The sequence below is a fragment of the Pseudomonas chlororaphis subsp. piscium genome (assembly GCF_003850345.1).
GTDB lineage: Bacteria > Pseudomonadota > Gammaproteobacteria > Pseudomonadales > Pseudomonadaceae > Aquipseudomonas > Aquipseudomonas piscium.
The window spans coordinates 3830063-3884447 of record NZ_CP027707.1 but is presented as its reverse complement, the minus strand read 5'-3'; the positions used below and the strand labels follow the sequence as shown (position 1 = coordinate 3884447).

Here is a 54385-nt window from a genome sequence, read left to right as displayed (position 1 = left end):
TTAAAGCTACGAGCTTCATAGACTCTTTTCAACCGCAAAGGAGTCCGCCATGCACTGGCCCGTCACCCTCAAACCCGCCCGGCAGATGCTCGACAAGGGCATCGCCAAAGCCATGCAGATGCAGCTGTCGGTGTGCATCGCCATCGTCGATCAAGGCAGCAATCTGCTGGCGTTCGTGCGCATGGACGACGCCGTGCCGGGGGCGATCGACCTGGCCCAGCGCAAGGCCCGGACTTCGGCGCTGTTCCGCACCGCCAGCGCCGAACTCGGCGCCTTGTCCGGGCCGGGGCAGTCGCTGTGGTCGATCGAGCAGAGCAATGGCGGCTTGACCAGCTTTGCCGGCGGCCTGCCCATCGTCGATCAGGCGGGGCGCTGCCTGGGCGCCATCGGCGTCTCCGGCGGCACCGCGGTTGAAGACGAAATCATCGCCCGGGCTTGCCTCTGAGCCCTGGCCACCGACATTTTCCTGGAGAAACCGAGATGAGCAAAAAACGTATTCTGGTCACCGGCGCCGGTTCGGGTTTTGGCCGTGCGGTGGCGCTGCGCCTGGCAGCCAACGGCCATGAAGTGATCGCCGGGGTGCAGATCACCCCGCAGATCACCGAGCTGCGCGAACTCGCCGACAGCCTGGACCTCAAGCTGCGGGTGGAGAAGCTCGACATCACTTCGGCCCGCGACCGGGCCTATGCCTGGCAATGGGATATCGACGTGCTGTTGAACAACGCCGGCGACGCCGAGACCGGCGCCATCGCGGAAATCCCCGTGGATATCCTGCGTTCCCAGTTCGAGACCAACGTGTTCGCCAACCTGGAGCTGACCCAGGGCTTCGTGCGGCAGATGGTCGAGCGGCGCAAGGGCAAGATCGTCTTCGTGTCGTCGATCGCCGGCCTGCTCACCGGGCCGTTCACCGGCGCCTACTGCGCCTCCAAGCATGCCCTGGAATCCATCGCCGAGGCCCTGCACATGGAGCTGGCGGAGTTCGGCATCCAGGTCGCGACCATCAACCCCGGTCCGTATTCCACCGGCTTCAACGACCGGATGATGGAGACCTGGAAAAGCTGGTACGACCCGCAGAAAAACTTCACCGATCACTCCGGGCTGAAGTTCCCCTTCGAGCAATACGACCCCGAGGAAATGGTGGCGAAGATGGTCGAGGTGGTGGAGCGCGACGGCGGGCCGTTCCGCAACCTGCTGCCGGCGCACTTCGTCGACATCGTCAAGCAGGACCAGCAGGATGCCTGGACGCGCCAGCAGTCGTAGGTGCGCCTGCCGATCCCTTGCATCGGTCCCCAGGCGAATCCGCTGGAAGTGCCGGAGGACATGCAGGGGTTCGAGGCCAGCGTGGAGGAGGGCAATGGCATCAAGGAACGGTATGTTGCGTTGGCGTGCTGTTCAGCCGAACGTTACCTGCGACGCGGACTCCGGGTAATGGACGGTCATTTTTTCCAGGCATTGCCGCAGCAGCCGGGCATCCCTCGGCAAGCGCGTGGCCAGCTCTTCCCAGCCATGGAGTTTCAACTGCATGGGCATTTCCACCAGGCCGGTGATGGCGTCCCAGAAGGCGTCCCAGTTGGCGCCGTACCAGTCGGGGAAACCCAGGGCATCGCGCAGGGTGGCATGCAGTTCGGTCGTGCTGGTCACCGCGTTCAAGTCGATGTCCACCTGCTGTAGTCGGGTCATGTCGCGCACCTGCAAGGTTTCTGGCGGCGCAGGATAACCCGGCTTGCCGCGATCGCTCAGCTCGGCAGCGCGCCCAGCTCAAGTTTGTAACCCACGCCGTACAACGACTGGATCGGGTCTTCCCCCGGACAGGCCTGGGCCAGTTTGCGCCGCAGGTTGCGCACATGGCTGTCGACGGTGCGGTCGGTCACCACCCGGTGGTCGGAGTACAGGCGATCGAGCAACTGGTCGCGGGAGAACACCCGGCCCGGGGACGCGGCCAGGGTCTTGAGCAGGCGCAGCTCCACCGGGGTCAGGTCCAGGGCGATACCGTCGAACGAGGCGCGGTAGCGTTCTTCGTCGATCTGCAGGCGGGCCTGTGCGGCTGCCGTCAGTTGCGGGCTGCGGCGCAGGATGGCCTTGACCCGGGCCACCACTTCGCGCGGGCTGAAGGGCTTGCAGATGTAGTCGTCGGCGCCCAGGTCCAGGCCCAGCAGGCGGTCCACTTCCTCGACCCGGGCGGTGATCATGATGATCGGCACTTCGCTGAAACGCCGCAGTTCCTGGCACAGCTCCAGGCCGTCGCGCCCGGGCAGCATCAGGTCGAGCAGGATCAGCCGCGGTCGATGGGCACGCACGGCCGGCACCACCTCCAGGCCATTGTCCAGACACAGGCTGGGGTAACCGGCGGCGTCCAGGTAGTCGCGCAGCAAGGCGGCGAGTTTCGGTTCGTCTTCGACGATCAGGATCGGTTGTTCGGTGCTCATGCTTCAGACCTTGCCGGGCAGGCGCAGGGTCAGCCACAGGCCGCCCAGGGGCGAGTGATCGGCGTCGAGGCTGCCGCCGTGGGCCAGGGCGATGCTGCGACAGATCGCCAGGCCCAGGCCGGCGCCGCCGCTGGCGCGGTTGCGCGAGGCCTCGCCACGGTAGAAGCGCTCGAACAGCCGCGGCAGTTGTTCGGCCTCGACCCCGGGGCCGGAGTCGAGGAAGTCGACCCGCAGGTTGTCGCCCTCAGTGCCGGCGCGGATACGCAGCAGGCCGCCGGCATCGGTATAGCGCAGGGCGTTTTCCAGCAGGTTGGTGAACAGCTGTTGCAGGCGCTTGGGGTCGGCATCCAGCGGCAATGGCTGCGTGGGCAGTTCCAACTCGACCTTGAGCCGGGCGGCCTGGCAGCGTTCCTGGAACATCGCCACGCTGGCCAGCAGCAGCTCATTGAGCGAGCACTCGCTCTTGCGGTAGGTGAGGGCGCCGACATCGGCCAGGGACAGCTCGTACAGGTCGTCCACCAGCTTGCTGAGCATGCCCACTTCGCTTTGCAGCGACTGCATCGACTGCCGGTCGAGCTTGCGCACACCGTCCTCGATAGCCTCCAGTTCGCCGCGCAATACCGACAGCGGGGTGCGCAGCTCGTGGGACACGTCGGCCATGAATTCGCGGCGCATCTGTTCGTTGCGCTCCAGGGTGTAGGCCAGCTGGTTGAAGTCGCGGGCCAGCTGGCCGACTTCATCGTTGGAGGCCTCGGCCACCCGGTTGCTGTACTCCCCGGCGGCCAGGCGGTGGGTGGCCGCGGCCACGCGCTTGACTGGGTCGAGCAGGGTGCGCGAGATCCACCAGGCGATCAGCATCGCCAGCAGCAGCGAGGCCACGCCCACCGCCAGGCTCGTGCGCAGCTGGTACTGGAAGAAGCGTTCGCCGCCGGCTTCAGTGACGCTCTGGAAGGGTGAGACGGCCAGCCAGCCGACGGTGCTGCCGGCCACCTCGATCGGCCGCAGCAGGGCATCGTCGCCGATCGCCGCATAGCCGATCACCAGTTGTTTGTCGCGGTCCAGCAGGGCAATGCGAAACAGCGCGCCGGTGAGGTCCGAGGTCAGCGGCAGTTTCAGCTTGCGGATCTGCGACTGCTCCTTGGGCCCCGGGCGCATGAGGTCGAACCAGCGGTCGGGGTTGTCGCGGACGAACTCCCAGTTGCCTTCGCGCTCGTAGGCTTCTACCAGGCGCGGCAGCACAGGTTCCATGCGTTGCAGCGCCTGTTCGTTGAGGTAGCCGAGAAAGCCGCGGCCAAAGCTCCAACTGGTGGCCAGGCCCATGCTCAGGATGACGAACAGCACACTGGCCAGGACGGCGCCGAACAGTTTGGTGGAGATGCTCAGTTTCATGGGGGGGCGCGGGCTTGAGGAATGGCCCGCTCATTTAGGCCCCGGCGCGGCAAAGATTCAAGGTCGCCGGGCAATCTTCAATTTTCCTGCACATTTGCTTCGCAGCATGGCGACAGGCCCAAGCCATCCCGTTTTGCAGAGGCATTTATGTCGACCAAACTTTTCGCCAAATCCATGGTGACCGCCGCAGTCATCGTTTCCCTGATGGTGCTGTTCGTGTTGAGCGGTTGCTCGCCGGCGGCGCCCGAGGCCGCTGCCGAGGTCCCCAAGGTCTCGGTGATCACTGTGCAGCCGCAAAGCCAGGCCCTGACCAGCGAGTTGGCCGGGCGCACCCAGGCCTTCCTGGTGGCCGAGATCCGCCCCCAGGTCGGTGGCATCGTCCAGCAGCGGCTGTTCGTCGAGGGCGCGGAGGTCAAGGCCGGGGACAGCCTGTACCAGCTGGACGCCGCCACCTACAAGGCGGCCCTGGCGGAAGCCCAGGCCAGCCTGGCCAAGGCCCGCGCCACCCTGAAGTCGGCCCAGGTCACCGCCACTCGCGATGCCCAGCTGGCGAAGATCGACGCCATCAGCCAGCAAGACAACGAAGACGCCCAGGCCAGCCTGCTGACCGCCCAGGCCGATCTGCAGGTGGCCCAGGCCGGTGTCGAGACGGCGCGCATCAACCTGGCCTACACGCGGATCAGCTCGCCCATCGGCGGGCGCATCGAAACCTCTACCGTGACCCCCGGCGCCCTGGTGGTGGCCAACCAGGACACGGCGCTGACCACCGTGCAGCAGTTGGACCCGATCTATGTCGATGTCACCCAGTCCACCACCGAGCTGCTGCGCCTCAAGCGCGACCTGGCCAGTGGCGCGCTGCAAGGCAACGCGACGGATGAAGTGCCCGTCAGCCTCAAGTTCGACGACGGCAGCACCTATGCCCATGCGGGCCGCTTGAAGTTCAGCGGGGTCAGCGTCAGCCAGGGCACCGGCACCGTGACCCTGCGCGCCGAGTTCCCCAACCCGGAACGCCTGCTGCTGCCGGGCATGTACGTGCGGGCGGTGCTGGAACAGGCCCGGGACGAACAGGCGATCCTGATTCCGCAACGGGCGGTGAACCGCAGCGCCAGTGGCGTGACCTCGGTGCTGGTGGTAGTCGAGGGCAAGGTCGAGCAACGGCAGGTGACCATCGACCGCGCGGTAGGCAACCAGTGGTGGGTGACGGCCGGTCTCAATGCCGGTGACCAGTTGATCGTCGAAGGCGGGCAGAAGGTCCGGATCGGCGCCGCGGTGCTGGCGCAGAACAGCGGCAGCGGTACCCGCAGCCGTGTGCCCCAGGCACCGTCCACCGCCCTGGCGCAGGAGGGTTGAGCATGGCGCGCTTCTTTATCGACCGGCCGATTTTCGCCTGGGTCATCGCCATCGTCATCATGCTCGCCGGGGCCTTGTCCATCAGCCAGTTGCCCCTGGAGCAGTACCCCGACATCGCGCCGCCGACGGTGCGGATCTCCGCCACCTACACCGGTGCCTCGGCCAAGACCGTGGAAGACTCGGTGACCCAGGTCATCGAGCAGCAGATGACCGGCCTGGACAACCTGACCTACATGTCGGCCACCAGCAGCTCGGCGGGCAGCGCCAGCATCAACCTGACCTTCGCCGCCGGCACCGACCCGGACGTGGCGCAGATGCAGGTACAGAACAAGCTGCAGCAGGCCGAATCACGCTTGCCGCAATCGGTGCAGAGCGAAGGCCTGACCGTGACCAAGGGCGGTTCGGACTTCCTGATGATCGCCGCCCTGGCCTCGGACAACGAGAGTGTCACCGGCACCCAGATCGGCGACTACATCTCCAGCACCTTGCTCGACCAGATCAGCCGTATCGATGGCGTCGGCGAGGTGCAGACCCTGGGCTCGGGCTACGCCATGCGCATCTGGCTGGACCCGGCCAAGCTGGAAAAATACGCCTTGATGCCGTCCGACGTCAGCACGGCATTGGAGGCGCAGAACACTGAAGTCTCCGCCGGACAACTGGGCGCGGTGCCGGCGGTGCCCGGGCAGCAACTGAACGCCACCATTACCGCGCGCAGCAAGCTGCAGACCGAGGACGAATTCCGCAATGTGGTGGTCAAGTCGTCCAGCGACGGCGCCGTGGTGCTGCTGAGCGATGTGGGGCGGGTCGAGCTGGGCAGCGAAAGCTATGACATGAGCTCGGCCCTCAATGGTAAACCTGCCTCAGCCATGGGTATCCAACTGGCGACCGGGGCCAACGCCTTGAGCGTTGGCGACGCGGTCAAGGCCAAGCTCAAGGAGCTGGAGCAGTTCTACCCGGCGGAAATGCAACTGAAGAACGTCATCGCCTACGACACCACGCCCTTTGTCAGCCTGTCCATCGAGGAGGTGGTCAAGTCCCTCGGCGAAGCCATCGTCCTGGTGGTGCTGATCATGTTCCTGTTCCTGCAGAACCCGCGGGCCACCCTGATCCCGGCGATCACCGTGCCGGTGGTGCTGCTGGGCACCTTCGGCGTGCTGGCGCTGCTCGGCTATTCGATCAACACCCTGACCATGTTCGCCATGGTCCTGGCCATCGGCCTGCTGGTGGACGACGCCATTGTCGTGGTGGAGAACGTCGAGCGGGTGATGGGCGAGCAGGGCCTGTCGCCCCTGGAGGCCACGCGCCAGTCGATGGCGGAAATCACCAGCGCGCTGATCGGCATTGCCCTGGTGCTCAGTGCGGTGTTCATTCCCATGGCGTTTTTCGGCGGCTCAACCGGGGTCATCTACCGCCAGTTCTCGGTGACCATCGTCTCGGCCATGCTGCTCTCGGTGCTGGTGGCCATGACCCTGACCCCGGCGCTGTGCGCGACCCTGCTCAAGCCCGCCGATGCTCAGGGGCATGGGCCGCAGCGCGGCTTCTTCGGCTGGTTCAACCGCCATTTCGAGCGCAGCGCCCAGGCCTATCAGCGGTTGGTCGGCGGCATCCTGCAACGCAGCCGCAGCAGCCTGTTGCTGTACGGGGTGTTCCTGCTGGTCATGGGTGTCGGCTATCTCAACCTGCCGACCTCGTTCCTGCCGGACGAAGACCAGGGCACCCTGATGGCGCAGATCCAGTTGCCGGTGGGCGCCACCGATAGCCGCACCCAGGCGGTGATGAAGCAGTTCGAGAGCTACATGCTCGAACAGCCGGAGGTCGAGGCGTTGATCAGCATCAGTGGCCTGGGCATGGGCGGCAACAGCCAGAACACCGGCCGCGCCTTTATCAAGCTCAAGGACTGGAGCGAGCGCCTGGGCGCCGGCCAGGATTCGGCGTCGATTGCCCAGCGCGCGACCCAGGCGCTGGCGAGCATCGGCGATGCCAATGTGTTCGTCATGCAGCCGCCGGCGGTGCGCGGCCTGGGGCAAAGTTCGGGCTTCGACCTGCAGCTCAAGGACCTCGCCGGCCTGGGCCACGACGCCCTGGTGGCGGCCCGCGAGCAGTTCATCCAGCTGGCGCAACAGGACCCGCGCCTGCTCGGGGTCCGCAGCAACGGCCTGGACGACACGCCGCAGCTCAAGGTCAGCATCGACGATCGCAAGGCCGGGGCCCTGAGCCTGAGCACCAGCGACATCAACAGCACCTTGTCCACGGCCCTGGGCGGCACCTACGTCAATGACTTCCTCAACCAGGGCCGGGTGAAGAAGGTCTATGTGCAGGGCGAGGCCGCGGCGCGGATGCAGGCGGAGGATCTGGACCATTGGTTCGTGCGCAATGCCAAGGATGAAATGGTGCCGTTCTCGTCTTTCGCCAGCAGTGCCTGGAGCTACGGTTCGCCATTGCTCGAACGCTACAACGGCATCTCCTCCCTGGAGGTGGTGGGCGATCCGGCGCCGGGGGTGAGTTCCGGGGTGGCCATGGACGTGGTCGAGTCCATCGTCAAGCAACTGCCCGAGGGCATCGGCTATGAGTGGACCGGGCAGTCTTATCAGTTGCGCCTGTCCGGCTCCCAGGCGCCGTTGCTCTACGGGATTTCGATCCTGTTCGTGTTCCTCTGCCTGGCGGCCTTGTACGAAAGCTGGTCGGTGCCGTTCTCGGTGATGCTGGTGGTGCCCCTGGGCGTGGTCGGGGCGGTGCTGGCGACCCGGTTCAGCGGCCTGAGCAACGACGTGTACTTCCAGGTGGGGCTGTTGACCACCGTGGGGCTGTCGGCGAAGAACGCGATCCTTATCGTCGAGTTCGCCAAGCACCTGCAAGAGCAGGGCGCAAGCCTGCTGGAGGCGACCCTGACCGCGGTGCGCCAGCGCCTGCGGCCGATCCTCATGACCTCCCTGGCCTTCATGTTCGGCGTGCTGCCCCTGGCCTTGAGCTCCGGCGCCGGTTCGGCCGGGCGCCGGGCCATCGGCACCGGAGTGCTGGGCGGCATGTTCAGCGCCACGCTGCTGGGGATCTTCTTCGTGCCGCTGTTCTTCGTGCTGATCCGTCTCCGTTTTACCCGTGTCTCCACGACCTCTACTCAACCCGCTGCAACAGGTGACGCATGATCAAGTTTCGTTGGGCCCTGGTGCCTGCCCTGGCGCTGCTCGGTGGCTGCATCAACCTGGCGCCCGAATACCAGCGCCCCGAGGCGCCGGTCGCCGAGCAATGGTTGCCGGGCAGCCAGCCCGGCAAAGGGGAGGCCGCTGCCGATATTCATTGGCAGCAGTTTTTCACCGACAGCCGCCTGGCGCGCTTGCAGACCCTGGCCCTGGCCAACAACCGCGACCTGCGCCTGGCCAGCTTGAATATCGAGAAGGCCCAGGCGCAGTACCGCATCCAGCGCGCGGCGTTGTTTCCGGCGATCGATGCCGGCGTCAGCGGCACTCACGCGCGCACGCCGGCTTCGTCCTCCAGCAGCGGCGTGGCCACCACCAGCCATGACTACAGCGCGCAACTGGGGCTGAGCAGCTATGAGCTGGATGTGTTCGGACGATTGCGCAACCTCAAGGATGAGGCGCTGGAAGCCTACCTGGCGCTGGCTGAAACCCGGCGCAGCACACAGATCAGCCTGGTGGCCGAAGTGGCCACGGCCTGGCTGACCCTGGCGGCGGACAACGAGCTGCTGCGCCTGGCCCAGGAAACCCTGCGCAGCCAGCAGGCGACCTACGAGCTGACCCAGCGCAGCCATGCCCTGGGCGGTTCCTCCGGGCTGGCCCTGGCCCAGGCGCAGACCACCGTGGAGTCGGCCCGTGGCGACGTGGCTGTGTACGCCAGCCAGATCCTCCAGGACCGCAACGCGCTGCGTCTGCTGGTGGGTAGCGAGATTCCCGATGAGCTGCTGCCCGGCGCCAGCCTGCAATCGGCGGCGCTGCTGGTGCGGGTGCCGGACGAGTTGCCGTCCAGCCTGTTGCAGCGCCGGCCTGACGTGCTGGCGGCGGAGCACACGCTGAAGTCGGCGAACATCGATATCGGCGCGGCGCGGGCGGCGTTTTTTCCCAGCATCAGCCTGACCGCCAACGCCGGATCGGCGAGTTCGGCGCTGTCCGGGCTGTTCAAGGCCGGCAGCGGTGCCTGGACCTTCGCCCCGAGCATCAGCCTGCCGCTGTTCGACGCCGGCAGTAACCGCGCGACCCTGGACGCGGCCAAGGTCGAGCGTGAGATCCAGGTGCAGACCTACCAGCAGACCGTGCAAAGCGCCTTCAAGGAAGTCGCCGACGCCCTGGCCGAACGCAGCACCCTGGACGAACGGCTGGAGGCCCAGCAGGCCCTGACCGATGCCAGCCGCAAAAGCTTCGAGCTGGCCGACGCGCTGTATCGCGGCGGCTCGCAAAGTTACCTCGAAGCCCTGGACGCCCAGCGTTCGCTGTACAGCGCCCAGCAGGACCTGATCAGCCTGCGCCTGGCCGAGCAGAGCAACAGGGTGACTCTGTACAAGGTGCTGGGTGGGGGCTGGCAGTGAGTGTAGGACCCTACATCAGGTGGGCGGCGAAGCCTTGTTGGTCGGCGGCGATCTCCGGGTGCAGGGTGAGCTCCGGGATCCGATAGGCGCCGGCGTTCTGCGGGCGGAAGGCGATAGGCGCGGTTTGTTCCAACTGGTCCAGACGCTGTCCAAGTTCTTCGCAGATTCTGGCGAAACGCGCTTCGTCGATCCGCCCGGTGCGGTAGATCACGAACGGCGGCAGCACGTCGAAGCCGGGGTAATAGAGGATGCCGTGGTGGATCGGGAACAGCAGGTCGTCCATTGGCCCGTTGATGCCCCGCGAGCCATAGTGGGATTCCCAGCCGCCGGCGCTGACGATCAGCATCGCGCGCTTGCCGGCAAGGGTGCCTTCACCGTAGCGATCGCCCCAGCGCGCGTCCGAATGCTCGCCCACGCCATAGGCAAACCCGTAGGCGTAGACCCGTTCCACCCAGCCCTTGAGAATCGCCGGCATGGAGAACCACCACAGGGGAAATTGCAGCAGCACAGTGTCGGCCCACAGCAGTTTCTCCTGTTCGCGGGCGATGTCCGCTGACTGCAGGCCTTCTTCGAACGCGCGCTTGGAGTCCAGGGACGGATCGAAGCGGCTGTTGTCCGGCCGGCCCAGGCTGTCGTCGGCATCCAGCGGCGCCTTCCAGTTCATCGCATACAGGTCCGAGACCTGGACCGCGTGACCGGCGGCCTGCAGGCGCTTGATCGTGAAGTCCTTGAGCGAGCCGTTCAAGGAGCGGGGTTCGGGGTGGGCATAAACCAGCAGTACATTCATCACAGGGTCTCCAGTGTCGGGAGACAGCAGGATCGGAGGTTGCCAGGTATATTGAAAATGAATATCCAATATCCCAGGTATTGTCGTGAATAATTTAAGACGCTTGGACATCAACCTGCTGCTGACCCTGGATGTGCTGCTCGCGGAGCACAACGTGACCCGCGCGGCGCAACGCCTGAACCTGTCGCAACCCTCGGTCAGCGTGCATTTGGCCAAGCTGCGGGAGATCTTCGGCGACCCGTTGTTGCTACCGGGCCCGCGGGGCATGCGGCCCACCGCCAGGGCCGACGAGCTGCGCGAGCCGTTGCGCCGGGCGCTGGAAGCATTGGAGCTGGCGGTGTCGCCGGCCAGCCCGTTCGACCCGGGCGCGGCGGCCAATACCTGGAGCCTGTCGGCGTCCGACTACGGCGAGTCGACGGTGATCCTTCCGGTGCTGGCTGGCTTGCGAGCAGCGGCGCCCGGTACCCGGCTGGCGGTGCTTGAACTGGAGCCGGGGCGTCTGGTCCAGCAGGCCGAGCAGGGCATCATCGACCTGGCCCTGCATACCAGCGAGGATTCGCCGCCGGGGCTGCGCCGCCGCGTGCTGTTCAGCGAGCGTTATGTGCTGGTGGGTCGCGCGGGCCATCCACGGCTGCAACGGCGCCCGAGCCTGGCGCAGTTCGGCAAGCTGGAACACGTCATGGTGTCGCCCGATGGCGGCGGTTTTCACGGCGTCACCGACAGCGCGCTGGGGGAGCTGGGTCTGACGCGCCGGGTGGTGCTGTCGGTCCCGCACTTTCTGTTTGTTCTCTCGGCGCTGGCGAGCACCGACCTGGTGGCGATGCTGCCGTCGCGCCTGGTGCGCGACAACCCGGCGCTGAAGGTGGTCGAGCCGCCGCTGGAAGTCCCGGGTTATGAAATGGCCATGCTCTGGCACGAGCGCTGCCACCGCGACCCGGCCCACCAATGGCTGCGGGAGTTCATCGTCAGTTCGCTGTGAGCGGTGCTACGCCTCGTCCCGGGCTGGCCTTTCCCACGGCGCGCCCTGGGCAAAGCGCGCCTCGATCCACTGCTTGAAGGCCTGGGTGGTGGCGCTGCTGAAGCGCGCGGAGGGGCGCAGCAGGTAGATCCCCGAGTCGCTGTCCAGCTGCCACTGCGGCAGCACCCGGACCAGATGCCCCGACGCCAGGTCCTGGTGCATCAGCCAGTCGCCGCCGGCGAGGATGCCGACGCCGGCCCGGGCCGCGGACAACAGCGCCTCGTTGTCATTGCTGTGCAGGCTGCCGTGGATGCGCACGGTTTCCAGCTGGCCCTGGCGGGTCAGGCGCCAGTCGGGGTAGGAGCGCAGGCCGGTAAAACCCAGGCAGTTGTGGCTGGCGAGGTCGGCAGGCACCTGGGGTTCGCCATGGCGTTGCAGGTAGGCGGGCGCGGCGCAGAGGATGCGCTGATGGGCGCAGAGCTTGCGGGCCACCAGTTGGCTGTCGGCCAGCTCGCCGATGCGGATCGCCGCGTCGAAACCTTCGCCGACTATGTCGACGAAGCGGTCCGAATACTCGGTCTCCAGCACCACCCCGGGATGGGCCAGGGCGAACTCGGCGAGGATCGGGCTGAGCCAGCGCCGGCCCATGGCGGCCGGCAAGGCCAGGCGCAGGCGCCCGCGGATCTGCGCGGCGCCCTGGGAGGCTTCGTGTTCGGCTTCGCTGATCAGGCTCGCTGCCTGTCGCAGGCGTTCGACCAGACGCGCGCCTTCGTCGGTGAAGCGCAATTGCCGGGTAGTGCGCTGCACCAGGCGAATGCCCAGGCGGCTTTCCAGGGCCGCCAGGCGCTTGGACAGCACCGAAGGGTGGCGCTGCAAGGCCCGGCCGGCGGCGGCAAAAGAGCCGTGCTCGAAGAGCGTCATCAGGGTGGCGAGTTCATCGGCCTGGCGGCTGTCGAACAGATCCATGTGCCTGGGGTGCCTCGCTATGTGGCCAGATGGGAGGGAAACGGCCTCAAGGTATCAGTACGATGGCTCCTTGCGCGCGTCCGTCGTGCAGATCGGCGTGGGCCTGGGCCACCTCGGCCAAGGGATAACGCTGCCAGATCCGCGGCTGGATGATACCCGCGGCGAAGGCTGTCAGCACATCGGCGGCGCGCGCCTGGTACTCGCTGGCGCTGGCCGTATGGGCGGCGAGAGACGGGCGGGTGAGGAACAGCGAGCCCTTGGCGTTTAGCGTGCCGACCGTCACTGGTTCCGGCACGCCCGACGCGGCGCCGAAGGATACCAGCAGGCCACGGGGACGCAGGCTGTCGAGGGAGGCTTCGAAGGACACCCGGCCGATCGGGTCGTACACCACATCGACCTTGTGCCCTTGAGTGACCTCGACAACCTGCTGGGCGAGGGTGGCGGCATCGAACACCAGCACCTCGTCGCAACCAGCGGCCCGGGCCCGCTCGACGCTTTGCGGCTTGGACACCACGCCAATCACCGTGGCTCCCAGATGCTTGGCCCAGGGCACCATCAACTGGCCCAGGGCACCGGCGGCGCCATAGATCAGCACCTGGCTGCCAGGGCCGACGGGGTAGGTGGACTTGAGCAGGTACTGGGCGGTGATGCCCTTGAACAGCAGTGCCGCGGCAGCGTCCGAGGCCAACTGCGGCGGCAGCTTGACCAGGCGCTCGGCCGGGTACAGGCGGGCGCTGGCATAGGCGCCGAGGGGCCCGGTGGCATAAGCGACGCGGTCGCCCACCTGGACCTGGGTAACCCCAGGACCGATCGCCCTGACCAGCCCCGCGCCTTCCAGCCCAAGCCCGCAGGGCAGGGCAACAGGCACGGCGCCGCTGCGCTGGCTGAGGTCCAGCGGATTGACGCCGATGGCCGTCTGCTCCAGCCAGACCTCGCCGGCACCGGGCGCCTGGGCTTGCACCTGCTCGAACTGCAGGACCTGAGGGGCGCCGACTTGGTGAAGCTGTACGCGGGTGACCATGCTCGATCTCCTTGGAAACTTGGGGATGGGAACACGAGGATAGGGCTGTGCTACAGGGTCAACAATTAGGCTTGTTTGCATTTGACTGCTGCATCAGATGCAGCAGTTGAGAACCTTCGGAAGTCGCCCCCCCATGCAGCAGGTTCACCGATGTTTTGTGGATTCAGAAGGGACAGGGAAAGGATGGCGAGGCTGGAAAGTATCCTTGGGCCCGATGAGGATTAGCGGGGAACGGGACAACCGGGGCTGTCGCGGCCTGAAGTAAAGACTGGTGCTAAAGCATTGAATTATTTCATTTCTGTCCTTGACATGCCCTGCGAACAAGTCCAGAATTGCGTCCATTCCTGATTCAGGAACGCGAAAAATCCCTTAGAATTCAAAGGGTTGGAAGGTAGATTAAGATCAAGGTCAAGATTGGCCTTCCAGCTTCGAGTTGTACCTTTGATGCGGTTGTTAAAGCATCGAAAGTTTGGCCGAGTAGCAAAATGGTTATGCAGCGGATTGCAAATCCGCCTACGCCGGTTCGATTCCGACCTCGGCCTCCAAACTGAAAACCCCGTAGATCAAGGTCTACGGGGTTTTTTATTGCCTACGATTTGGCAATCACTTCCGCAATTTTTTGAATCACTTCCGCAAGTCGCCTAATTTCTGCACCTAATTTAAGAGAATTTCCCTCCATTGAATGCGGCCTGACAGCGCATGTCGGCTAAGATGGTGGCCTTTCGCTCCTATAGATCTCTCGGAATTGGCAGTAATGATTCGCACAATGAAAGAACCGGTAGCTGCCGCGGTCGTTCATCTCGATGGAAAAATTCTCATCACACGTAGAGCCCCAGGTCAGAAGTTGGCGGGCATGTGGGAATTTCCTGGCGGGAAGCTTGAGCACGGAGAAACTCCGCAGGACTGCATCATTCGCGAATTACGTGAAGAGCTGGGTGTTGAGTCCGTCGCCGGTGAGATTCTTACTTCTACGATGTACACCTATCCCGGCGGCGCGATCGAGCTGATCGCCGTCATAGTCGTACTTCAATCCACCCAATTCACCCTACAGGTACATGACCTGTTTGAATGGGTACGGCCTCAAGAGCTGCTGCAGCACGACCTTGCTCCTGCCGACATTCCAATCGCCGAGGAGATCATCCGAACATATGGTTAATTTCAATCCCCCAGTTCCGGGCTCTAACCTCAACAACGACGACCTGACGCAGCTGTTTCAATGCAGCCCTCAAGGAGGGATGCGCCGGTCGAATCGCACCAACACCCTTGTCATCGTTTCGAATCATGTCGCGTCAATCTATGACGATCGCTGGGTTGATGATGTGCTGCACTACACGGGTATGGGCCAGGTTGATAACCAGTCGCTGGACTTTAATCAGAACAGAACGCTGAACGAGTCTCGGGTTAATGGCGTCGCAGTGCATCTGTTCGAAGTCTTTACTGCTAAAACCTATACCTACATCGGTGAGGTAGAACTGGCTGATGAGCCGTACCAAGAGAGGCAGCCTGATGTGGAAGGTCGAGAGCGCTTCGTTTGGGTTTTCCCGCTACGCCTCAAGTCAGGCTCTCTGCCGGCCATTCCAGATCTAACGCTGCAACAGCTAAACCAGGTGAAAGAGAAACAAGCTCGTAAATTGAGTGATGCGGAGGTTGAAGCACTTGCCCGACGGCAGGGGCGGGACCGTGTTGGAAAACGCAGCACCAGAGTAACGCAACATCAGCGTTCGCCATGGGTAGCGGAGCATGCCAAGCGCAGGGCTAGGGGGCTATGTGACTTGTGCCAGGAGCCTGCGCCATTCAACAAGAAGGACGGGACACCTTTTCTAGAGACGCATCATATTGTGTGGCTTGTGAAGGGCGGGGCCGATACTGTAGAAAATACGGCCGCGCTTTGCCCCAACTGCCACAGAAAAATGCATGTACTAGACGATCATACAGACAGAAAGTTGTTAAGCGAACGATTAAGCGGTCACTAATATAGGGGTTGTATATGGAAGAGGAAATTAGTTTTGAGCATGAGGGAACGACTTACACCAGCTCCTACTTAGTTCAAGGAGACGAACTGATTGTTTATCTTCCTGACGGTAGCCAGAGGATAACTATTCTGCGCGGTCTTGATCCCGAGATAGCAGCGTTGAACCACTTGCGAGGGTTTGTACTGCATTCGAAAAGGTCTGGTTTTGTGAGTAAATGAAGGCTCTATCTGCTATGAACATCCGATTTTATTTATAGCCGTATTCTGGCTGAGTTGTTCTGGTGATGGCTAACGTCTAACGGTCGATTCTGTTGAAAAAGTCGGCTTCGGTTTCCACGGCAGAAAAGTACGTGCCCGAGATTAAAATCTGTGTTTTGCGCAGAAGGTTCAGGACTCGGATTTCACGTAGCAGCGTGCAAAAGAGGTGTTTTCACCCATCAATATTCGAGCGTTTTGGGCAAACCGACTTTTTCAACAGAATCGGTCAATAGCGGACGTTTGGCTTACGTCCGCGTTACCCCCAAAATAGTCATTACTGAGCGGAAACTTTGGGTGAAAGATACTGCTCCGTTGAGGAAGTATCGGTCAACGGTAAATGTAAAAACTCAGCATCGGCCGTGCCCTTTCTGCTGATGATTCAGACACTTAATATTAGGGGTCTTTACTCGCCTGTGCTGGAGGTTTAGCTACCCTAAGGTTGTGTAGCTGTAGGGGCGGCCAATAACCAGAATCGAGTCAGTTCACGAAAATACGTTTCTACTCTCGTTCAATTCTTTTCTCATTTCTGCACCGCATGGACTATGCTCGGAAATACAAGGAATCTCAGGAAGCGAGGGAGCGTGATGATGCGATCTATAGCGATTCTATTAGCTGCAATTTTCCTAAGTGGTTGCCAGACCTTAAAAATTGCAGCAACATCAAAAATTGAGCCCGAAGGAAGTGATAAGGGGTTTGCCGAGTTCCTTGGTGATCCCGATGGAATATTACTATTTCCGATACCTACAGAGTACAAGAAGTCGGTAGCTGCTGCATGCGGTTATAAGTATAGCCCATTGTTTAGTGGTTCTTTATGGGTTCCTGTGGTTGCTAAGTTGGCCTTTGATCTTGGTGCTGACCAGTTTGCGAACTATATCAAAGATATAAAGAAACGATCCTCCGCGGATTACAGTGCAAAAGTGGAAGCTAGTGTGAGCGATTTCGTGGCGAATCGTTGTGTGGTTGCTGGTCGTGTGAGGGAAAGGGATGGAGCTCTTGAATATGAGTCTTTAGTGGTGGCTAAGTTGTTCCAGAGTGCAGGGAACTCAGAGTTTTTAGTGCTGCGCCCTGTTTATGCCTGGGCAAAAAACAGTATTGCGCTAACTAAATGTGAAGAAAATTGCTTTAGTAAAAACCAAGCTCGACAGGGGAATATTGGAATAAGTATGGCGATAGTTGTCAGTGGAGTGACGCCTGACTCGACATCTGTGAATGGGGTTCGGCAATACGGCTCCGCAGTGGTTTCGTTTCCTGAGGTCTCTCTGAATGGGCTTGGAGTTCTTATAGAGGAGCCGAAGTTGCTGGGGATGGTGGCGCAGGTTTCGCCAATAGACTCAGAAATCATGCCTGCAAAACTTCCGGGGTCAAAGCTCCAGCTATCGGTGGCGGTTACTGAAACCGGTACTATAGGCGGAAACTTTGATCGTGCAGCTTCTGAAATTGAGGCACTGAAAGGAGCACTTGGACCCGCGCTCGAGGCTCAGGTTGCGAAGCGCTACAAAGATGAATGATGTGTACGGAATAGGCATCGGCTCCTTAGAGACCTCCGAGGCTAATGTTGGGGCAACTGAACCTAGGACAAGCAAATCCGCTTTTTGGCTGAATGCTGCCAAGTATGATCTTGGCAGCATTCGGGTCATTTCGTCGGCCTAACAATCTCACCAACTCGTCGATAGACCTTCTTCGTCATCTCCTCCGTTGAGTGCCCAAGCAGCCGGCTTGCATGCGTCAATTCAATCTCACTCGCCGCTTTCGGCCGAATGTCCTTGAACTGAAACTGCCGAATGCTAGCGGCCAGTGCCGGGTCTCCGTCAGTCGCTGCTTTGATTGCGGCCTTCTCTCGTGCGTCGTCCCATCGGTTTCGGAGCATCTGCTGGCTCATTCGCAGCCCTGATGCATTGGTGATCAGTGTCGATGTCCTGATGCTGTTAATGGCCCTGCGTTCCTGTAGGTCCTCGATAAATGCACTTAAGCCAGACTGGACACCTGCTTCTTCCAGCCGCAGGCGTAGCCGCTTTTCGGTTTTGCCCTGGCCAATCAGCAAGAATCCGTTGTTCAGGTCGGTGGCGGCGATTTTGAGTACGTCCGCGGGGCGTTGTCCGGTCAAGTAGGCCAGGTCCATTGCGTCCTTAAGCTCTTGCACCGCCTCGGCGTAGACCGCATTCCATACGGTCTCGCCGGCGTAATAGTCCCTGGGCTTTTCCTTGTTGCGACGAACGCCGAAGCACGGGTTGGCCTTGTCGGTCAGGCCCCACTCTCGGGCAATTGTGAATGCGTGGGAGAGCAGGGCGATTTCCCTATTGGCCCTGACCTTGGCTGTTCTGGCATCGCGGTACTGGGCGACCACTTGAGGTGTGATGGATTCGATAGGAGCGTTTTCAAAGGCTTTCCTGAGCTGTTTGAGTTCTTTTCGGTTGTCCGATTGGGTACGGATAGACTTGCCGGGGATGATTTCTTTTTCATACCGGTCGAATACGTAGCTCATCAAATGGTTGGGCTTTGGCGGCGTTTTGCACTCCAGCCTGGCCCATTCCACTTTGGCCTGATCGAGATCCGTACCCAAAGGGATCTCCTTCCGTTTGCCGGTGGCATCCCTGCCGTTGTAGTAGTACGACGTCCAAATCTGGCCGTTCTTGCCCTTCCTGATTCGCCTCACCATGCGTGGTGGTAGGTCTCGGTTGGCTGTGGTTTTCTTGCGCATGCGTCAGCTCACATTCGCCAGATTGAGTGACCACGTTTCAGCAACCGCGTTGACCGAAGAAGGCTTTACTCCCGCCAGCTTCAGTCTGGCGTAAACCCGGCCCACAACAGGACGCCGCGCGCCGGTCAAAACAAACTGCCAATGGTTTTCTGTCAGCCATTGGATTTGTTTGGACGGGAGCTGGTAACCGGTGATTGTGCACAGCTCTTCATCGGCCAAGGTCTCACTTTGTAGTTCCATTACCGAATGTCCTTAGGCTGTAGCAATAGGTAGTTGTGCATCTTTGGAGGGGGCTTATACCCCACAACAGGCTGCGCGGGCGGGCGTTCCTGAGCGATTAGCGCTGCATCAACACTGGCTGCCTCGCGCAGCTTTTCGTGGGGTATAAGCGCCTCGGTAGTGGCGCTGATAGGGGCAACAATGCCTGCTGCTGCGCAGCAGAGACTCTTTGTTTTCTGTGTGTCGATGCATACCTCTTCGCGGAGCAAAGCGGGGTGGGTGGCGTCGCAATCCTGCGCGCGCGCGTACCCGCTTTCCTCCGAGGTCGAGAGCTGCGTCGATCCCCGTCCGATGGCGCGGGCGTGTCCGGCGCATGGCGCAGAATCGAAGAGCAAGCCGGGGTGGTGGGCCTGACTCATGCTGCGGCCTCCTGTTCGGTGGGTTTCAAGAGGTCGGCGAGGGCGAGGGCTTCGTTACGCAGGCGGTATGCGTCGCGCTCGAGCTTCTTGCCCGTCTTGAAGGCGCTCCAGGTCTCGGCGGCAATGCGCAGGCTTTCAGCGATCTGCAGTAGGGTGTGGCGGTGCTGCTCTTGCAGTGCGCTTGCATCCTTCAGCCGCTTTGCGTGCGCGGCTAGGTGCCGGTGGTCGTTGCGCAGGAACTCCAGGGACGCTTCCAGTCGCTGGATGGTCGCCTTGTGCTCGAGGTCGCTGGCAATGCGACCTCGGACGCGGCCCTCTTGGCGGCCAAAGCAGTAGGCGTATGCGAATAGCCCGATAACGAACGCGCAGATGGCGGCGAGGGCGATGACCTGTTGAGTGGTCATGGGTGTTACTCCTTGTGGTGTGCGGACCGGTGGTGGCGGCCGTGCATTGGGGATTACTCGTTTGCTTCGGCTTGTGCGCGGGGCATGTCTTCATCCGCCTTGTAGGCTCTGATATCGATCAGCGCTGCGACATGTCGGATGTGTGCGTATTTCGGTGCCTTGCGGCTGTTGTCCAGGGTGGTGACAGGTAGCTCGATCCGGCCGCTGGTGATCTCTGCCGCAAATGACTCCTTGTTGAGGTTGCGGAAGTACTGCTCGCGCAGCCTTTCCAGGGGGATCAACACATCACCGAAGGTTCGATAGAGCAGCTCGACGGTGGATGAATCCGGTGCGGGGTGCAGTCGCAGCGGTGCTTGGCTGTTATTGCTCATGGCTCTGTTGGGCCTCCTTGCGTTTGTGTCTTGCCGGATGGTTCCAGGCGTTCAGGCAGTGGCGTTTGGTCAGCTCCCGCAGATGTTCTGGTACTTCGAGGAGCGCGGCATTGCGCTCCTCTTTGGTACGCAGGGCTAAGATCTGGCGGGCGTACTCCCTAGGCCACGTCACGGCGGTCTGCCGGTATCTCCGGCATCTCAAGGCCCAGCTGCTCGGCGAGCCAGGGCAGGCCGGCTTGCTTCACTCGGGTGGACTGGCTGTATTGCATGCCCAGCTCCGGGTGCCACCACTGGCCGTCCTTGATCCGCAGGTACTCACGGTCGCGGGTGGGATAGGCCGGCAGATTGCGCTCGTTGAGTAGCCCCTTTACGCGCATGAGGTCGATCAGTTTGGGGCGGGAGATGCCCAGGTACTGGGCTGCTTTAGCGAGATTGCGTTCCATGATTAACCCCCTATGCCGCGTGTGCTGCAGGAGTTGCGACTGCAGCCAGGTGGTTGATGGACTCGACGATCTTCTCGTACATCTCGGTGTCGCTACCGCACACGGTGAAGCACTTGGTGCGGGGCTTCTTCACACCAATGCTCATGATGGTCGTCACGGCTTTGCGCGTGATGTTGCGATGGAGGGCAATCTGAAGGGGGAGATCGAAGCCCATATCCAGGCTCATGGTGCCGCCTGTGCGTACCAGCTCGAACACCTGCTGCCGTTGTTCGGTTTCAAAAGTGCCGAATCGACGGCTAGCATGAGGAGGTGTCAGCAGATCGGCTGGGCTGCTTGGGTCGAAGGGACCGTTAACGATCTCTTCGATAAAGTCGGCCAGCTTAAGGTGCATCTTCTTTTCGTTCGGCAGGGTCAGCGTGTGGCGTTCGCTTCCCAGCTCTACAGTGAAGAGTGTGTCGGATTGGCTGCGTTCAACCTTGAGGCGGAAAGACAGCACATCGCGCCGCGGAGTGGAACGGAGCGTATGAGTAAAGGTTTCGGTCAGATTGACCTGGGCGCTGAGCAGTTGCAGCGTGCGGTTGTCGAGTTTGTACTTCTTCATGCTGCATGCCCTCCGCCATTTGGGCCGAAGGGATTAGGGAAGGGGCGGGACTTATGCTTGGGCTTGCTGACTATAAAGGTACAGCCGTGTTCGCGAGCTAGAGAGCGAACCTCGAATATACGGGTGGGGTTACACGCTGGATGGGCATGTAGGGTGGCTGTGGTGTGCATGGTATTGCCTCGCTCTGTGGTGGAGAGTGAGGTAAATATCAATCGAAGGATACGCAATGTCAACCTACGGTTGATATTTTGGCAGGTGATTATCTTCGCCTAGGCGCCAGATTGCAGCCGATGGTATGTTCTGCGGGTAGAGCGCTCCATAGTCAAATAGACAAGGGGCTCCCGTTTAAACATTAGAAGGATTTAATGATTGAAACTCAAAAATAAAGCTTTAGATATTCCCTCTGATAATATTTTTCAAAATGATAAACTTAGTCGTAGTGACAGTGTTAAGAATATAACGCTTTTGCTAAGGAACGTGTCGTCACCTCTAGTTTTTTCTGTAAATGGTCCTTGGGGAGCCGGAAAAACGACTTATTTACGCATGCTTCATGAAAGTCTAATTGTGAGCGAGAGTAAGTCGATTTACTTTAGTGCGTGGGAAACTGATTTCGCAGTGGATCCTTTATTGGCTTTCCTTGGCGAGATGAACGTTGGTTTGTCCAAGTTCTTGACCGGTAATTTAAAAAAAAGCAAAGCATGGAAGAAAGCGAAGGAAGCAGGTGCGCATATTTTGCGTAGAAGTATTCCAGTGGGTGTGAAGGTAGCTACTGTTGGATTGATTGATGCTGATAAGTTGATTGAGGATGAAGCAGCAAAATTCACTGAGTCCCTTTCAAAAGATATCATAGGGTCATATTCAAAAAATAAGGAGGCAATTGTAGAGTTTAAGAAAAATGTGGCAGAAGTACTTAGAAAAGAAGATGGAACCTCTGAGAAAATTTATATTTTTGTTGATGAGTTGGACCGGTGCAGGCCTACGTACGCAATAGAACTGTTGGAGCGGATTAAACATCTGTTAGACGTGGAAGGATTGGTGTTTGTTCTCGCCCTAGATAAAAGTCAATTAGCTCATAGTGTTAAGGCTGTGTATGGGGCTGATTTTGATGCTTTAGGATATTTAAAGCGCTTTATCGATGTTGAGTTTTCGCTACCCACAACAGATGTTAAGATTTTTATAAATTATCTTATATCTAATTTCGAGCTTGATAAATATTTTGCGGGCCGTAGGGGCGATACTAGTTATGATCAAGACAACTTGGTTAATACTTTAGTGGCAGTTGGAAGAAATATGTCGCTTCGAAGTATTGAACAATTGTTGTCTAAGATTAAGTTGATTTCTTTGACAGTATCGAGCAATCAATATTTTTATCCGGAGTTCGTGGTCTTCTTATTGTTTGTGAAAGATAACTATCAGAAGATTTATTCTGAGTTTTCTAAGGCTGAAATAGATGGCGAAGAATTACTTTCAATTCTTGGAGTTGTAATCTCGGGTGATGACGATCCGTCTGTTTGGTCCAGGCAATATGTGGAAGCTATGATTATCTCAGGAAAAATGAAAAATACTAAAATTTGGGCGGGTAGTAGGATATCAGCTCTAAAAGAGGTGGTTAATTCAAATAGCACTTCAGATCAACAGAAGAGAAATGCTGAGAGAATCTTAGAGTTGATTAGTTACCACAGTAAGTTTGGTAATCAGGTGCCGCTGGATAAAATAATAAGTCGAATTGATATGCTTTCTAGCTTTGATTTCAGTTGAATAGTAAAGGAATGACACGCTTATCATTCTGGAATGAATGAGCCCACTACCTTTCCACAAATGTGTGTTTCTTCCGTAATATCAATGATTGGATATTGCGGATTGATTGGCCTTAAAAATGTCCGTCCAGCATCCTCAACCAGCACTTTGAATGTAGCTTCATTGGTACGGGGAACCCGAGCAATCACTCGGTCCCCGGTGTTGGCTTCAACCTCGGGATCGACAAAGATGATACAACCAGCGGGATAGCTCCTACCGGGTCCAAAGTTGGTCATCGAGTCGCCACGCACCTTTAATGCATAACCACTGGGACTAATTGATACCGGGCATGATAGCCATGTATCTGCATGGTAAGCCTCGAAATTCGAGATGGCCTCACACCAAGCTCCCGCCTGAACCCAAGAGATTAATGGCACTTTGCCGAACCTCTCCAGCATAGGGCTGACATTGTTGTCGTCGCTGACGGGGATCAATTGTGAGTTCATGGCCTTAGCTTGTTCTTTAGGTAGTACGCCATACTCCAGCCACTCTCGACGCACTTTCAACCATGAACACAGCGCCGCCATGCTGTCCGCTTCGGCCATTGACTCTCCGTTTAGCCACTTGCTGATCGCTTGTGTGGTCTTTTCAACGCCCATCATCTTGAGTTGTTTATGGATGTCCACACCTCGGCCCCGGGAACGAATGCCGGCATCATCGAGTGCTTCATGTAGGCGCGAGCAGAACGCCGCGCGTAATTCGTTTTTATCAACCATAGGTTGAGAGTGACACGAAGCTTGCGCAATAGTCAGTTGATGTTTAATATCAACCATTAGTTGACTAATGGAGCCTGCCATGTTGGACCCCGCTCATTTTCCGAACGCCATTGCATTCGCTTTTGAGGCCGTAGGTGGGATTGGTGCCGCCGCCAAGATTTGTAGCAGAAGCTATCAAGCCCTCAATAAATGGCGCATAGCCGCATGCCTTCCTCGCACTGATTACACCGGAGAAACTTGCTACGCGGTGCTTCTTGCTGTTGCGGCTCGAGAGAAGGGTAATCCTTTTGATGCTGCCTGGCTGCTTGGTGTCTCTGCACCACACAAGGTCGCTGCATAAAGAAAAAAGGCGACCTAAAAGTCGCCCAGTTCCTCCCGACACGCACCACCACAGCGCTGTCGGGCCGCGATAAAGGTAGGCGGGCACACCACATGCGAACCGTCGACCTTTGCCGCGCTTTCCAAGGCTCGGAAGCCTTGGGTTGCTGCCTTTCTCCACCACAGATAGGGCAGCTGTTGCGCCAGGGGTGAGCAACGGATGCTTGCCCCGGCACGGTGCCGGTGTCGGTCTTGCGGACCTAGCCGGCTTTTGGGCCCTTTCAGCCACGCGGCAAATGTATCACCACTGCATGCCGCGCGGCACTGGCAACTTATTAGGATTAATGCCATGAGCCGAATTGCTCTGAGTTGTGTTGACCGGGCGCAGCGGGAAGTCCTGCCGCTCGATCTAGCGCTTTACCATGCTGCACGGGACTATCCCGGCGGCGCCGCAGCCATCGCCGCCACCACCGGCAGAAACGCCACCACCTTGCAGCACAAGCTGTCCCCGACCCAACCCAGCCACACCGTGAATATTCAAGAGTTCGGCGAGATCCTGGAACTGACCAAGGATCGCCGCATTCTGGATGCGGTGCATGCGCTGGTCGGTGACACGACCTGGCAGGAGCTGGCCGAGGCGTACACCAATGACATGCCCGAGACCCTGACCACCGGCATCGCAGAGTATTTCCGGCAGGTGGCGGCCCTGGCCGAGACCTGGGCCAAGAGCATCGGCGATGGGGTGGTGAGCGACCAAGAACTGGCTGCGATCCGCCTGCAGGTGTTCCGCGGGATTCAAGGGCTGCTGGGGTTGTTCAACCGCGCTACCTATGTCAACCAGACAACGCGGGGTGCTGACCATGGCTGATATTGCCGACTTCGCTAACGACCTGGTGCAGGAGCGAATCGACCAGGCGCTCGCCGCACGTAACGCCGCCAAGCCTGCATTGGCGGCGCATTCGTTCCTCTTCTGTGAAGGGTGCGAGGAATCGATTCCAGAGGCACGCCGCTTGGCTCTGCCAGGCTGCACCCGGTGTGTGGGCTGTCAGGCGGTCGATGAAGCGTGGGAGGCCCGTCATGCTCGATGAGGTATTGGGACAATTCGCGGACTACGGCCTTGAGCCCGCGCAGCCGCTGGTTTTCGGCAAGCTGACGCGCTGTAAAACCTCGCAGGACAAGGGCAAGGAAAAAAACGGCTGGTACGTCGTTCACGAGCATCGTACCGAAAAAGGCGAGACGCTGATTTTCGGCAGCTTTGGTGACTGGCGTTCCGGTGAGACGCAGAAGATCAAGGTCAAGGCCGGGCGGATGTCACCCGAGGAGCGCGAGGTTATGCGCGCTCGGCAGGAGGAGGCCAAGCGCCGCGCAGCCGAGATATCGGCCAACGCGGCCCGCCGAGCGGCAAAACGTGCAGCAGGTATGTTCAAACGCATGCCGGAAAAGGGGCGCAGTGATTACCTGGATCGAAAGCAGATCGTAGGCTTTGGCGTCCGTTATGCCCCGCGCTCTGGGGCATTTCTGGTGCCAATGAGCAACGTGCGTGACGACATTGTCGGCCTGCAGGTGGTGTATCCCTGTGCTCAGGAAGATACCGGGCGGGATAAGTCCTACTGGCCTTATGGGATGTCGAAGGAGGGGGCCTTTCATCTGATCGGCCCGCATCCAGATCCTGGCGAACCGGTGCTGGTCTGTGAGGGATACGCAACTGGTGCCAGCCTGCATATGGCGACTTCGCTCACGGTCGCCGTCGCGTTCGATGCAGGCAACCTATTGGTGGTCTGCAAGGCTATGCGTGAGCGTTTTGCGGGGTGCCCGCTGATCATTTGCCGAGACGATGACTGGAAGACCAAAAAGCCGAATGGTGACCCTTGGAACCCTGGCGAGGAGAAGGCCAACAACGCTGCATTGATCGTCGGTGGCCAGGTGGTCGCGCCGATTTTCTCAGGGGCGCGCGAGGATAAGTGGACCGACTTTAATGACCTGCACGTCGCCGAAGGTTTGGAGGCGGTGCGCCGCCAGGTGTTGGCGGTGGTCAAGCCGCCCGCAGCGGGTGGCTGGAAGGATCTGCTGGCCCGTAGCGAAAGCGGTGCTTTGATCGCGCATATGCAGAACGTCGAGCTGATCCTGGCCAATGACGAGCGCTGGGCCGGAGTGATCAGCTACAGCGCCTTCAGCTCGAAGATCGTCAAGCTGCGTGCCGCCCCTTATGGCGGCGGCACGGGCGATTGGGCCGACATCGACGATATGCGTGTCATGAAGTGGCTCGCGCAGCAGTACAACTTGCGGGTCAAGGCATCCCATGTGATCGAGGCGGTGAGTGTGGTTGCGCATGACCATGCCTTCCACCCGGTGCGCCAGTATCTGCAAAAGCTGGAGTGGGATCGAGTGCCTCGCCTGGAAAGCTGGTTGACCGACGTCATGGGCGTTAAGCCCAGCGACTACACGTCCAAGGTCGGCAAACGCTGGATGCTCTCGGCAGTAGCCAGGGTGATGAAACCTGGCTGCAAGGCCGACTCGGTGATGATTCTCGAAGGGGCTCAGGGTGCTGGTAAGTCAACGGCAATGAGCATTCTCGGCGGCGAGTGGTTTATGGACACGCCGTTCGCCCTGGGCGACAAGGACGGTTTCCAGGCAATCCGCGGTAAGTGGATCGTTGAACTGGGCGAGCTGGATAGCTTCAACAAGGCCGAGTCGACCAAGGCCAAGCAGTTCTTCTCGGCATCCACTGATACCTACCGCGAGAGCTACGGCCGCAGGACTATGGACGTGCCACGCCAGTGTGTTTTCGTGGGTACGACCAACCAGGATGAATACCTCAAGGACGCCACGGGCAACCGCCGCTATTGGCCGGTGGCATGCGCCAAGGTCGAGCTCGAGCTGCTGCGGCAGATCCGCGATCAGCTGTGGGCCGAGGCGATGTTCTGCTATGAGGCGGGCGACCTCTGGTGGGTAACGTTGGACGAGGCGGCGATGTTCGGCGAAGTACAGGACGAACGCTTCGTGGTGGATGAGTGGGAAGGTCCAATCCTGACCTGGCTTGAAGAGTCGCAGATCGGCGAAACCACTACCGGCAGCGAGGTGCTGGCCAGTGCACTGAAGCTCGACTACGGGCATTGGGGCAAGCCGGAGCAGATACGGGTCGGCGCGATCATGCACCGGCTGGGTTGGCGGCGTGTGCGTTTACCGGCATTGGTGAAAAGCGGTCAGCGGCCCTGGGCTTACAAGAAGCCGGCTGGGTGGGGCGGTGCGTCAGCGTTGCAGCGGGAAGCGTTCGAGGAGCCTTGCTTTGATTAAGCGAATCGACGATATGCTCAAGTTGTGGGCTGAGGATCTGCATAGCCCGCACGAAGGTGGTTCGGAGCTGGGCGGCGGCAACATGATTGCGATGCTGATGGAGTGCAAGGGCGAGTTGATACGAGGGACTCGCGGCAGCCGGGTGTTGCTGGACGAGTCGGCGGATATCGAGCTGATCGTGAACAAACATCTGCCTGCGCAGCTGTCGGTTCTTGTCCGGGAGCACTACTGCAACCACGACAGCTTCTTGTCGCAGAAGATGTTGCATTGTGGATGCAGTGCGCCGACCTACTACCGCCGCTTGCATGAAGCTCATGTACTGATCGACGGCATGCTGATGGGGAAGGCTGTGTGACCCCAGGCATGACCTCGGCTGTTGCTGTCCCATTGGCCCGCCTTGTCCCATTGTGTTTTGACATGATGGGACAAGCGCGGGCCTTGTGTTTGTTGGCGTGTCCCATTGTCCCACCAAAAACACCGCCCGCCCGCATGAGCGGAGCGCAGACCTGTACGCGCTATCGCGCGCATGCGTGTTTTTAGATTTTCTTCTTTACACGAGAAAAAGTAGAAACAGATGGGACAATGGGGCAGAGCCCTGAATTTAGGCGCTCTCAGGAGTCCCATACTCAGGTTGAGGTATGGGACATATGAGACGCCGCCGAAGCAACAGAATGCCGTGGGTAGATATTCGCCGACATTCGCTAGACGTTCACCCGGTGTTGCCCACTTATTCACCGGGTGGCATTAAAGCGGGGTTGCTGCCATGAGAATCGACCTGTAAAAAGTAGCCATCTTCGATAGGTGCGACCGCAGAGAGCGGCAGACACCACACTCACCAAACCCGGCCCTTGCGCCGGGTTTTTGCGTTTAAGGGGCAGGGGAATGACGAACGAGCAGCAAACGCTGGTGGACATGCCGATCTGGATGGTGATTGTCCTTTCACTGGTCGGCGGTGTTTCCGGGGAGATGTGGCGAGCCGACAAGGCGGGCGCCCGGGGCTGGTCCTTGATTCGCCGCCTGGCACTTCGGTCGGGGGCCTGCGTGGTCTGCGGGCTTGGCACCATCATGTTGTTGCACGCCGCCGGGGTTTCGATTCTCGCAGCAGGCGGGATCGGATGCCTCACGGCGATGGCCGGTGCCGACGTTGCGATTGGTCTGTACGAACGCTGGGCCGCCAAGCGGTTGGGCCTCGGGCAGGTGCCGCCGGCCACTGGCGAGGCGGGGCAGTGACCCGGCCAGGGGGCGGGGGTGGGGGCCGGTTTTTTGGGTCCTCCCCCGAGGCCGCCCCCTACACGGGTGCGCAGACTCGCGGGTTCCCTGCAGCTGAGATTTTGGCAGGGATGTCCGTCTTTTCAAGGACTTAGTGATGGGCAAGACAGTCAGCAAGGTCGAGCTCGGCGAGATCGTCGGTCGAGACGAGCGCACGTTGAGCCGGTGGCAGAAGGAAGGCATGCCGGTGATCGAGTTCGGTGTTGGGCGCGGCAACGAAAACCAGTACGACACCCAGGCGGTGATCGAGTGGCTGCTGCGCCAGGCCGCATTGAACGGCAAGAAAGAATCCACCCGCGACCGACTCGACAGGCTGCGCGGAGATCGCGAGGAACTGGCCTTGGCCAAAGACCTGGGCGAGGTCGTGATCGAAGCCGAGATGGTCGAGCGCTTCGAGGCGGTGATCACCGCGGCCAAGATCGAGCTGCTCAACACCTTCCCTGATGAGCTGGCGGCAACCCTGTCCGCCCAGTACGGCGTGCAGGTCGACGACCAGCTGATCCGTGAGCCCATCGAATCAATACTTAGGAGGCTGTCCGCGTATGACGAGGACGAAGATCTCGCTGGGGATCTTGACGAGCCGGACGACGAGGAGGGCTCTGAAGACGACGGCGAGTAAAGCAATGGGCCGGGTCTGCCGCAAGTGGGCGCCGCCCCCGCGCATGACCATCATCCAGTGGGCGGACAAGTTCCGCTGGCTGGCCCCCGAAGAGTCAGCAACACCAGGCAAGTACCGGTTCGACAAGACACCGCACCTGATCTGGCCGGGTGGCCCGCTCGAGGCGCTGGATGATCCGAACGTTGCCGAGATCGTAGGCCGCAAGTCGGCCCAGGTGGCCTGGACGTCGGGCGTGCTGGGCAACGCCCTCGGCAAGTGGATTGACCTCGACCCGTCCCCGATCCTGATCCTGTTCCCCAAGGCCGAGGCGGCCAAGCAGTATGTCGGCGAGAAGCTCGAACCGATGATCGAGGCGACGCCGCGGCTGCGCAAGAAAGTTGACCTGCGCAGTCGCAAGCTGCAGCAGCGCCAGGACTTCAAGCGGTTCCCCGGCGGTTTCCTGAAGATGGTCGGCTCCAACAGCCCGGCCAGCGTGAAGTCGACGCCGGTACCACGGGTCGCTATCGAAGAGCCCGACGACTGCAACCTGAACCTGCGGGGGCAGGGGGACAGCATCAAGCTGGCCAAGGAGCGCCTCAAGACGTTCCGCCGGTCGAAGATCATCATCGGCGGCACCCCGACCATCAAGGGGCTGTCGGCGATCGATGCCGAGCTGGAACTGTCGGACAAGCGCGTGGGCCTGGTCCCGTGCCACGGCTGCGGCCAGGCGCATGCGCTGAGTTTCGACCACCTGCACTGCGACGAGGACGAGCACTACTTCCACGAGGTGTACGGCAAGCGCCGTCCGGAAACGGCGTACTACGCATGCCCTCACTGCGGCGAGATCTGGGATGACCATCAGAAGAACGCCAACCTCAAGCTTGGGCGCTGGGAGGCGACCGCCGAGTTCCGCGGCATTGCCGGCTACATCCTCAACGAGCTGTATGCCACGTTCCATGGCTCGCGCTTCGAAGTGCTGATGGAGAAGAAGCTGCAGGCCGAACACGCGGCGTCGCTGGGGAATATCGGCCCGATGATCGCCTTCACCAACAGCTCGATGGGCGAGAGCTACGAATACAAGAGCAACGCGCCGAAGACGGACGAGCTGGAGAAACGTGCCGAGCCTTATGCCGAATTGACGGCCCCGAAGGGCACGCTGCTGGTCACGGTCGGCGTCGACGTCCAGGGCGATCGTCTTGCCCTGGTTATCGTGGGTTGGGGGCGAGGGGAGGAGTCCTGGCGGTTGTACTGGGGCGAGCTGCCCGGCAACCCAATCGACCCGAATGACGGGGTGTGGACCGAGCTCGACAGGATCATCGCCACGCCGATCCCCACCGAGAGCGGTGCGCAACTGGCCGTGTCGGCGGTCAGCATCGACAGCTCCGACGGTAACACTAGCGACGCGGTGTACACCTACGTTCGGGATCGCCAGCGCTTCAACATCATGGCGATCAAGGGCGCGTCCATCGACAGCCGGGACCGGGAGATCTTCACCAAGCCGGCCCAGTCAGCGGATACCAGCCAAGACAACACCAAGGCCGCCAAGTATGGCTTGCGCGTATTCATCGTCGGTACCCATAAGGCCAAGACGCTGATCGATGGCCGGATGCGCCTCAAGGGCAGCGGGCCAGGGCGCATGCACTGGTACAGCGAGATCCGCTCGGACTACTACGAGCAGGTGACCAACGAAGTCCTGGCGCCGCACCCGCGCAACCCCAGCAAGATGGTCTGGCAGAAGAAGGCCGGCCGACGCAACGAAGCGTTGGACTGCGAGGTGTACGCCTTGCACGCGGCCCGCAGCCTCAAGACGCACCTGCTGCGTGACAACGAATGGGACCAGCTGGAGCAGCAACTGCTTCAGCCCACCCTCTTCACTACTGAACAGGCGGTGGCGCCGATTCCTCGTCGCGTGGTTTCGCGCGGTCGGGGCACACGGAGCCGCGTCAGCTAACCGAGGTTCACCATGACAGATGCACAACAACGCCTTGCCGAAGTCCGGGCGGCGATCTCGCGCGTCCTGAAGAACGGCCAGCGGCTGCGTCGGCAGGATCGGGAGGTTCAGCTGGCCGAGCTCAACAGCTTGCGCTTGCTGGAGAAACAGTACGCCGAAGAGGTCGCCGCAGAGCAGGCAATGCTCCAAGGCCGGGGCCGCAACCGCATTTCCTACGTGGGGATCTGACCATGTGGCCGTTCAGTAAACGGGAGTCGGCTGCCGAGCAGCTGATGACCGAAGCGATCCGCGTGGCCAGGGCATCGGTCGATGGGCAACAGATCGTCGCCCAGGGCGGCGGCGGTGGGGTCGAAACTCGCTGGCGCGGCGCGTCCCGGGTATTGCGCAGCGTAGCCAGCTGGCTGCCTGGCCTCGGCAGCCCACGGCGCGACTTCAATCAGAACGAGCGCCGCATGCTGGTGGCGCGCTCCCGTGATGCCATGCGTAACCACCTGGTGGCCCGCGCGGCAATCACGCGGCTACGCACCAACGTCGTGGGCACGGGGCTGGTCTGTCGCGCCCAGGTCGACCATGAAGCGCTGGGCCTGACCGAAGAGGAGGCCGAACAGCTCAACGCTAAGCTGGACCGGTTGTGGTCGCTGTATGCCGATGACCCGAGGGAGTGCGACGCCGAAGCGACGCTCAACCATTACCAGCTGCAAGCCCTGGTGCTGGTGTCGTCGATGGTGGCGGGTGACGTGTTCGTGGCCAGCCCGGACCAGGAGCGTCCCGGTTGCATCTTCAGCACGCGGCTGCAGCTGATCGAGTCCGACCGTGTCGGCAACCCGAACGGCGGCATGGACCGTGCGGAACTGGTGGAAGGGGTCGAGTTCGACGGGTTGGGTTCGCCTGTGGCGTACCACGTGTGTTCCGGCTACCCCGGTGAGCATCTGGCGGGTAAGACGCTGCATTGGGAGCGGCTGACCGTGTTCGGTGCTGAGACTGGGCGGCGTCGCGTGCTGCACGTCATGGCCGACAAGGAGCGGCCAGGGCAGAAGCGCGGCGTGCCGTACCTGTCGCCGGTGCTGGAGCCCCTGCAGAAGCTGGAGCGCTACAGCAGCGCCGAGCTGATGGCGGCGGTGATCTCGGCGATGTTCACCGTGTTCATCAAGAAGAGCAATGACTTCAGCACCGGCAACCTGCCGATGTCGGCTCTGACTGAAGAACAGCCCGGAGGTGATGACAGCTCAGACGGCACGCTGGCACTGGGTGAAGGCGCCATCGTGGACCTCGGCGTGGGTGAGGAACCGATGGTGGCCAACCCCGGTCGCCCAAACGCCCAGTTCGACCCGTTCTTCACCGCGGTGGTGAAGGAGATCGGCGCGGCACTGGAACTGCCGCTGGAAGAGCTGCTGTTGCACTACAGCAGCAGTTACAGCGCTGCCCGTGCCGCGATGCTCCAGGCCTGGCGCTTCTACAGCTTGCGCCGCTGGTGGCTGGCCTGCGACTTCTGCCAGCCGAGCCGCGAGCTGGTCATCGATGAGGCTGTGGCCAGGGGGTTGATCGACCTGCCTGGATACAACGTTCCGGCCAGGCGCAAAGCCTATTGCCAAGCCATCTGGATTGGCCCGGCCCGTGGCGCCATCGATGAGCTCAAGGAAGCCAATGCTGCCGGCAAGCGCATCGAGATCGGCGTGAGCAACGAGACCCTGGAAACAGCGGCCATGACCGGTGAGCCCTGGCAGCAGGTCATTCGTCAGCGAACCCGCGAAGTCACCTATCGCCGTACACACAACATGCAGGCCCTGCCCAAGAGCGGGCTTGAGTCCCCGCCTGACCCCAATCCCGAAGAGGAATAGACATGTCTCGAGCACTTGAGCTGGCGGCCTCGCAGCCCTGGCTGATGCTGCCCGACGCGCTGGACAACCTGCTGACCATCTCCGACCGCATGGGCGATCCGGTGGCACTGGCGACCAAGCGCGGCGAGCAGTTGGAGGACACCCGCAAGGTGACCATGCGCAACGGCGTGGCAGTGGTGCCGGTCGTTGGGCCGATCTTCCGCTACGCCAATCTGTTTACCGAGATCAGCGGTGCGACCAGCACGCAGATCCTGGCCACGGACATCCAGCGAGCGCTGGACGATCCCAAGGTCAGGTCGATCGTACTCAACATCGACAGTCCCGGCGGGGTCGCGTCGGGCATCAACGAGCTGGCCGAGATGATTTACGCCGGCCGGGCGCGCAAACGCATCGTCGCCTACATCGGCGGGATCGGGGCCAGCGCGGCCTACTGGATCGCCTCGGCGGCCAGCGAAATCGTCATCGACGAAGCGAGCCTCGCCGGCAGCATCGGTGTTGTCGTCGAGGCGGTAGTCGAGAACGAGAAGGTGAGCGGCCGTACTCGATACCAGATCGTCAGTCGCAATGCCCCCAACAAGCGCCCAGACCTCAACACCGAGGAGGGCCGCGCCAAGCTGGGCGAGACCATCGATGCCCTGGGCGAAGTCTTCGTGGGCAAGGTTGCCCGCAACCTCGGCGTGGCTGCCGAGAAGGTGCCCGAGATGGGCGATCACGGCGGGATCCGCGTCGGTGCCGACGCCGTCAAGCACGGCCTGGCCCATCGCGTGGGCTCGCTCGAATCCCTGATTACTGAACTGGCCAAGCCGGCCATCAACTCCCCAAGGATACACACCATGACCACCGTCACTACCACGGCAGAACTGCGCACGGCGATTGCAGCTGGCACTGACCCCAACACCATCGAGATCGCTCAGGCGGCCCAGCCTGACACCGCGGCGATCCGCACCGAGGCTGCCACCGCGGAGCGTGAGCGCATCAAGGGCATCAACGCCCTGGCCGCCAAAGGCTTCGAGAAGGAAGTCGGGGCGGCCATCGACGATGGCAGCTCTGTGGAAGCCACCGCGCTGGTGCTGTTCAAGGCGGCTCAGGACCGCGGTATCTCGCTGGCCGCCATCAAGGGCGATGCCCAAGGCGTCACCGGCACTTCCCCATCCACTGACGGCAAGCAAGCCGACCGCAAAGCCGCTGTCAGCGCCATTGTGGCCGGCGCGTCGCGTCGCTGAAGGAGAGTTTCATGAGTAATCCCGAACGTAAAAGCTACCTGCCGACTCAGCTCTCGGCGGGCGATTTCCCCATCGTGATGGACACCGGCGTTATTGCTGCCGGCCAGAAGCTGGCCCGCGGCGCGGTGCTGGGTCAGGTCACGGCCTCCGGCGAGTTCCTGCTGTGCAAAGCCGCGGCCGAGGACGGCTCGCAAAAGCCCACGGCCATTCTCGATCAGGACGTGGACACCACCGACGGCGCCAAGAGCGTGCCGATCCGCCTGACCGGCCAAGTGCTGGGTAGCCAACTCACCTTGGGCGAGGGCCTGACCCTGGCCGCTGCGAAGGCCGCTCTGCGTCCTCTCTGCCTTTTCATTCGCTGATCGGAGTACCCATGACTGACATTTTCGACACCCTGACCATGCTGGAAGCCGTCGAGCAGATGGCGACGCCGCGGCGCTTCCTCATGAACACCTTCTTCAACGGCGGCGCTCCCGAGACCTTTGGCACCGAAACGGTCTCCATCGACATCGTGAAGGGCCAGCGCAAGATGGCGCCGTTCGTACACCCGACCCTGCCGGGCAGTGTGTCGCAGCGTACTGGCATCAATTCTTCGACCTATAAGCCGCCGTACATTCAGCCGAAGCGCGAAACCCGTGCCGAGTTGATCCTGAAGCGCGGTGCGGGCGAGAACCCATTCTCGACACGCACTCCGCTTGAGCGTGCCGGTGAGTTGCTCGGCCGTGACCTGGTGGACCTTGATGACGAGATCACTCGCCGCGAGGAGTGGATGTGCGCCCAAGCGCTGACTACCGGGCGTATCCGGGTGGTCGGCGACGGTGTGGATGACACCATCGACTTCCTTATGGAAGACACCCACAAAGTCACGCTTGTCGGCGGTCGTTGGAACACCGAGGGCTCTGACCCGATCGGCAATATGCGCCAGTGGCGCCGTCTGATCGCCAAGGACTCCGGTCGATCGGCAAACGTAGCTGTGTTGAGCGCCGAGGCGCAGGACGCCTTCCAGAGCAACGAGACGGTGCTGAAACAACTGAACAGCCGGCGCGTGGACATGGGCCTGATCAAGCCTGAGGAGCTGCCCGACGGGGTGACCTACCTCGGCTACCTCAACGATCCGGGCATCGATCTGTACGCCTATGACGAGTGGTACCTGGATGCAGCCGGCGACGAGCAGCCGGTCATTCCGGCGGGCGGCTTGATCCTGGGTTCCACCTCGACCCGCAACGCCATGCTCTACGCGGCCATTCAGGATCTGGAAGCCATCGAGAGCGGTCTGGTCGAAGCGGCGCGCTTCCCCAAGAGCTGGGTCACCCAGGAGCCGAGCGTGCGTTGGTTGAAGCTCCAGTCGGCTCCTCTGGCCGGCATGCTGGAACCGAATGCTTTCCTCTACGCGAAGGTGGTGTGACATGGCTGCGAAAACGGAATACGTAGTGGTGGACGGCTGTCTGCAGGACGGCGCCAAGGTGATTCGCCAAGGCGAGATCTACGACCCGCCCAGCAAGGAGGTCGCCGCGCTGTTGGTGGCCGAAGGCAAGATCTCTCGCCGCGGCCAACTGCCGAAAGATGATCAGGACGACTGACCGTGGCCTTCCGCGATCAGGTGGCGGGCATGGATGCTGCGCTACTGGAAGAGCTGGGTGATGAGGTCGAGATCGAGGGTTTCGACGAGCCGGTGAAGGGGTTCATGTCCGTGCCGTGGCAGCAGCCCAAGGTCGGCACGATCAACACTGGCCTTCGTCAACCTGTCTTCTCCGTGCGTGTGGGTGACGCCGCGGGCATCAAGGAAGGTCAGCAGCTGGTTTGCGATCTTGCGCCTGCGGATGGCGGTGGACGATACGTCATTGCCAAGCGTGACCCGGACGGCACGGGCTGGATCAATTTCGCTTTACGGGAGGTTCGATGAATGTCGGCAGCTATCACAAGCAGTCCTCCGACGCCGGCCTGATAACGCTGCAGGCGAACCCTCGACAAGTGAAGGGGTTCGAGCAGTTTGCCGGGCTGGTGCCCAAGGCGGTCAGCGCAGCCCAGCGTCGGGCGATCAACAAGACCTTGCGCTGGCTGCGCACCCACGTTGCCCGCTCAGTAGGTCAGCAGGAGCGCATTGCCATTGCGGCGGTGAGGCAGCGTCTGCGGGCCTACACGGTGGGCAGCAATGGGCAGGGCAGACTCTGGTTCGGCCTCAACCCGATTGAGGCCAGCCGGGCTGGCCGGGCCAGGCAGACCCGCGCAGGTGTCTCGGTGGCGGGGCGGCGATATCAGGGCGCGTTCTATCGGCAGGTCTACGGCGGCAGGCCGGATATCTGGATCCGCACGGCCAGCAAGCACTTTAGAGCAAGTGACTATCCCGAGAGCGAGGTTTCGAAAGCGGGTGGGGCCAGCTCGGGCTGGATTGCCGAGAACGAAAGTCGTTTCCCACTGGCCAAGGCCAAGATCTCGCTCGAGGAGGTGAGGCCTCACTTCGAGTCATGGACGAACAAGGCGCACCAGCGGTTGCTGGTGGTGATGGAGCAAGAGTTGAACTTCGAAATGCACAAACTCTTACGGAGAACCGGTAATGGATGATGATCCGATCCCTCTGGCGAGGGTGTACGCCGCGATGGAGGAGGCCATAGCTCAGGCCATTCCTGGCCTGCACTACGTGGGCACGATGCCAGGGATGCTTCAAGCCATCGCCGTCCCTGGGATTGTTCTGGAGCTTTCCGGGTTCGAGCCCGCTGACCATGACCCAGGCACGGGCGAAGTGGCGATCGAGGCGCGTTTCGAGGCACGGGCTATCGTCGGTGCCGAGCATGACGATCATCTGCACGTCGCGGCGTTTATCGCTGCTCAGTTGGCGGTGCTATTGCGTATGCAGACCTGGGGGCTTGAGGTTGAGCCGGCCCAGTTGGTGCGCGCTGAGCCCGACTGGAGCAGGCCAGAACTGGATGGTCTGGCTGCGTGGGTGGTCGAGTGGACCCAAGTCATCTACCTCGGTACGGAAGAGTGGCCATGGCCCGATCAGCCACCGGGCTCGATTGTCTGGGGCTTTGTTCCCGACACCGGCCCAGGCAGTGAAGGCAATTACCAGCCACCGGAGGCCATGGAGTGAGCTACGCATCTGCAATGCACGACCGCATGCTGGCCAGCCTGGTAATCCCTTGTCGGGTGGTCGCGGTCGACCTCGCCGCCGCCATGGTCCGGGTCTCGGACGGCGGCGACTGGACCAGCGCCTGGGTGCGTTGGCACAGCCAGGCGGCGGGTAAGGCGCGTCACTGGCGGGCACCGAGCCTGGGCGAGCAGGGCGCCTTGATCAGCCCCAGTGGCGAGCCCGCCCAGGGCACCTTCGTGCCCGGGCTGTACGGCAACGCCGGTGCCCAGCCGGACAACCGCGACCACGTCGAGACCTGGCGCTTCGACGATGGCGGCTCGCTGATCTACGACTGGCAGGCCAAGAGCTACAGCATTCAGTTGCCCAGCGGCACTGTGACCGTTCAGGTGGGCGCCTCGCAGGCGGTACTGACGGAGGAAGCCATCACGGCGAAGTCCAGCAGCATCAGCGCGCAGGCCGACACAATCACGTTGACTGGCCAAGTGACGATCAACGGTCCGCTCATGGTGACGGGCGACATCAACGGAGGTGGCCGGATCATCGACACCGCCGGCAACACGGCAAATCACAAACACTGACCAGAGCCCGCCCAGCGCGGGCTTTTTTATGCCTGGAGGTTCCATGGCCAAGACACAAAAAGAAGCCGGTGAGGTCTTCGAGTCCTTACCGCTACCCGAGGCGGTCACCTTCATTGACCAGGAGTACACCCGGCGCACGCTGGTCCTGCCCGATTGGCTGGTACTCGAGGTGGTACAGGGGCAAGTCACCCTCGCGGGCGATGATGCCCCTGGCTTGGCCTACATGCGCAACCGGCCCGACTTCAAGGAGGCCTGACCGTGATCGGCATGGATCGTCGAACGGGGCAGCCGGTCTCCGGCCTGGCGCACCTGCGGCAGTCCATCGAGGACATTCTCGGTACCACCGTCGGCAGCCGGCGGATGCGTCCGGAGTATGGGTGCCAGTTACGCCGCTACGTGGACTTGCCGGTGAACGAGGGTTGGAAGAGCGCGGTACAGGCCGAGGTTGCCCGTGCTCTGGGCCGGTGGGAGCCGCGGCTACGGCTGGAGCGTGTGCGCGTTGTGGCCGTTGTCGATGGGCAGATCAGCTTGCAACTGACTGGCGAGTACCTGGGTGACAGCGCAGTGATGGAGGTGAGTGTATGAGCGCAGTGGACTTATCGCAGCTCCCGCCGCCGCAGGTGTTGGAAGGCCTGAATTTCGAAAGGTTGTACGAAGAGGAGCTGCAGCGGTTCCGCGAGTACATGGGGGACAAGTGGGATGCGTTTCTCGAGAGTGACCCGATTACCAAGCTCCTCGAGCTGAGCGCGTTTCGCCGGATGCAGAACCGTGCGCGGGTCAACGATGCTGCGAAGTCTCTGCTACTGGCCTATGCAACGAAGGCCGACCTCGACCAGCTGGCCGCCAATGTGAATCTGCAGCGGCTGGTGGTGCAGGCTGAGGACTTGAACGCGGTGCCTCCGGTGGAACAGGTTCTCGAGGCCGACGATGCCCTGCGGGAGCGCGTACAACTGGTGTATGAGGGGCTGACCACCGCCGGCCCGCGAAACAGCTACATCCTGCATGCGCGCAATGCTTCGGGTCGTGTGGCAGACGCCACAGCAGAGAGCCCGGCCCCGGCCGAAGTGGTCGTGACAGTGCTGGATCTGGATGGCACGGGCCTGCCTTCCCCGGATTTGCTGGAGGCGGTGCGGGTGTATTTGAGTGATGACAATGTGCGCCCTGTAGCCGACCGGCTCACTGTTCAGGCTGCTGAGATCCTGCCGTACCGGGTGGACGCTGTCGTGTACATGTCGGGCACTGGACCTGAGAACGAAGCCATCCTGGCTGAATGCAAGGAGCGCCTCGAGGCATGGGTGAATCCACGGCGCCGGTTGGGGCAAGAGGTGGCGCGGTCAGGGGTGGATGCTCAGTTGCATATCGCCGGCGTCCGTCGGGTAGAGTTGATGGGTTGGTCGGATATCCGCCCGACCAAAGCGCAGGCGGCCTGGTGTGAGGACATCAGCGTGACGCGAGGTGGCTGACATGAAAAGCCTGCTGCCATTGAACAGCACCCTATTGGAACGGGGTGTTGAAGCCGCCACGGAAGAAGTGACCGAGATCCCGCTTCGGACACTGTGCAACCCCGACACCTGTCCGGTTCATCTGTTGCCGTACCTGGCCTGGGCCTGGTCGGTTGACAGGTGGGACCCGAGCTGGACCGAGCCGGTCAAGCGGGCGGCGATCAAGGCCTCGTATTACATCCATGCGCATAAAGGCACCACCGGGGCTCTGCGGCGTGTGGTCGAGCCGCTGGGTTATCTGATCGAAATCATCGAGTGGTTCAACACCGTGCCCGAAGGCGTGCCTGGAACCTTTGCTCTCAAGGTCGGTGTGCTTGAGACCGGAATCACCGAAGAAATGTATCAGGAGCTGGAGCGCCTGATAGACGACGCCAAACCCGTCAGCAGGCACCTAACCGGCCTCGCAATCAGCCTCGAAACTCAAGGGGCTTTGAACATCAGTGTCGCCGTGTACGAAGGCGATGAAATCGACGTTTACCCGCCTGTCATGCGTGACATTGAAGTCACCGGCTCTTTCGGCGTGGTCGGTCGCGAACACTCCATAGATACCCTGGACGTTTATTATGATTGATGCGAATTCGCAGTTTTTCGCCATCCTCACGAACGTGGGTATGGCCAAACAGGCGAACGCCGACGCGCTCGGCATTCCCTGGAAAATTACAGATATGGGGGTTGGGGATGCCAACGATACCGACCCGATCCCCAGCGCAGCGCAAACCCGGCTGATCAACGAGTGGCGCCGCCGGCCGCTGAATCAGCTCAGGGTTGACCCGGTTAACCCGGCGGTGATTATTGCCGAGCAGATTATCCCGGCGGACGAGGGCGGGCATTGGATTCGCGAAATCGGTCTGTATGACGCTGACGGGGATCTGGTGGCGGTGGCCAACTGTGCGCCGAGCTTCAAGCCTGTGCTGTCGCAAGGTTCTGGTCGTACTCAAGTCGTGCGGATGAACTTTATCGTTTCCAGCACTGGCAATATCACGCTGAAGATTGACCCGGCGGTGGTACTGGCGACTCGCGATTGGGTTATGGAGTGGGTCAGGGAAGAACTGTACAAGCTCGACAGCAAGCAGTCGGTGCGAGTGGCCACCACGGCCAATATCGCGTTGGCTGGGCTTCAGACCATCGACGGCATCGCCCTGGCGGCGGGCGACCGGGTACTGGTGAAGAGCCAGACCGTGGCCAAGGATAACGGACTGTATGTTGCGGCGGCGGGTGCCTGGGCTCGGGCGGCGGATGCTGACGCCAGTTCCAAGGTTACTTCGGCCCTGATTGTATCTGTCGAGCAGGGCACGACCCTGGCCGACACGCGCTGGCAGCTGGTGACAGACGGGGCGATCGTTCTCGGCTCGACTGCTCTGGTGTTTCAGAACATCACTCAAGGCTTCGCACCGATCAACTCGCCGGCGCTGATCAACCCGACGGCCAATACGCCGCCGCAGTTCGATAATTCGAAGGCGCTTGCGACAACAGAATTTTTTGCGCGTGGGCTCGGTAGCTATCGTGGCGGCACCGGCATTTCAGCAAGTCGGATGTTGACTGCCGACGATATCGGTATGCGGCTGGAGTTGGCGGCCGGCGTCACAGTGACAATGCCACCGACCGCCTCCGTCCCGAACGGTGCGGCAGTGCTGATATCGGCCGGGCCACAGTCCACAACCTCGCGAGTGACTGTTGCCGCAGGGGACGAACTGGCGATGAGCAACATGGCCGTAACAGTTCCGTACACGCTCGCGCCGGGCGGGGACTTTATTGCGATACGCGAGGCGAATGTATGGCGCTGTCATCTCGGTAGCGAAACTCTGCGGAGCGCATCTGTATTTGCCGCGACACTTGGATACAACGCTAATCAAGTGTTGCCATCCGGCTGGATATTTAAAATCGGGCACGGATCAACAGATGGAGTGACAGGAGTGGTGTCTGTAACGTTTCCTGTCGCATTTCCTAACGCCTGCATGTATGTGGGGGCCATCTATACCGGGGCCCTTTCTCCGAGCCATCCGTCACTTTGTCAGACCGGAGTTCCGACCCGTTCAGGGTTTGCGGGCTACTTAACCAATGTTGTCAGTAATAGCGCTGGTTCTACAGCAGGCGGTTTCAACTGGCTAGCCATCGGCTACTGAGGGGAAGATATGTACGCTAAATGGATTCCCGAAGATGGTCGGTTTGCGTTCGATGAAACTGATAACGGGGGTATCGAGATAACCGCCGAAGAGCATGCAGCACTCTTTGAACGGGTGGAGGGGGGCAAGACCATAGGCATTGGGGCCGATGGCCGGCCGGAGTTGCAAGACCCGCCATTGCCCTCGGCAGATGAGTTAGCGCTCGTTGAGCGTTCCTGGCGAGACAAGCAGCTGTCTGAAACTGACGGAGTTGTGACGCGTCATCGCGATGAGCTTGAAGAGGGAGTCGCAACCACGCTTACAGCGGGCCGGTACGCGGCACTCCAGGCTTACCGCCGGGCTCTGCGTAATTGGCCTGAGGCGGGTGAGTTCCCCTTGATCGAGCATCGCCCGCCCGCACCCGAATGGCTGGCTGACCAGCTCCAATAAACGCCCTGCACTGACGAGGCGTTTTCATTTCCGCCATTTGAAATCATCACCCACCAAAGCCTCGCTCATGCGGGGCTTTTTCGTATCTGGAGACTCTAATGAGTGGCTTCTTTCACGGCGTTACCGTAACGAACGTCGATACCGGAGCGCGCACCATCGCGCTGCCGTCGTCATCGATCATTGGCCTGGTCGACACCTTCACCCCTGGCCCTGACGCCAAGGCCAAAGCGAATGACCTGGTGATGATCACCAGTGAGCGCGAAGCGATCGCGGCGTTCGGCCAGAATGCCGCGATCACCAAGGCTTGCCGGGCGATTTACACACGAGCCAAGGCAGTCATCGTAGCCTGCGGCGTGGACAAGCTGGCCGATCCTGCGGAGCAAGTCTCGGCGATCATCGGTGGCACGAAAGCTGATGGCACCCGCACCGGCCTGCAGGCACTGCTGGACGGCAAGAGCCGATTCAACGCCCAGCCGCGGTTGCTGGTGACACCGAAGTACAGCGCGACCCAAGCCGTGGGCACCGCGCTGGTGGCCTTGGCCGACAAGCTGCGCGGCCTCGCTATCCTCGACGGCCCGAACACCACCGACGAAGCGGCCATCGCTTATGCCGGCGAGTTCGGGGCCAAGAGGGCCTTTCTGGTCGATCCCGGTGTGCAGTACTGGGACACGGAAACCAGCGCAACAGTCAATGCGCCCAGCTCGGCCTATGTCGCCGGCCTGTTCGCCTGGACCGACAGCGAGTACGGGTTCTGGGCCTCGCCGTCGAACAAGGAGTTTGTTGGCATCACCGGTACAACGCGCCCGGTCGAGTTCCTCGACGGTGACGAGACGTGCCGGGCAAACCTGCTGAACAACGCGAACGTGACGACCATTATCCGCGACGACGGCTACCGCCTGTGGGGCAACCGCACCCTGTCGAGTGATCCGAAGTGGGCCTTCGTCACCCGCGTGCGGACCATGGACATCGTCATGGACGCGATTCTCTACGGCCACAAATGGGCCGTCGACCGCTCGATCACTGCCACCTACGTCAAGGACGTCACCGAGGGTCTGCAGGCGTTCATGCGCGACCTGAAGAACCAGGGCGCGATCATCAACTTCGAGGTCTTCGCAGACCCCGAGCTGAACACGACCAGCCAGCTGGCGCAGGGCAAGGTGTACTGGAACATTCGCTTCACAGACGTCCCGCCTGCCGAAAACCCCAACTTCCGCGTCGAGGTCACCGACCAGTGGCTGACCGAAGTCCTCGACGCCGCCGCATAAGGAGCAAACCTCATGGCAATGATTCCCGAAACGTTGGCCAACATGAACCTGTTCGTCGACGGCATCAGTTTCCAGGGCGACGTGCCCAGCCTGACGCCGCCCAAGCTCACACTGAAGATGGAAGAGCATCGGGCCGGCGGTATGGACATGCCGGTGGAGCTGGACCAGGGCATGGAAAAGCAGGAGGCCGGCTTCACCACCACCGGCGTGCGCCGCGAGTCGCTGAAGTTCTTCGGTTTGGCTGATGGCACCGCCTTCAACGGCACTTTCCGCGGGGCCTACAAGGGCCTCAAAGGCAAGGTCACCCCGGTCATCGTCACCCTACGCGGGGCGTTGAAAGAGGTCGACATGGGCGACTGGAAGTCGGGCGACAAGGCCGAGATCAAGCACAACGTCGCAGTGACCTACTACAAGCTCGAGGTCGACGGACGCGTGGTCTACGAGATCGATGCCTTGGGCATGAAACGGATCATCAACGGCGTCGACCAGCTCGCCGCGCAACGCCAGGCTCTGGGCCTGTAACCCATCATAGACAAGGACAATACTCCCATGACCAAGAAAATCCCCGCTTTCCTGCAGGTCGACGTCGACCGCGTAACCGTCAAGTTGAGCAAGCCGACCGAGTGCAATGGTGTCACGGTCGACACGCTGACCCTGCGGGCGCCGACTGTTCGAGATATCCGTGCTGCCCAGGTCACCGCCGATGGTGATGATGAGCAGCGTGAACTGAATCTGTTCGCCTCGCTGGCCGAAGTCAGTGTGAAGGATCTCGAAGGGTTGGCACTGAAGGACTACACCCGTCTACAGGCCGGCTATTTTCGTCTGGTGCAAGACGACGAGCTTTGACCCGCAGACCCAGAAGCAGCTGGCCAAACGGCTGGCTGCGGAGCTGGGCTTCTCGGCAGCAGAGATCTCGGTGATGTCCTGGATGGACATCGTCTGGTGGCTCACGGATTGAGCCTGCAGGAGTGTAGCGCATGGCAAAGTTGGCGATAGCGCTGGAAATCGGCGGTGCCGTTGCAGCATCGCTTGGTGCGGCATTCGGCACGGCCCAGGGACATATCAAGAAGCTCGAGGACAAGGGCAACCGGGCCAAGGTGTTGAAGAACACCATCGGCGAAACGATCAAGCTCAGGGACGAATGGAAGAAGGCCCATGACAGCGGGTCGGCAGCGGCATCCGGTCTGCTGCGTCGCCTGGAAGGCAATCTCGATGCCCTGAAGAAACAGGGCGTCGAGGTCGGGCGCCTGGCTCGGGAGTACCAGCGCCTCGGGCGCGAAGCGAAAGCTGCAGATCTGCAGCAGAAGGGACGGCAGCAGATCGATGCGGGCAAGTCTTCGCTGAAGTCAAACATCGGCGCCGCGGTTGTCGGCGTTGGCATGGCCGCGGTCCCGACGAAGATCAGTGCGGATTACCAGGCCGTGATCCGTGACATTGCGATCAAGGCCGACGTGGCCAACAAGCCCGAGGAGGCTCAGCTGACCAGGACGGTCATCGATACGGCCAAGGACACGGGCATGTCGCGCAACGACGTTGCTGACTTGGTTAACCAACTCGTCGGTGCCGGTATGGAGCTGGACAAGGCGCTGGCCTATGCCCCTACCGCAGCCAAGTTCGCGGTCGGGCAGGGCGCCAGTGGCGTGGATACGGCATCGATGATCATGGCGCTGCAGCAGAACGCCAAGATCACCGACCCCAAGGTCATGCAGCAGGCGCTCGAGGCCATCGCGTACCAGGGCCAGGCGGGTAGCTTTGAGGCCAGTGACATGGCGCGCTGGTTTCCGCAGCTGTTGGCCGGCATGGAGAAGAGCGGCAGCACAGGGCTAGAGGCGGTGACGTCTTTGGGTTCGATGCTGCAGGTGCAGATGAAAACTGCCGGCAGCTCGGATGAAGCGGCGAACAACTTCAAAAACTGGATCGAGAAGATTGGGTCTGGCGAGGTAGTCGATGCCTACAAAAAGGCTGGCATCGACTACCAGGCCTCGCTGAACACCGGCATCCAGAAGGGCATGTCGACGATCGAGTCGTCGATGTCCCTGGCACTGAAGTATGTCGAAGCCACGGACCCGGCCAAGGCGAAAAAGATCAAGGATGCCCAAGCCGGAATCAGCAAGGAAGCTGACCCGGAGAAGGCCAGGGCTGCCCTGGATGCGCTGGAGAAATCCCTGCGTACCGGCGACTTGTTCGCGGACATGCAGGTCAAGGCGGCGCTCACGGCCTACGCGCAGAACAGGGGCCTGTACACCCAGCTCAAGAACGACTCGACCAAGGCCACCGGGATTCTGGATAAGAACCTGGCCGAGCGCCGCGAGACGTCGTCGCAGATCTGGAAAGAGACGTTGCAGTCGGTCGATGACAGCATGCGCAGTGTCGGCGACGCCATCCGGCCGGTGACGGACAAGCTCGGGCAGGGCATCAACTTTGTGGCACGCAAACTGACGGAGCTGTCGGACAAGGCGCCGGGCGTAGTGATGGGCATTGCCGGCATCACTGCTGGTATCGGTGCGCTGCTCACCCTGTACAGCACGGCGAAGATCGGGCGCGGGGCCTGGAACGTCATGCGCGGCCAACGCTTGGGACGCGGTGCTGCTGGCGGTGGTGGCGTTCCTCAGACCGGCAACAAGGCGATGGATGCTGGCCTTGGTGTGCTTGGCAAAGTGTTTGGTGGAGCTGCTGTAAACGATGCCGGTGGCGTGCTCAGTAATGAGCCGCAACGAGTCTTCGTCGTCAATGCCAGGGATCTCGGCGGGCTGGGCTCGTCGGCAGGAGCTCCAGAGCCAGGCGGAAGGCGCCGCCGTCGGCGCCGACGAGGTCGCGTTGGTGGAGCGGCTGTATCGGCTGTGGCGAGCATGGCTCCGGCCGCGACGCAGGTCGGACGAATGGGGCGGGTGCTGGGTACCGTTGGCAAGGCTTCCAAGTTCGTTGGCAAATTGCCGGGCGGGAAGGTGCTCGATGCGGGTATGACCTTTGTCGACACGGCCCTCAACGCGAAAACCCAGGACGAGAAAGCCGAAGGCTACGGCACCGCGGCGGGCGGTTTGGCCGGTGCTCTGGCTGGCGGTGCTGTAGGAGCGGCGATTGGCTCAGTCGTGCCGATCATCGGTACCGCCATCGGTGGTGCCATTGGTGCGGCCTTCGGCGGTATGGGCGGGGAGGGCATAGGTGGTTGGCTCGGCAAGAAGCTGTTCGGCGAGGACGAGCAGTTGGCCAAGGCCAACACCGACAAGGGCGCGGCGCCTGGTGACGTGGCTCGCTCGATTGCAGCTGCAGCGCCGGCACCGACAGCTCCGGTAGTCGCCCAGGCGCTCGAGCCGGCCAAGCCCAAGTCTGAACCGCCGAAGGTCGACCAGCAGTTCTCCTACATGCCGAATATGCCGATCACCGTTCAGGGTGATGCCAAGGATCCGCAACAGTTGTTCCGCTCGCTCGAAGGGCTCATCCGCAATAGCTGGGATACCTGGTCGCGGGAGAACCTCGCACGGCAGGCGTCTGGTCAATTGTTCGATGAACCCCATGTCTAAGGAGGTCCTATGGCCTACAGGGAGTCAATGCAGTCGACGCTCTCGTCGTTGATTGCCGCGGGGGAGGCTGGCCGTACCAGCCTCGACGGCATGCTCGGGCCGTTGACCGGCGCCGTCAGTGATATGACGGGTGCTGCTGCCGAGCTGGAGGGCTTGCCGATCATTGGCCCGGCCCTCGGCCAGAAGCTGCAGCGCACGATGCGGGCGATCAACGCAGCCCAGTCCACCGTGGGCCGGGTCGCTTCCACCTACAGCCAGGTGGTCAGTGGCGCCGCGGCGGTGCAGAACCGTCTCGGCTTGCTGAAGGAACAGGCCGGCAAGGCGTCGGCAGCAATCAACCGGATAGCCGGCCAGGTTAGCCCGTCGTTGGCCAACATCCTGCCGACCAGCGCGCTTGCGTCGCCGGCAACGCCGGCGGCTGAGGCGATCAAACCCTTCCCGCACCTGCTGATCCTACAGCCGCTCGATGCCAAGCTGCAGCCGTACTACTTCAATCTGGACACCGCTGCGTTCGACGAGTTGCGACGGCAAACGGCAGCGCGCTGGGCCGGCCAGGAGCGCCTGACGCGGGATATCGCGCAACAGGCGGTGGGGCAGGGCGAGGACAAGATGACGCTGAAGGGAGTGATCTATCCCGGCTTCAAGGGGGGGATCAAGCAGCTGGACACCCTTCGTGCCATCGCCCGCCGGCTGCAGCCCGTCAGCCTGGTTACGGGCTATGGCGACGTACTTGGCACTTGGTGCCTGCTGAGCGTCGATGAAGAGCAGGGCGCGCTATTGGCTGGCGGCATCCCACGCAAACAGGGTTTCTCACTGGAGTTCGTGAAGTATGGCAATGACATGCAGAACGTCTGAGGGGGATCTGCTCGACACCCTGTGCTACCAGCACTACGGACACCTTAACGGCACTGTCGAGTTGGTGCTGCAGGAGAATCCGGGGCTGGCCGATGAGCCGCAGCCTTACCGCACCGGGGTGGTGATCGTGCTGCCCGACCTTGCTGCACCATCAATCGAAACCATCGAGCTGTGGGGGTAACCCCCCAGCCCTCAACGAGCCCCGCCCAGTGCGGGGCTCTTTCATTCTGGAGTGCATATGCAACCTACCTTTCGCATCGTCGCTGATGGCGCGGACATCACGGCGCTGATCAATGATCGGTTGTTGCTGCTGAGAACAACCGACAAACCTGGGATGGACTCCGACGAGTTCGAGCTGCGGATCGATGACCGCGATGCCGCGGTCGCCTTGCCTGCTCGAGGCGCACGGATCGAGGTCTACCTGGGCTATGGCGTGCAGGCGCAGGCCCGCCTTGGGCAGTACACCGTCGACGAGATCGAGGTCTCCGCGCCGCCGCGCACGATGGTGATCCGCGGCAAGGCCAGTGACATGCGTGGCAGCGGCAAGACCACGCGCAGCGGCTCGTGGGAAGGCGTGCCGCTGTCGCAGATCGTCCGCGATGTTGCCGCCCGCAACGGCTGGGCACCGGCCTGCCCCGTGCAGACAAAGGTCGACCGAGTCGACCAGCGTAACGAGTCCGACTTCAACTTCATCACCCGCCTGGCCAAGCAATACGACTGCACCGCGAAAGTCGCCGACGGCAAGCTGCTGGTCCTGCCCCGTGAAGCCAGCCAGAGTGCCAGCGGCAAGGCCATTGAGGTGGTCACCATCACGCCGGCGGACGTGAGCCGGTGGCAGTTCCGCCTCGGGGATCGCAGCGCACAGAAGTCCGTGAAGACCCAGTACCAGGACAAGAAGACCGGGAAGTTGGTGGTGGTCGAGCTGGGTAATGACGATGCCCCCTCGGGGCTGCCGGGCGTGCACACCGATCGACATATCTACCCGAACAAGTCAGCAGCCGAGCAGGCGGCCAAAGCCAAGCTCGCGGCGTTCAACCGCACCACTGCCAGTGTGCGCTTGCAGATGCCCGGGCGCACCGATCTGTTCGCCGAGCGCTTGATCAACGCCCAGGGTTTCAAGCTGGGGCTGGATGGCCAGTACCTGGTCGACAGCGTCGAGCAGACCTTCGATGCCTCCGGCTGGTCGACCGCGGTGGAGTGCAACGGCGGCAAGAAGGGCAAGGCAAAGGCCAAGGGTAAGAAAAAGAAATCCGACAAGCCACTGAAGGTGGTCGATGTGAAACCGGCCTGAGTGGCCACAGCAGGAGATTCAAGATGACTGTCACTCTCAAGCAACTGCAACAGATCCTCCCCAACGCCGGCACCCAAGCCGGCGTTTTTCTTCCTGTACTGAACGCGACGATGGTGAAGTGGGGCATCGTCACCCCGTTGCGCAAGCGTGCGTTCCTGGCCCAGGTCGGCCATGAGTCTGGCCAGCTGCGCTACGTCCGCGAGCTGGGCGGCGATCAGTACCTGGCCAAGTACGACACCGGCAAGCTCGCTGCGCGGCTGGGCAACACGCTCGAAGCCGACGGAGACGGCCAAAAGTATCGCGGTCGTGGCCTGATCCAAGTGACCGGTCGTGCCAACTACCAGCGTTGCGGCGAAGCGCTGGGTCTTGATCTGCTCAACCATCCCGAATTGCTCGAGCGTCCGGAGCACGCTGCCGACTCGGCTGGTTGGTTCTGGCACCTGGCCGGCCTCAACTCGCTGGCCGACAAGGGGCCGTCGGCGTTCGAGGCGATCACCCGGCGGATCAACGGTGGACTCAACGGTTTGGATGATCGTCTGGCGATCTACAAGCGCGCCGAGCAGGTGCTGATCTGATGTCCCTGGGCTGGAGATGGGGCGTGCTGGCCCTGGTGTTCGGGGCGGCAGTAGGTGCTCGCGTTGCTTGGGTGTGGCAGACCGATGAGCTTGCCAAGCAGGCGGCGGAGTATGAGCGGCAGCTCGCTGCGAAAGACCTGGCGCATGGGCGCGAGCGTGAACAGGCCGCAGAGGCAGCGCTGGGGCAGGCGGCGAAACACCAGGCGCAGCGACTCGACTTGGAGGATCGCCTGCAGGCTCAAGACAAAACACATTGGAGGGAGATGAACGATGCTCAACAAGCCCAGGTTCGCTTGCGTGATCGGCTGGCTACTGCTGATCTGCGGCTGTCAGTCCTACTCGACGCCGGAACCGCTGCCGCCCAGGGTGGTGACGGTGGGATGCGAGCGCCCGCCGTCACCGGAGGCCTGGTGGATGGAGCCCTACGTGCCCAGCTTGACCCAGCGCATGCTCGAAGAGTTATCGCCATCACCGACGAAGGCGATCGGGGACTGATCGCGTTGAAGGCCTGTCAAGCTTATGTGTCTACTCTGATACGTTAACCCCTATTTTTTCACGTCCAACTTCAAAGGGTTTCTGTAAGTAGGGCGCTCGGTTCGCTGTATTATTTCATCTTTTAGAAATGATATTGCACAGCTGAAAATAGAGACCATAACTATCATCCAGTAGAGCATTGCGTGCTGAGCTGGGGTGGGTGTAGTGATTTCTTTCGGCAATATCAAAATTCCGATTGCTACACCAACACCAGTTCTCAAAATGGTTTGGAAACCAGTTCCTGCTTCTGCAATGATCTTGTGAATAAAGTTGAAGGAATTCTTGCTCCGGTCGGAACTGAAGCGAACCCCATATTTTATTATGAGTAAAGATGCATACGGCACCAGCATCCATCCAAAATAGTCAATCAACGGGCCGATAGCTAGAAGTCCAGACACCATCTCATCCAGTGATTTCGAATTGTGACTGAAGAGGTATATAGGAAGTGTTCCTAGCAGAGCTGCTAAAGATAGCTCTGTTGGAAGTTTGCTAATTAGCTTCAGAGTGTCCTCTTTAAAGTTACTGGCCCTTTTGCCCATATCCGCTCCTTGAGGATTCGCTATGTAGATCGTCATAAAGGGGCGAGCCGTCTGGATGCGCCAACATCCAGCCCGGCCCGCCGAACCCGCAGACCCTTCCTGCAAGTCCAACCGCGGCCCCTGCCTTGTGCACAAAGCGCGGCGAGCCTATCACCTGTTTATCCATACAGTAAAGACTTGCAAACAATGACCTCTCCTATCATCCCCTGGATGGGTGGCAAACGCCGCCTAGCCGACCGCTTGATCCCTCTCTTTCCCCCTCACGAATGCTATGTCGAAGTCTTCGCCGGCGGTGCCGCGTTGTTCTTCATGCGCCCCCAGCCTGCCCCGGTGGAAGTGCTCAATGATCTCAACGGCGACCTGGTGACGCTGTACCGGGTGGTGCAGAACCATCTGGAAGAGTTCGTCCGCCAGTTCAAATGGGCGCTCAGCTCCCGCCAGATCTTCGAGTGGCAGAAAATGACCCGCCCTGAGACGCTGACTGATATCCAGCGAGCGGCCCGGTTCTTCTACCTGCAGCAGCATGCCTTTGGTGGCAAGGTCACTGGCCAGACGTTCGGTACCGCAACCACAGGTCCGGCCATCAACCTGCTGCGCATCGAGGAGAACCTCTCGACGGCTTGGCAGCGCCTCGCCGGCACCTATGTCGAGAACCTGTCCTGGCTCGACTGCGCCGAACGCTATGATCGAGCGCACACGTTCTTCTACATGGACCCACCATACTGGCAGACCGCCGGCTACGGGCTCGACTTCCCGTTCGAGGAGTACGAGCGCATGGCTGACTTCATGCGGCGCTGCAAGGGCAGGGTGATGGTCAGCATCAACGATCACCCGGACATCCGGCAGGTGTTCGAAGGGTTCCACTTCGAGACCCTGGATATCCGCTACACCAACACGAACCAGCGGCAAGGTAAGGCCGAGGTCACCGGCGAATTGGTGATCATGAACTGGGAGCCGGCTGATTTGGGTGGGTTGTTCTAGGGCGCCGTCTTTGTTGCTTGAGGCTGCATCTTGTAGGATGCGGTCTCTCGGGTATGAGAACCTGGGGTTTATGGATAAATACAGGCCGCGAAGTAGGGAATATGAAAAAAGTTCAAAGGTCCGCGATTGTTGGGTTGTGTCTCGCTGCTGCTATTTCTGGACTGTCAGGGTGTAATGATCCTGGATATAAGGTTACTGGCGATAATAAAAAGGAACTCGATCAGTACTCGGCGAATCGAGAGGGGGCAATCGCATACTTGCTGAAGACCACGGCCTATGTCGGCGAGATAAAGGCAATGAAGTCGCTTCCAGTTGGCGCCGCCTTACCCACGCAGCATAAGAAAATGCTTGATCTGCGCGCTGAAGGTGATGCGTTGGGCGATATGTTTTCGCCGCTATCCTACTGCCGCGGAGCGGGTTATAAGGCCCAAGAATACTGGTCTGTGGTCGCGGGGAACATCCGAACAGAAACGCCAGAGGATGCTTTGGCAGCTTACGTCGAGGAAGCCCAGAATTGTCAGGATCAAATCGACAACGGTCCGAAGCCTAAAACGTATATAGAAACTGACATTGATAAAAAGCCTCCTGTGGATGGCTGCCTGAAAATTATCTCGTTGGGCTCCGAAGAAAAGGTTCAAAGTTGGAGCTGTTCAACCGAGTTGCTTTCTAAGAAATAACTTCTCTCTCTAAACGTTGGCTAAAAACGCCCTGGGGATTCCCATGGCGTTTTTCGTTATTGTGGTGCTTTCATTCGATGACTGCTTCGAGAATGTCTGGGGGGGCGAGGTGCTCTCACGAGATTGGTTATATAGGTGGCTAAGTGATCCCGATTCAGCGAGGCTGTCTCCGGCTCGCGTTGATGAGGTGGTGCGAAAAAAGACGCTCAGCCCCAGTATTCATGGGCTTGAGCGCCTTTTTTCGTTAATGCTCCAGTACAATCGGAGTAGGGGACGTCAAAACGTTTACTCCCTTTTGATGCGATCCCATTCTCGCGCGTACTGCTCAGTTTCATTCACGCAGTTTTCGCAGAGGACACTGCCGTAATATCCTGCTTGTTCCAGTGCTGCCGCCAGATCTTTGCCCTCGAGGACCACTGTGCACTCATTATGATAGCCGCCTGGATCTTCCACTCCTTCGCATGCTCTTTGAAGATGAGGGTTAAGTACTGCCTTCTGTGCTGCGCTTAGATGATCAAACCCTTTGTCCACAGCAAGCTTGGCAATCCCGCTAACCTTAGCGTCTTCTTGATCAAGATCGCCATTGCTAAGCAGTTGCTTCAGTACCTCAATCTCTTCGCTCATTGATCCTCCAGGTTCCTCGGTTCTAATGACTCTTGCTCCTACCGGTTGGTGGTGACAGCAAGAGGGACACAAGTAATTGCCCAGACAAATTCAAATTAGCCCCGTGTGGAGAGTTGCAACCCTTCGCCCCACTGTATGATTTCGTTCGTCCACGCGAGGACAAGGCAAAGACCTAGGTTTCTAATGCCCCATTTACGATTTTCGTCTCCAGCATAACCATTATAAATTTGATTAATTTTTTCTTCGTAGAAATCTTCAAAGTCTCCATAGGCTCTACTTTCTAAGTAGATGCTCAGGTCGATGTCTGTGCCGCATTTTTCCTTAATGAAGCGCAGTAATCTCTGCGACTCAATTGCGTTATGCACGTCGGAGATTGTGATGTCGTTATATTTTCCGGAGTCAATCAGGCTATTGATTTGTAGGATTAAGCCCGTAAGTGCTGTTACTTCCATGTGCTCTCCATGTCGGCATGTTTAGACAAAAGCAACTTTGAGAAAAATGGCTGCTGTCGCTTGGTTTCCATTCTGAGATTACTAACTTGAAAGCAGTATGTCTACGCTCGTTGGGGGCGTTGACAGGGTACATTTGATGGCTGCGGAGGGAGGGGGGGATGCTGATACCTAGGCATTGGTAGGAATGAACGGGTTCAGTTTCTCGGGCAAATTTAAGGCATTCTGCGGGGTCGCATTGGGCCATTTCTGGCTGACGCGAAGGTGCGGATTCACCGTAAATATTATGGCCCGATGCGGCTTGTGTGAGTGATCAGCTGGATTCAAATCCCTGCTCGACGCAAACCGTTGTTCCTTGTGAGACGATGACTCAGCATTAGCGTGGGGGGAGGTGGGCGCGATCAGTTGTGGAAGATATTCTGCCGTTGAGTTGCTCGTAAACGGCTAGCGAGGCCTCAAGAAACTGTCAGCCCAGGCTCCGCAAGGGCTGACAGAGAAATCTAAGGTATCTCCAGTGGAGTGATTGCAGGGTGGTCGCGATTTGCCGCCTGCCATAAGTCATAGGCGGACTGCATTGCCAACCACTGCCGGCCATTACTTATTCCCGCCATCTCTAAGCGTACAGCCATCTCTGCACTTATAGCCGTATGACCATGAAGGACAGTAGAAAAGTGAGTCCGCGAATATCCGAGATGTTCCGCCAGATCGCTGATACTCATTTTCAGCGTTGGAAGTACGTCTTCGCGAAGAATTTCCCCAGGGTGGGGCGGATTGTGCATAAGCATAGTCATTACCCTCCTGTGCTAGTGGTAGTCGCAATAATCAACAAGCTCTATATCTGAGCCAATGAAGCGGAAAATTACCCGCCAGTTTCCTGATACTGTGACCGACCAGAACCCTGCCATGTTCCCTTTGAGGGGGTGCAGGTTGAATCCAGGAATATCCATATCGGCTGGTTTGATAGCGACGGCCAGGGCGCCGAGGATTCGTTTAAGCCGAGCAGCATGCTGAGCTTGAATGCCTCGGGTCGACTCTGTCTGGAAAAAGTCCCGAAGGCCTTTGTGCTGGAAGGTCGTTATCATGAGGGGAGTGTAGGGTGGCACCATACACCCTGCAAGCTAGCGCCCATTGATTGTCGCTATGGATATTGACGGTTCTCTGGACGTTTCAGAATGGGGGGCTGACCTACTGGTTCGTTTGGATTGGGGCGGCTTTTTAGATTTAGGGCGTTCCAATCCCTCATCGGAATCACCGATGAAGGCGACCAAGGACTGATCTCATTTCAGGCATGCCAAGCATATGTGTGGGTATTGGGGATGTAGCCAGCCCCTTTTACGAGCCAAGCAAACGGGGCAGCGGTTAGGGCAAATTTAGGGCAAACGCGGGGCCGAAATAGGCCGCGACAGCCCGTTGGCACTGTCTTCTGACCCAGCAAATACAGGCCTATTGCGTCCTGCCGAGTCCTTCGGTCGGGTTCGAATCCCTATCCATGCCTCCATCTATCATTGGATCGATTGAACTGGTTCATCTC

64 protein-coding genes and 1 tRNA gene are annotated in these 54385 nt (G+C 60.5%); 46 read left to right on the top strand and 19 right to left on the bottom strand.

Annotated features, from left to right (window positions below):
• Window positions 1-49 precede the first annotated feature (49 nt).
• Together C4K38_RS17875 and C4K38_RS17870 are read left to right on the top strand one after the other, a co-directional pair.
• Window positions 50-445, top strand: coding sequence for a GlcG/HbpS family heme-binding protein (locus tag C4K38_RS17875; protein ID WP_016703264.1), 396 nt, complete (start codon window positions 50-52; stop codon window positions 443-445).
• Between the two features lie 35 nt (window positions 446-480).
• Window positions 481-1260, top strand: coding sequence for an SDR family oxidoreductase (locus C4K38_RS17870; protein ID WP_053279524.1), 780 nt, complete (start codon window positions 481-483; stop codon window positions 1258-1260).
• Window positions 1261-1392: 132 nt separating this feature from the next.
• Here the strand turns inward: C4K38_RS17870 and C4K38_RS17865 are convergent, their stop codons facing one another.
• The 3 genes from C4K38_RS17865 to baeS are packed head-to-tail and all read right to left on the bottom strand — an operon-like array spanning window position 1393 to window position 3815.
• On the bottom strand, window positions 1393-1680 hold the full coding sequence (locus tag C4K38_RS17865) for a barstar family protein (RefSeq protein WP_053279523.1): 288 nt from the start codon (window positions 1678-1680) through the stop codon (window positions 1393-1395).
• A 56-nt stretch (window positions 1681-1736) separates the two neighbouring features.
• Complete coding sequence (locus C4K38_RS17860) at window positions 1737-2426, bottom strand: response regulator (RefSeq protein ID WP_053279522.1); 690 nt, start codon at window positions 2424-2426, stop codon at window positions 1737-1739.
• 3 nt (window positions 2427-2429) lie between these two features.
• The gene (gene baeS, locus C4K38_RS17855; protein WP_053279521.1) at window positions 2430-3815 is read right to left on the bottom strand and encodes a sensor histidine kinase efflux regulator BaeS; all 1386 of its coding nucleotides are present in this window, start codon (window positions 3813-3815) and stop codon (window positions 2430-2432) included.
• Between the two features lie 147 nt (window positions 3816-3962).
• On the opposite strand from baeS, the gene C4K38_RS17850 reads away from it, so the two are divergent.
• The 3 genes from C4K38_RS17850 to C4K38_RS17840 are packed head-to-tail and all read left to right on the top strand — an operon-like array spanning window position 3963 to window position 9702.
• Window positions 3963-5165, top strand: coding sequence for an efflux RND transporter periplasmic adaptor subunit (locus C4K38_RS17850; protein ID WP_053279520.1), 1203 nt, complete (start codon window positions 3963-3965; stop codon window positions 5163-5165).
• Between the two features lie 2 nt (window positions 5166-5167).
• Window positions 5168-8308: an efflux RND transporter permease subunit gene (locus C4K38_RS17845; protein ID WP_053279519.1), complete on the top strand. Its 3141-nt coding sequence runs from the start codon at window positions 5168-5170 to the stop codon at window positions 8306-8308.
• The gene (locus tag C4K38_RS17840) at window positions 8305-9702 is read left to right on the top strand and encodes an efflux transporter outer membrane subunit (RefSeq protein ID WP_053279518.1); all 1398 of its coding nucleotides are present in this window, start codon (window positions 8305-8307) and stop codon (window positions 9700-9702) included. The genes C4K38_RS17845 and C4K38_RS17840 overlap by 4 nt, the downstream gene beginning before the upstream one ends.
• A gap of 10 nt (window positions 9703-9712) precedes the next feature.
• Here the strand turns inward: C4K38_RS17840 and C4K38_RS17835 are convergent, their stop codons facing one another.
• Window positions 9713-10489: an NAD(P)H-dependent oxidoreductase gene (locus C4K38_RS17835; RefSeq protein ID WP_053279517.1), complete on the bottom strand. Its 777-nt coding sequence runs from the start codon at window positions 10487-10489 to the stop codon at window positions 9713-9715.
• An 85-nt stretch (window positions 10490-10574) separates the two neighbouring features.
• Between C4K38_RS17835 and C4K38_RS17830 the strand changes: the two genes are divergently transcribed.
• Window positions 10575-11468, top strand: coding sequence for a LysR family transcriptional regulator (locus C4K38_RS17830; RefSeq protein ID WP_053279516.1), 894 nt, complete (start codon window positions 10575-10577; stop codon window positions 11466-11468).
• Between the two features lie 6 nt (window positions 11469-11474).
• On the opposite strand, the gene C4K38_RS17825 is transcribed toward C4K38_RS17830, so the two are convergent.
• Entirely contained in the window at window positions 11475-12413 is a 939-nt protein-coding gene (locus C4K38_RS17825; RefSeq protein ID WP_053279515.1) for a LysR family transcriptional regulator, read from the bottom strand.
• A 46-nt stretch (window positions 12414-12459) separates the two neighbouring features.
• Window positions 12460-13434 carry a quinone oxidoreductase family protein gene (locus tag C4K38_RS17820; RefSeq protein WP_053279514.1) on the bottom strand — a complete coding sequence of 325 codons (975 nt, stop codon included), beginning with the start codon at window positions 13432-13434 and terminating at the stop codon, window positions 12460-12462.
• A gap of 471 nt (window positions 13435-13905) precedes the next feature.
• On the opposite strand from C4K38_RS17820, the gene C4K38_RS17815 reads away from it, so the two are divergent.
• From C4K38_RS17815 to C4K38_RS17795, 4 genes are all read left to right on the top strand, one after another.
• Window positions 13906-13979 (top strand) — tRNA-Cys (locus C4K38_RS17815).
• A gap of 221 nt (window positions 13980-14200) precedes the next feature.
• Window positions 14201-14590, top strand: a complete 390-nt coding sequence (locus tag C4K38_RS17810; protein ID WP_053279513.1) for a (deoxy)nucleoside triphosphate pyrophosphohydrolase — start codon at window positions 14201-14203, stop codon at window positions 14588-14590.
• Entirely contained in the window at window positions 14583-15407 is an 825-nt protein-coding gene (locus C4K38_RS17805; protein ID WP_053279512.1) for an HNH endonuclease, read from the top strand. The genes C4K38_RS17810 and C4K38_RS17805 overlap by 8 nt, the downstream gene beginning before the upstream one ends.
• Before the next feature lie 841 nt (window positions 15408-16248).
• Window positions 16249-17172: a hypothetical protein gene (locus C4K38_RS17795; protein ID WP_124345294.1), complete on the top strand. Its 924-nt coding sequence runs from the start codon at window positions 16249-16251 to the stop codon at window positions 17170-17172.
• A 125-nt stretch (window positions 17173-17297) separates the two neighbouring features.
• Here the strand turns inward: C4K38_RS17795 and C4K38_RS17790 are convergent, their stop codons facing one another.
• The 7 genes from C4K38_RS17790 to C4K38_RS17755 all read right to left on the bottom strand — a co-directional run bounded on the left by C4K38_RS17790 (window position 17298) and on the right by C4K38_RS17755 (window position 20819).
• Window positions 17298-18362: a phage integrase gene (locus tag C4K38_RS17790; RefSeq protein WP_053279511.1), complete on the bottom strand. Its 1065-nt coding sequence runs from the start codon at window positions 18360-18362 to the stop codon at window positions 17298-17300.
• Between the two features lie 3 nt (window positions 18363-18365).
• Window positions 18366-18602 carry a DUF4224 domain-containing protein gene (locus C4K38_RS17785; RefSeq protein WP_053279510.1) on the bottom strand — a complete coding sequence of 79 codons (237 nt, stop codon included), beginning with the start codon at window positions 18600-18602 and terminating at the stop codon, window positions 18366-18368.
• Complete coding sequence (locus C4K38_RS32585; RefSeq protein WP_231998529.1) at window positions 18602-19000, bottom strand: hypothetical protein; 399 nt, start codon at window positions 18998-19000, stop codon at window positions 18602-18604. Before C4K38_RS32585 ends, C4K38_RS17785 begins: the two co-directional genes overlap by 1 nt.
• Window positions 18997-19404 carry a type I phosphoribosyltransferase gene (locus C4K38_RS17775; protein WP_053279509.1) on the bottom strand — a complete coding sequence of 136 codons (408 nt, stop codon included), beginning with the start codon at window positions 19402-19404 and terminating at the stop codon, window positions 18997-18999. The genes C4K38_RS32585 and C4K38_RS17775 overlap by 4 nt, the downstream gene beginning before the upstream one ends.
• A gap of 53 nt (window positions 19405-19457) precedes the next feature.
• Window positions 19458-19775 (bottom strand): pyocin activator PrtN family protein, encoded by a 318-nt coding sequence (locus C4K38_RS17770; protein WP_053279508.1) that lies wholly within the window; start codon window positions 19773-19775, stop codon window positions 19458-19460.
• Between the two features lie 158 nt (window positions 19776-19933).
• Window positions 19934-20218 (bottom strand): phage antirepressor KilAC domain-containing protein, encoded by a 285-nt coding sequence (locus C4K38_RS17760; protein WP_053279507.1) that lies wholly within the window; start codon window positions 20216-20218, stop codon window positions 19934-19936.
• A 10-nt stretch (window positions 20219-20228) separates the two neighbouring features.
• Window positions 20229-20819: a hypothetical protein gene (locus C4K38_RS17755; RefSeq protein WP_053279506.1), complete on the bottom strand. Its 591-nt coding sequence runs from the start codon at window positions 20817-20819 to the stop codon at window positions 20229-20231.
• Window positions 20820-21188: 369 nt separating this feature from the next.
• On the opposite strand from C4K38_RS17755, the gene C4K38_RS17750 reads away from it, so the two are divergent.
• The gene (locus tag C4K38_RS17750; protein WP_081364233.1) at window positions 21189-22577 is read left to right on the top strand and encodes a KAP family P-loop NTPase fold protein; all 1389 of its coding nucleotides are present in this window, start codon (window positions 21189-21191) and stop codon (window positions 22575-22577) included.
• Between the two features lie 23 nt (window positions 22578-22600).
• On the opposite strand, the gene C4K38_RS17745 is transcribed toward C4K38_RS17750, so the two are convergent.
• Complete coding sequence (locus C4K38_RS17745; protein ID WP_081001534.1) at window positions 22601-23332, bottom strand: LexA family protein; 732 nt, start codon at window positions 23330-23332, stop codon at window positions 22601-22603.
• A 79-nt stretch (window positions 23333-23411) separates the two neighbouring features.
• On the opposite strand from C4K38_RS17745, the gene C4K38_RS17740 reads away from it, so the two are divergent.
• From C4K38_RS17740 to C4K38_RS32340, 33 genes are all read left to right on the top strand, one after another.
• Window positions 23412-23672: a hypothetical protein gene (locus tag C4K38_RS17740; protein ID WP_081001526.1), complete on the top strand. Its 261-nt coding sequence runs from the start codon at window positions 23412-23414 to the stop codon at window positions 23670-23672.
• Between the two features lie 327 nt (window positions 23673-23999).
• The gene (locus C4K38_RS17735) at window positions 24000-24518 is read left to right on the top strand and encodes a phage regulatory CII family protein (protein WP_053279504.1); all 519 of its coding nucleotides are present in this window, start codon (window positions 24000-24002) and stop codon (window positions 24516-24518) included.
• Window positions 24511-24738, top strand: a complete 228-nt coding sequence (locus C4K38_RS17730) for a TraR/DksA family transcriptional regulator (protein ID WP_081001525.1) — start codon at window positions 24511-24513, stop codon at window positions 24736-24738. The genes C4K38_RS17735 and C4K38_RS17730 overlap by 8 nt, the downstream gene beginning before the upstream one ends.
• A complete protein-coding gene (locus C4K38_RS17725) occupies window positions 24728-26944 on the top strand; it encodes a VapE domain-containing protein (protein WP_053279503.1) in 2217 nt (738 codons plus the stop codon). Before C4K38_RS17730 ends, C4K38_RS17725 begins: the two co-directional genes overlap by 11 nt.
• Entirely contained in the window at window positions 26937-27299 is a 363-nt protein-coding gene (locus tag C4K38_RS17720) for a PA0613 family protein (protein WP_053279502.1), read from the top strand. Before C4K38_RS17725 ends, C4K38_RS17720 begins: the two co-directional genes overlap by 8 nt.
• Before the next feature lie 527 nt (window positions 27300-27826).
• Window positions 27827-28174, top strand: coding sequence for a phage holin family protein (locus C4K38_RS17715; protein ID WP_053279501.1), 348 nt, complete (start codon window positions 27827-27829; stop codon window positions 28172-28174).
• A gap of 136 nt (window positions 28175-28310) precedes the next feature.
• Window positions 28311-28832 (top strand): DUF1441 family protein, encoded by a 522-nt coding sequence (locus C4K38_RS17710; RefSeq protein WP_053279500.1) that lies wholly within the window; start codon window positions 28311-28313, stop codon window positions 28830-28832.
• Window positions 28833-28836: 4 nt separating this feature from the next.
• Window positions 28837-30762 carry a phage terminase large subunit family protein gene (locus C4K38_RS17705; protein ID WP_053279499.1) on the top strand — a complete coding sequence of 642 codons (1926 nt, stop codon included), beginning with the start codon at window positions 28837-28839 and terminating at the stop codon, window positions 30760-30762.
• Between the two features lie 12 nt (window positions 30763-30774).
• A complete protein-coding gene (locus tag C4K38_RS17700; protein ID WP_053279498.1) occupies window positions 30775-30990 on the top strand; it encodes a hypothetical protein in 216 nt (71 codons plus the stop codon).
• 2 nt (window positions 30991-30992) lie between these two features.
• On the top strand, window positions 30993-32600 hold the full coding sequence (locus tag C4K38_RS17695) for a phage portal protein (RefSeq protein WP_053279497.1): 1608 nt from the start codon (window positions 30993-30995) through the stop codon (window positions 32598-32600).
• Between the two features lie 2 nt (window positions 32601-32602).
• Window positions 32603-33823: a S49 family peptidase gene (locus C4K38_RS17690; protein ID WP_053279496.1), complete on the top strand. Its 1221-nt coding sequence runs from the start codon at window positions 32603-32605 to the stop codon at window positions 33821-33823.
• Between the two features lie 11 nt (window positions 33824-33834).
• Window positions 33835-34185 (top strand): head decoration protein, encoded by a 351-nt coding sequence (locus C4K38_RS17685; RefSeq protein WP_053279495.1) that lies wholly within the window; start codon window positions 33835-33837, stop codon window positions 34183-34185.
• Between the two features lie 11 nt (window positions 34186-34196).
• Window positions 34197-35228, top strand: coding sequence for a major capsid protein (locus tag C4K38_RS17680; protein WP_053279494.1), 1032 nt, complete (start codon window positions 34197-34199; stop codon window positions 35226-35228).
• A gap of 1 nt (window position 35229) precedes the next feature.
• Complete coding sequence (locus C4K38_RS32345) at window positions 35230-35403, top strand: hypothetical protein (protein ID WP_164487012.1); 174 nt, start codon at window positions 35230-35232, stop codon at window positions 35401-35403.
• 2 nt (window positions 35404-35405) lie between these two features.
• Window positions 35406-35726, top strand: coding sequence for a head-tail joining protein (locus C4K38_RS17675; protein ID WP_009047517.1), 321 nt, complete (start codon window positions 35406-35408; stop codon window positions 35724-35726).
• Entirely contained in the window at window positions 35723-36385 is a 663-nt protein-coding gene (locus C4K38_RS17670; RefSeq protein ID WP_053279493.1) for a hypothetical protein, read from the top strand. Before C4K38_RS17675 ends, C4K38_RS17670 begins: the two co-directional genes overlap by 4 nt.
• Entirely contained in the window at window positions 36378-36911 is a 534-nt protein-coding gene (locus C4K38_RS17665) for a hypothetical protein (protein ID WP_053279492.1), read from the top strand. Before C4K38_RS17670 ends, C4K38_RS17665 begins: the two co-directional genes overlap by 8 nt.
• Window positions 36908-37489 carry a phage baseplate assembly protein V gene (locus C4K38_RS17660; protein WP_053279491.1) on the top strand — a complete coding sequence of 194 codons (582 nt, stop codon included), beginning with the start codon at window positions 36908-36910 and terminating at the stop codon, window positions 37487-37489. Before C4K38_RS17665 ends, C4K38_RS17660 begins: the two co-directional genes overlap by 4 nt.
• A gap of 43 nt (window positions 37490-37532) precedes the next feature.
• Window positions 37533-37745 (top strand): hypothetical protein, encoded by a 213-nt coding sequence (locus tag C4K38_RS17655; protein WP_053279490.1) that lies wholly within the window; start codon window positions 37533-37535, stop codon window positions 37743-37745.
• A 2-nt stretch (window positions 37746-37747) separates the two neighbouring features.
• A complete protein-coding gene (locus tag C4K38_RS17650) occupies window positions 37748-38074 on the top strand; it encodes a GPW/gp25 family protein (protein WP_009047523.1) in 327 nt (108 codons plus the stop codon).
• Window positions 38071-38952 carry a baseplate assembly protein gene (locus C4K38_RS17645; protein WP_053279489.1) on the top strand — a complete coding sequence of 294 codons (882 nt, stop codon included), beginning with the start codon at window positions 38071-38073 and terminating at the stop codon, window positions 38950-38952. The genes C4K38_RS17650 and C4K38_RS17645 overlap by 4 nt, the downstream gene beginning before the upstream one ends.
• 1 nt (window position 38953) lies before the next feature.
• Window positions 38954-39562 carry a phage tail protein I gene (locus C4K38_RS17640; RefSeq protein ID WP_053279488.1) on the top strand — a complete coding sequence of 203 codons (609 nt, stop codon included), beginning with the start codon at window positions 38954-38956 and terminating at the stop codon, window positions 39560-39562.
• A complete protein-coding gene (locus tag C4K38_RS17635) occupies window positions 39555-41114 on the top strand; it encodes a phage tail protein (protein WP_053279487.1) in 1560 nt (519 codons plus the stop codon). Before C4K38_RS17640 ends, C4K38_RS17635 begins: the two co-directional genes overlap by 8 nt.
• Before the next feature lie 9 nt (window positions 41115-41123).
• Window positions 41124-41543: a phage tail assembly chaperone gene (locus tag C4K38_RS17630; protein WP_053279486.1), complete on the top strand. Its 420-nt coding sequence runs from the start codon at window positions 41124-41126 to the stop codon at window positions 41541-41543.
• A gap of 98 nt (window positions 41544-41641) precedes the next feature.
• Entirely contained in the window at window positions 41642-42808 is a 1167-nt protein-coding gene (locus C4K38_RS17625; RefSeq protein WP_053279485.1) for a phage tail sheath subtilisin-like domain-containing protein, read from the top strand.
• A 12-nt stretch (window positions 42809-42820) separates the two neighbouring features.
• Complete coding sequence (locus tag C4K38_RS17620; protein ID WP_053279484.1) at window positions 42821-43330, top strand: phage major tail tube protein; 510 nt, start codon at window positions 42821-42823, stop codon at window positions 43328-43330.
• A 27-nt stretch (window positions 43331-43357) separates the two neighbouring features.
• The gene (locus C4K38_RS17615; RefSeq protein ID WP_007928028.1) at window positions 43358-43654 is read left to right on the top strand and encodes a phage tail assembly protein; all 297 of its coding nucleotides are present in this window, start codon (window positions 43358-43360) and stop codon (window positions 43652-43654) included.
• Window positions 43655-43785: 131 nt separating this feature from the next.
• A complete protein-coding gene (locus C4K38_RS17610; RefSeq protein ID WP_053279483.1) occupies window positions 43786-46329 on the top strand; it encodes a phage tail tape measure protein in 2544 nt (847 codons plus the stop codon).
• A 9-nt stretch (window positions 46330-46338) separates the two neighbouring features.
• Entirely contained in the window at window positions 46339-47184 is an 846-nt protein-coding gene (locus tag C4K38_RS17605; RefSeq protein ID WP_053279482.1) for a phage tail protein, read from the top strand.
• On the top strand, window positions 47159-47365 hold the full coding sequence (locus C4K38_RS17600) for a tail protein X (RefSeq protein WP_053279481.1): 207 nt from the start codon (window positions 47159-47161) through the stop codon (window positions 47363-47365). The genes C4K38_RS17605 and C4K38_RS17600 overlap by 26 nt, the downstream gene beginning before the upstream one ends.
• A gap of 57 nt (window positions 47366-47422) precedes the next feature.
• On the top strand, window positions 47423-48475 hold the full coding sequence (locus C4K38_RS17595) for a phage late control D family protein (RefSeq protein ID WP_053279480.1): 1053 nt from the start codon (window positions 47423-47425) through the stop codon (window positions 48473-48475).
• 23 nt (window positions 48476-48498) lie between these two features.
• Complete coding sequence (locus C4K38_RS17590) at window positions 48499-49050, top strand: glycoside hydrolase family 19 protein (protein WP_053279479.1); 552 nt, start codon at window positions 48499-48501, stop codon at window positions 49048-49050.
• Window positions 49050-49592 carry a lysozyme gene (locus tag C4K38_RS32340; protein WP_053279478.1) on the top strand — a complete coding sequence of 181 codons (543 nt, stop codon included), beginning with the start codon at window positions 49050-49052 and terminating at the stop codon, window positions 49590-49592. The genes C4K38_RS17590 and C4K38_RS32340 overlap by 1 nt, the downstream gene beginning before the upstream one ends.
• A 3-nt stretch (window positions 49593-49595) precedes the next feature.
• On the opposite strand, the gene C4K38_RS17575 is transcribed toward C4K38_RS32340, so the two are convergent.
• The gene (locus C4K38_RS17575) at window positions 49596-50234 is read right to left on the bottom strand and encodes a hypothetical protein (RefSeq protein WP_124345292.1); all 639 of its coding nucleotides are present in this window, start codon (window positions 50232-50234) and stop codon (window positions 49596-49598) included.
• Window positions 50235-50309: 75 nt separating this feature from the next.
• On the opposite strand from C4K38_RS17575, the gene C4K38_RS17570 reads away from it, so the two are divergent.
• Together C4K38_RS17570 and C4K38_RS17565 are read left to right on the top strand one after the other, a co-directional pair.
• Window positions 50310-51104 (top strand): DNA adenine methylase, encoded by a 795-nt coding sequence (locus tag C4K38_RS17570; protein ID WP_053279476.1) that lies wholly within the window; start codon window positions 50310-50312, stop codon window positions 51102-51104.
• A gap of 101 nt (window positions 51105-51205) precedes the next feature.
• Complete coding sequence (locus tag C4K38_RS17565; RefSeq protein ID WP_231998530.1) at window positions 51206-51781, top strand: hypothetical protein; 576 nt, start codon at window positions 51206-51208, stop codon at window positions 51779-51781.
• Window positions 51782-52066: 285 nt separating this feature from the next.
• Here C4K38_RS17565 and C4K38_RS17560 read toward each other — a convergent pair whose 3' ends face one another.
• The 4 genes from C4K38_RS17560 to C4K38_RS17545 all read right to left on the bottom strand — a co-directional run bounded on the left by C4K38_RS17560 (window position 52067) and on the right by C4K38_RS17545 (window position 53936).
• Window positions 52067-52405 (bottom strand): hypothetical protein, encoded by a 339-nt coding sequence (locus tag C4K38_RS17560; RefSeq protein WP_053279474.1) that lies wholly within the window; start codon window positions 52403-52405, stop codon window positions 52067-52069.
• A gap of 95 nt (window positions 52406-52500) precedes the next feature.
• A complete protein-coding gene (locus tag C4K38_RS17555; protein ID WP_053279473.1) occupies window positions 52501-52857 on the bottom strand; it encodes a hypothetical protein in 357 nt (118 codons plus the stop codon).
• A 497-nt stretch (window positions 52858-53354) separates the two neighbouring features.
• Window positions 53355-53639 carry a HigA family addiction module antitoxin gene (locus tag C4K38_RS17550; protein ID WP_081001533.1) on the bottom strand — a complete coding sequence of 95 codons (285 nt, stop codon included), beginning with the start codon at window positions 53637-53639 and terminating at the stop codon, window positions 53355-53357.
• An 18-nt stretch (window positions 53640-53657) separates the two neighbouring features.
• A complete protein-coding gene (locus tag C4K38_RS17545) occupies window positions 53658-53936 on the bottom strand; it encodes a type II toxin-antitoxin system RelE/ParE family toxin (RefSeq protein WP_053279621.1) in 279 nt (92 codons plus the stop codon).
• Between the last annotated feature and the right edge of the window lie 449 nt (window positions 53937-54385).

Coding starts and splice junctions, on each gene's coding strand:
- C4K38_RS17820 (WP_053279514.1), bottom strand. CDS start 13,434: ATGGTCACCCGCGTACAGCTTCACCAAGTCGGCGCCCCTCAGGTCCTG.
- C4K38_RS17560 (WP_053279474.1), bottom strand. CDS start 52,405: ATGAGCGAAGAGATTGAGGTACTGAAGCAACTGCTTAGCAATGGCGAT.
- C4K38_RS17870 (WP_053279524.1), top strand. CDS start 481: ATGAGCAAAAAACGTATTCTGGTCACCGGCGCCGGTTCGGGTTTTGGC.
- C4K38_RS17645 (WP_053279489.1), top strand. CDS start 38,071: ATGAGCGCAGTGGACTTATCGCAGCTCCCGCCGCCGCAGGTGTTGGAA.
- C4K38_RS17810 (WP_053279513.1), top strand. CDS start 14,201: ATGAAAGAACCGGTAGCTGCCGCGGTCGTTCATCTCGATGGAAAAATT.
- C4K38_RS17865 (WP_053279523.1), bottom strand. CDS start 1,680: ATGACCCGACTACAGCAGGTGGACATCGACTTGAACGCGGTGACCAGC.
- C4K38_RS17770 (WP_053279508.1), bottom strand. CDS start 19,775: ATGAGCAATAACAGCCAAGCACCGCTGCGACTGCACCCCGCACCGGAT.
- C4K38_RS17545 (WP_053279621.1), bottom strand. CDS start 53,936: ATGATAACGACCTTCCAGCACAAAGGCCTTCGGGACTTTTTCCAGACA.
- C4K38_RS17705 (WP_053279499.1), top strand. CDS start 28,837: ATGGGCCGGGTCTGCCGCAAGTGGGCGCCGCCCCCGCGCATGACCATC.
- C4K38_RS17835 (WP_053279517.1), bottom strand. CDS start 10,489: ATGAATGTACTGCTGGTTTATGCCCACCCCGAACCCCGCTCCTTGAAC.
- C4K38_RS17695 (WP_053279497.1), top strand. CDS start 30,993: ATGTGGCCGTTCAGTAAACGGGAGTCGGCTGCCGAGCAGCTGATGACC.
- C4K38_RS17775 (WP_053279509.1), bottom strand. CDS start 19,404: ATGACCACTCAACAGGTCATCGCCCTCGCCGCCATCTGCGCGTTCGTT.
- C4K38_RS17615 (WP_007928028.1), top strand. CDS start 43,358: ATGACCAAGAAAATCCCCGCTTTCCTGCAGGTCGACGTCGACCGCGTA.
- C4K38_RS17700 (WP_053279498.1), top strand. CDS start 30,775: ATGACAGATGCACAACAACGCCTTGCCGAAGTCCGGGCGGCGATCTCG.
- C4K38_RS17550 (WP_081001533.1), bottom strand. CDS start 53,639: ATGCTTATGCACAATCCGCCCCACCCTGGGGAAATTCTTCGCGAAGAC.
- C4K38_RS17735 (WP_053279504.1), top strand. CDS start 24,000: ATGAGCCGAATTGCTCTGAGTTGTGTTGACCGGGCGCAGCGGGAAGTC.
- C4K38_RS17715 (WP_053279501.1), top strand. CDS start 27,827: ATGACGAACGAGCAGCAAACGCTGGTGGACATGCCGATCTGGATGGTG.
- C4K38_RS17625 (WP_053279485.1), top strand. CDS start 41,642: ATGAGTGGCTTCTTTCACGGCGTTACCGTAACGAACGTCGATACCGGA.
- C4K38_RS17620 (WP_053279484.1), top strand. CDS start 42,821: ATGGCAATGATTCCCGAAACGTTGGCCAACATGAACCTGTTCGTCGAC.
- C4K38_RS17570 (WP_053279476.1), top strand. CDS start 50,310: ATGACCTCTCCTATCATCCCCTGGATGGGTGGCAAACGCCGCCTAGCC.
- C4K38_RS17710 (WP_053279500.1), top strand. CDS start 28,311: ATGGGCAAGACAGTCAGCAAGGTCGAGCTCGGCGAGATCGTCGGTCGA.
- C4K38_RS17690 (WP_053279496.1), top strand. CDS start 32,603: ATGTCTCGAGCACTTGAGCTGGCGGCCTCGCAGCCCTGGCTGATGCTG.
- C4K38_RS17680 (WP_053279494.1), top strand. CDS start 34,197: ATGACTGACATTTTCGACACCCTGACCATGCTGGAAGCCGTCGAGCAG.
- baeS (WP_053279521.1), bottom strand. CDS start 3,815: ATGAAACTGAGCATCTCCACCAAACTGTTCGGCGCCGTCCTGGCCAGT.
- C4K38_RS17860 (WP_053279522.1), bottom strand. CDS start 2,426: ATGAGCACCGAACAACCGATCCTGATCGTCGAAGACGAACCGAAACTC.
- C4K38_RS17555 (WP_053279473.1), bottom strand. CDS start 52,857: ATGGAAGTAACAGCACTTACGGGCTTAATCCTACAAATCAATAGCCTG.
- C4K38_RS17795 (WP_124345294.1), top strand. CDS start 16,249: ATGATGCGATCTATAGCGATTCTATTAGCTGCAATTTTCCTAAGTGGT.
- C4K38_RS17590 (WP_053279479.1), top strand. CDS start 48,499: ATGACTGTCACTCTCAAGCAACTGCAACAGATCCTCCCCAACGCCGGC.
- C4K38_RS17740 (WP_081001526.1), top strand. CDS start 23,412: ATGTTGGACCCCGCTCATTTTCCGAACGCCATTGCATTCGCTTTTGAG.
- C4K38_RS17790 (WP_053279511.1), bottom strand. CDS start 18,362: ATGCGCAAGAAAACCACAGCCAACCGAGACCTACCACCACGCATGGTG.
- C4K38_RS17760 (WP_053279507.1), bottom strand. CDS start 20,218: ATGGAACGCAATCTCGCTAAAGCAGCCCAGTACCTGGGCATCTCCCGC.
- C4K38_RS17605 (WP_053279482.1), top strand. CDS start 46,339: ATGGCCTACAGGGAGTCAATGCAGTCGACGCTCTCGTCGTTGATTGCC.
- C4K38_RS32345 (WP_164487012.1), top strand. CDS start 35,230: ATGGCTGCGAAAACGGAATACGTAGTGGTGGACGGCTGTCTGCAGGAC.
- C4K38_RS17685 (WP_053279495.1), top strand. CDS start 33,835: ATGAGTAATCCCGAACGTAAAAGCTACCTGCCGACTCAGCTCTCGGCG.
- C4K38_RS17840 (WP_053279518.1), top strand. CDS start 8,305: ATGATCAAGTTTCGTTGGGCCCTGGTGCCTGCCCTGGCGCTGCTCGGT.
- C4K38_RS17825 (WP_053279515.1), bottom strand. CDS start 12,413: ATGGATCTGTTCGACAGCCGCCAGGCCGATGAACTCGCCACCCTGATG.
- C4K38_RS17600 (WP_053279481.1), top strand. CDS start 47,159: ATGGCAATGACATGCAGAACGTCTGAGGGGGATCTGCTCGACACCCTG.
- C4K38_RS17755 (WP_053279506.1), bottom strand. CDS start 20,819: ATGAAGAAGTACAAACTCGACAACCGCACGCTGCAACTGCTCAGCGCC.
- C4K38_RS17805 (WP_053279512.1), top strand. CDS start 14,583: ATGGTTAATTTCAATCCCCCAGTTCCGGGCTCTAACCTCAACAACGAC.
- C4K38_RS17725 (WP_053279503.1), top strand. CDS start 24,728: ATGCTCGATGAGGTATTGGGACAATTCGCGGACTACGGCCTTGAGCCC.
- C4K38_RS17630 (WP_053279486.1), top strand. CDS start 41,124: ATGTACGCTAAATGGATTCCCGAAGATGGTCGGTTTGCGTTCGATGAA.
- C4K38_RS17565 (WP_231998530.1), top strand. CDS start 51,206: ATGAAAAAAGTTCAAAGGTCCGCGATTGTTGGGTTGTGTCTCGCTGCT.
- C4K38_RS17640 (WP_053279488.1), top strand. CDS start 38,954: ATGAAAAGCCTGCTGCCATTGAACAGCACCCTATTGGAACGGGGTGTT.
- C4K38_RS17655 (WP_053279490.1), top strand. CDS start 37,533: ATGGCCAAGACACAAAAAGAAGCCGGTGAGGTCTTCGAGTCCTTACCG.
- C4K38_RS17845 (WP_053279519.1), top strand. CDS start 5,168: ATGGCGCGCTTCTTTATCGACCGGCCGATTTTCGCCTGGGTCATCGCC.
- C4K38_RS17670 (WP_053279493.1), top strand. CDS start 35,723: ATGAATGTCGGCAGCTATCACAAGCAGTCCTCCGACGCCGGCCTGATA.
- C4K38_RS17850 (WP_053279520.1), top strand. CDS start 3,963: ATGTCGACCAAACTTTTCGCCAAATCCATGGTGACCGCCGCAGTCATC.
- C4K38_RS32585 (WP_231998529.1), bottom strand. CDS start 19,000: ATGAGTCAGGCCCACCACCCCGGCTTGCTCTTCGATTCTGCGCCATGC.
- C4K38_RS17875 (WP_016703264.1), top strand. CDS start 50: ATGCACTGGCCCGTCACCCTCAAACCCGCCCGGCAGATGCTCGACAAG.
- C4K38_RS17635 (WP_053279487.1), top strand. CDS start 39,555: ATGATTGATGCGAATTCGCAGTTTTTCGCCATCCTCACGAACGTGGGT.
- C4K38_RS17665 (WP_053279492.1), top strand. CDS start 36,378: ATGGATGATGATCCGATCCCTCTGGCGAGGGTGTACGCCGCGATGGAG.
- C4K38_RS17730 (WP_081001525.1), top strand. CDS start 24,511: ATGGCTGATATTGCCGACTTCGCTAACGACCTGGTGCAGGAGCGAATC.
- C4K38_RS17595 (WP_053279480.1), top strand. CDS start 47,423: ATGCAACCTACCTTTCGCATCGTCGCTGATGGCGCGGACATCACGGCG.
- C4K38_RS17745 (WP_081001534.1), bottom strand. CDS start 23,332: ATGGTTGATAAAAACGAATTACGCGCGGCGTTCTGCTCGCGCCTACAT.
- C4K38_RS17610 (WP_053279483.1), top strand. CDS start 43,786: ATGGCAAAGTTGGCGATAGCGCTGGAAATCGGCGGTGCCGTTGCAGCA.
- C4K38_RS17785 (WP_053279510.1), bottom strand. CDS start 18,602: ATGGAACTACAAAGTGAGACCTTGGCCGATGAAGAGCTGTGCACAATC.
- C4K38_RS32340 (WP_053279478.1), top strand. CDS start 49,050: ATGTCCCTGGGCTGGAGATGGGGCGTGCTGGCCCTGGTGTTCGGGGCG.